General features: G+C 68.0%; 50 protein-coding genes and 7 pseudogenes (1 of these 57 only partly in view). 27 read left to right on the top strand and 30 right to left on the bottom strand.

Going from position 1 to position 57,255, the window contains the following annotated elements; translation table 11 throughout:
* The 3 genes in view from ABZ532_RS21920 to ABZ532_RS21910 are tightly spaced (each overlapping or abutting the next) and all read left to right on the top strand, a layout consistent with a single transcriptional unit that may run on beyond the window.
* A protein-coding gene (locus tag ABZ532_RS21920) for a lycopene cyclase family protein (protein WP_361286115.1) crosses the window boundary here: on the top strand, positions 1–716 show its 3' portion. 478 nt of this gene lie to the left of the window's left edge; 716 of the gene's 1,194 nt are visible here — the last part of the coding sequence; its start codon lies beyond the left edge, outside the window; it ends in the stop codon at positions 714–716.
* On the top strand, positions 713–1,444 hold the full coding sequence (locus tag ABZ532_RS21915; RefSeq protein WP_361286112.1) for a methyltransferase domain-containing protein: 732 nt from the start codon (positions 713–715) through the stop codon (positions 1,442–1,444). The genes ABZ532_RS21920 and ABZ532_RS21915 overlap by 4 nt, the downstream gene beginning before the upstream one ends.
* The gene (locus tag ABZ532_RS21910) at positions 1,441–3,012 is read left to right on the top strand and encodes an FAD-dependent oxidoreductase (RefSeq protein WP_361286110.1); all 1,572 of its coding nucleotides are present in this window, start codon (positions 1,441–1,443) and stop codon (positions 3,010–3,012) included. Before ABZ532_RS21915 ends, ABZ532_RS21910 begins: the two co-directional genes overlap by 4 nt.
* 42 nt (positions 3,013–3,054) lie before the next feature.
* On the opposite strand, the gene ABZ532_RS21905 is transcribed toward ABZ532_RS21910, so the two are convergent.
* The 4 genes from ABZ532_RS21905 to ABZ532_RS21890 are packed head-to-tail and all read right to left on the bottom strand — an operon-like array spanning position 3,055 to position 7,726.
* A complete protein-coding gene (locus ABZ532_RS21905; protein ID WP_361286107.1) occupies positions 3,055–4,062 on the bottom strand; it encodes a DUF5914 domain-containing protein in 1,008 nt (335 codons plus the stop codon).
* Positions 4,055–5,032 (bottom strand): phytoene/squalene synthase family protein, encoded by a 978-nt coding sequence (locus ABZ532_RS21900; RefSeq protein ID WP_361286105.1) that lies wholly within the window; start codon positions 5,030–5,032, stop codon positions 4,055–4,057. The genes ABZ532_RS21905 and ABZ532_RS21900 overlap by 8 nt, the downstream gene beginning before the upstream one ends.
* Complete coding sequence (gene crtI / locus ABZ532_RS21895; RefSeq protein ID WP_361286102.1) at positions 5,019–6,590, bottom strand: phytoene desaturase family protein; 1,572 nt, start codon at positions 6,588–6,590, stop codon at positions 5,019–5,021. The genes ABZ532_RS21900 and crtI overlap by 14 nt, the downstream gene beginning before the upstream one ends.
* Entirely contained in the window at positions 6,587–7,726 is a 1,140-nt protein-coding gene (locus ABZ532_RS21890; RefSeq protein ID WP_361286099.1) for a polyprenyl synthetase family protein, read from the bottom strand. Before ABZ532_RS21890 ends, crtI begins: the two co-directional genes overlap by 4 nt.
* Before the next feature lie 742 nt (positions 7,727–8,468).
* Here ABZ532_RS21890 and ABZ532_RS21885 point away from each other — a divergent pair.
* Complete coding sequence (locus ABZ532_RS21885; RefSeq protein ID WP_361286096.1) at positions 8,469–8,639, top strand: hydrophobic protein; 171 nt, start codon at positions 8,469–8,471, stop codon at positions 8,637–8,639.
* 286 nt (positions 8,640–8,925) lie between these two features.
* Here the strand turns inward: ABZ532_RS21885 and ABZ532_RS21880 are convergent, their stop codons facing one another.
* From ABZ532_RS21880 to ABZ532_RS21870, 3 genes and pseudogenes are all read right to left on the bottom strand, one after another.
* The gene (locus ABZ532_RS21880) at positions 8,926–9,459 is read right to left on the bottom strand and encodes a GNAT family N-acetyltransferase (RefSeq protein ID WP_361286093.1); all 534 of its coding nucleotides are present in this window, start codon (positions 9,457–9,459) and stop codon (positions 8,926–8,928) included.
* 647 nt (positions 9,460–10,106) lie between these two features.
* Entirely contained in the window at positions 10,107–10,550 is a 444-nt protein-coding gene (locus ABZ532_RS21875; protein ID WP_361286090.1) for a hypothetical protein, read from the bottom strand.
* Positions 10,551–10,825: 275 nt separating this feature from the next.
* Positions 10,826–10,948 (bottom strand): annotated as a pseudogene (locus ABZ532_RS21870) (IS5/IS1182 family transposase); the annotation flags it as partial.
* A 336-nt stretch (positions 10,949–11,284) separates the two neighbouring features.
* On the opposite strand from ABZ532_RS21870, the gene ABZ532_RS21865 reads away from it, so the two are divergent.
* The 4 genes and pseudogenes from ABZ532_RS21865 to ABZ532_RS21850 form a co-directional block, all read left to right on the top strand.
* On the top strand, positions 11,285–12,076 hold the full coding sequence (locus tag ABZ532_RS21865) for a GNAT family N-acetyltransferase (RefSeq protein ID WP_361286087.1): 792 nt from the start codon (positions 11,285–11,287) through the stop codon (positions 12,074–12,076).
* On the top strand, positions 12,073–12,297 hold the full coding sequence (gene infA, locus ABZ532_RS21860) for a translation initiation factor IF-1 (RefSeq protein WP_361286084.1): 225 nt from the start codon (positions 12,073–12,075) through the stop codon (positions 12,295–12,297). Before ABZ532_RS21865 ends, infA begins: the two co-directional genes overlap by 4 nt.
* A gap of 256 nt (positions 12,298–12,553) precedes the next feature.
* Positions 12,554–13,423, top strand: coding sequence for a hypothetical protein (locus ABZ532_RS21855; protein WP_361286081.1), 870 nt, complete (start codon positions 12,554–12,556; stop codon positions 13,421–13,423).
* 423 nt (positions 13,424–13,846) lie between these two features.
* Positions 13,847–14,152, top strand: a pseudogene (locus tag ABZ532_RS21850) (TetR family transcriptional regulator); the annotation flags it as partial.
* Between the two features lie 33 nt (positions 14,153–14,185).
* On the opposite strand, the gene ABZ532_RS21845 reads toward ABZ532_RS21850, so the two are convergent.
* Positions 14,186–14,863 (bottom strand): hypothetical protein, encoded by a 678-nt coding sequence (locus ABZ532_RS21845; protein WP_361286078.1) that lies wholly within the window; start codon positions 14,861–14,863, stop codon positions 14,186–14,188.
* Between the two features lie 764 nt (positions 14,864–15,627).
* Between ABZ532_RS21845 and ABZ532_RS21840 the strand changes: the two genes are divergently transcribed.
* The 4 genes from ABZ532_RS21840 (at position 15,628) to ABZ532_RS21825 (ending at position 19,806) form a co-directional block, all read left to right on the top strand.
* A complete protein-coding gene (locus tag ABZ532_RS21840) occupies positions 15,628–16,860 on the top strand; it encodes a SpoIIE family protein phosphatase (protein WP_361286075.1) in 1,233 nt (410 codons plus the stop codon).
* Positions 16,857–18,566, top strand: a complete 1,710-nt coding sequence (locus ABZ532_RS21835) for a CHASE3 domain-containing protein (RefSeq protein ID WP_361286072.1) — start codon at positions 16,857–16,859, stop codon at positions 18,564–18,566. Before ABZ532_RS21840 ends, ABZ532_RS21835 begins: the two co-directional genes overlap by 4 nt.
* Complete coding sequence (locus ABZ532_RS21830) at positions 18,563–19,000, top strand: response regulator (RefSeq protein ID WP_361286069.1); 438 nt, start codon at positions 18,563–18,565, stop codon at positions 18,998–19,000. The genes ABZ532_RS21835 and ABZ532_RS21830 overlap by 4 nt, the downstream gene beginning before the upstream one ends.
* 368 nt (positions 19,001–19,368) lie before the next feature.
* Entirely contained in the window at positions 19,369–19,806 is a 438-nt protein-coding gene (locus tag ABZ532_RS21825) for an ATP-binding protein (RefSeq protein WP_361286066.1), read from the top strand.
* Positions 19,807–19,937: 131 nt separating this feature from the next.
* Here the strand turns inward: ABZ532_RS21825 and ABZ532_RS21820 are convergent, their stop codons facing one another.
* Positions 19,938–20,252, bottom strand: coding sequence for an STAS domain-containing protein (locus ABZ532_RS21820; protein WP_361286355.1), 315 nt, complete (start codon positions 20,250–20,252; stop codon positions 19,938–19,940).
* Between the two features lie 345 nt (positions 20,253–20,597).
* Between ABZ532_RS21820 and ABZ532_RS21815 the strand changes: the two genes are divergently transcribed.
* Positions 20,598–21,776 (top strand): PP2C family protein-serine/threonine phosphatase, encoded by a 1,179-nt coding sequence (locus ABZ532_RS21815; RefSeq protein ID WP_361286062.1) that lies wholly within the window; start codon positions 20,598–20,600, stop codon positions 21,774–21,776.
* 65 nt (positions 21,777–21,841) lie between these two features.
* Here the strand turns inward: ABZ532_RS21815 and ABZ532_RS21810 are convergent, their stop codons facing one another.
* On the bottom strand, positions 21,842–22,336 hold the full coding sequence (locus ABZ532_RS21810; protein ID WP_361286059.1) for a MarR family transcriptional regulator: 495 nt from the start codon (positions 22,334–22,336) through the stop codon (positions 21,842–21,844).
* A 259-nt stretch (positions 22,337–22,595) separates the two neighbouring features.
* The gene (locus ABZ532_RS21805) at positions 22,596–23,096 is read right to left on the bottom strand and encodes a MarR family transcriptional regulator (RefSeq protein WP_361286056.1); all 501 of its coding nucleotides are present in this window, start codon (positions 23,094–23,096) and stop codon (positions 22,596–22,598) included.
* 599 nt (positions 23,097–23,695) lie between these two features.
* Here ABZ532_RS21805 and ABZ532_RS21800 point away from each other — a divergent pair.
* Positions 23,696–24,802, top strand: a complete 1,107-nt coding sequence (locus ABZ532_RS21800) for a hypothetical protein (protein ID WP_361286053.1) — start codon at positions 23,696–23,698, stop codon at positions 24,800–24,802.
* 132 nt (positions 24,803–24,934) lie between these two features.
* On the opposite strand, the gene ABZ532_RS21795 is transcribed toward ABZ532_RS21800, so the two are convergent.
* Positions 24,935–25,735: a class I SAM-dependent methyltransferase gene (locus ABZ532_RS21795; RefSeq protein ID WP_361286050.1), complete on the bottom strand. Its 801-nt coding sequence runs from the start codon at positions 25,733–25,735 to the stop codon at positions 24,935–24,937.
* Positions 25,736–25,812: 77 nt separating this feature from the next.
* Between ABZ532_RS21795 and ABZ532_RS21790 the strand changes: the two are divergent.
* Together ABZ532_RS21790 and ABZ532_RS21785 are read left to right on the top strand one after the other, a co-directional pair.
* Positions 25,813–25,941 (top strand): annotated as a pseudogene (locus tag ABZ532_RS21790) (IS5/IS1182 family transposase); the annotation flags it as partial.
* Positions 25,942–26,043: 102 nt separating this feature from the next.
* Positions 26,044–26,493 (top strand): hypothetical protein, encoded by a 450-nt coding sequence (locus ABZ532_RS21785; RefSeq protein WP_361286047.1) that lies wholly within the window; start codon positions 26,044–26,046, stop codon positions 26,491–26,493.
* A gap of 492 nt (positions 26,494–26,985) precedes the next feature.
* Here the strand turns inward: ABZ532_RS21785 and ABZ532_RS21780 are convergent, their stop codons facing one another.
* Both ABZ532_RS21780 and ABZ532_RS21775 read right to left on the bottom strand, forming a co-directional pair.
* Positions 26,986–27,249, bottom strand: coding sequence for a hypothetical protein (locus ABZ532_RS21780; protein ID WP_361286044.1), 264 nt, complete (start codon positions 27,247–27,249; stop codon positions 26,986–26,988).
* Between the two features lie 14 nt (positions 27,250–27,263).
* Positions 27,264–31,145, bottom strand: coding sequence for a hypothetical protein (locus tag ABZ532_RS21775; RefSeq protein WP_361286041.1), 3,882 nt, complete (start codon positions 31,143–31,145; stop codon positions 27,264–27,266).
* Positions 31,146–31,922: 777 nt separating this feature from the next.
* Here ABZ532_RS21775 and ABZ532_RS21770 point away from each other — a divergent pair.
* The 8 genes and pseudogenes from ABZ532_RS21770 (at position 31,923) to ABZ532_RS21735 (ending at position 41,781) form a co-directional block, all read left to right on the top strand.
* Positions 31,923–32,303: a hypothetical protein gene (locus ABZ532_RS21770; protein WP_361286039.1), complete on the top strand. Its 381-nt coding sequence runs from the start codon at positions 31,923–31,925 to the stop codon at positions 32,301–32,303.
* Between the two features lie 342 nt (positions 32,304–32,645).
* Positions 32,646–32,996: pseudogene (locus ABZ532_RS21765) on the top strand (ABC transporter); the annotation flags it as partial.
* Between the two features lie 664 nt (positions 32,997–33,660).
* Complete coding sequence (locus ABZ532_RS21760) at positions 33,661–34,923, top strand: methyltransferase (RefSeq protein ID WP_361286036.1); 1,263 nt, start codon at positions 33,661–33,663, stop codon at positions 34,921–34,923.
* 151 nt (positions 34,924–35,074) lie between these two features.
* Positions 35,075–35,683: a class I SAM-dependent methyltransferase gene (locus ABZ532_RS21755; protein WP_361286033.1), complete on the top strand. Its 609-nt coding sequence runs from the start codon at positions 35,075–35,077 to the stop codon at positions 35,681–35,683.
* Between the two features lie 262 nt (positions 35,684–35,945).
* Positions 35,946–36,062, top strand: a complete 117-nt coding sequence (locus ABZ532_RS21750; RefSeq protein WP_361286030.1) for a hypothetical protein — start codon at positions 35,946–35,948, stop codon at positions 36,060–36,062.
* 159 nt (positions 36,063–36,221) lie between these two features.
* A pseudogene (locus ABZ532_RS21745) lies at positions 36,222–36,386 on the top strand (Nonspecific lipid-transfer protein); the annotation flags it as partial.
* A 780-nt stretch (positions 36,387–37,166) separates the two neighbouring features.
* On the top strand, positions 37,167–41,504 hold the full coding sequence (locus tag ABZ532_RS21740; RefSeq protein ID WP_361286352.1) for a ricin-type beta-trefoil lectin domain protein: 4,338 nt from the start codon (positions 37,167–37,169) through the stop codon (positions 41,502–41,504).
* Between the two features lie 40 nt (positions 41,505–41,544).
* Positions 41,545–41,781: a hypothetical protein gene (locus tag ABZ532_RS21735; protein ID WP_361286027.1), complete on the top strand. Its 237-nt coding sequence runs from the start codon at positions 41,545–41,547 to the stop codon at positions 41,779–41,781.
* 840 nt (positions 41,782–42,621) lie between these two features.
* Here the strand turns inward: ABZ532_RS21735 and ABZ532_RS21730 are convergent.
* The 4 genes from ABZ532_RS21730 to ABZ532_RS21715 all read right to left on the bottom strand — a co-directional run bounded on the left by ABZ532_RS21730 (position 42,622) and on the right by ABZ532_RS21715 (position 44,730).
* Positions 42,622–43,023 carry a DUF4259 domain-containing protein gene (locus tag ABZ532_RS21730; RefSeq protein WP_361286024.1) on the bottom strand — a complete coding sequence of 134 codons (402 nt, stop codon included), beginning with the start codon at positions 43,021–43,023 and terminating at the stop codon, positions 42,622–42,624.
* 75 nt (positions 43,024–43,098) lie between these two features.
* The gene (locus ABZ532_RS21725) at positions 43,099–43,287 is read right to left on the bottom strand and encodes a hypothetical protein (protein ID WP_361286349.1); all 189 of its coding nucleotides are present in this window, start codon (positions 43,285–43,287) and stop codon (positions 43,099–43,101) included.
* Between the two features lie 621 nt (positions 43,288–43,908).
* Positions 43,909–44,466, bottom strand: a complete 558-nt coding sequence (locus tag ABZ532_RS21720) for a hypothetical protein (RefSeq protein WP_361286021.1) — start codon at positions 44,464–44,466, stop codon at positions 43,909–43,911.
* Positions 44,467–44,526: 60 nt separating this feature from the next.
* The gene (locus ABZ532_RS21715; RefSeq protein WP_361286018.1) at positions 44,527–44,730 is read right to left on the bottom strand and encodes a hypothetical protein; all 204 of its coding nucleotides are present in this window, start codon (positions 44,728–44,730) and stop codon (positions 44,527–44,529) included.
* On the opposite strand from ABZ532_RS21715, the gene ABZ532_RS21710 reads away from it, so the two are divergent.
* Positions 44,729–44,956 (top strand): hypothetical protein, encoded by a 228-nt coding sequence (locus ABZ532_RS21710; RefSeq protein ID WP_361286015.1) that lies wholly within the window; start codon positions 44,729–44,731, stop codon positions 44,954–44,956. The genes ABZ532_RS21715 and ABZ532_RS21710 overlap by 2 nt on opposite strands.
* Positions 44,949–45,221 carry a hypothetical protein gene (locus tag ABZ532_RS21705; RefSeq protein WP_361286012.1) on the top strand — a complete coding sequence of 91 codons (273 nt, stop codon included), beginning with the start codon at positions 44,949–44,951 and terminating at the stop codon, positions 45,219–45,221. The genes ABZ532_RS21710 and ABZ532_RS21705 overlap by 8 nt, the downstream gene beginning before the upstream one ends.
* Positions 45,222–45,406: 185 nt before the next feature.
* Here ABZ532_RS21705 and ABZ532_RS21700 read toward each other — a convergent pair whose 3' ends face one another.
* The 6 genes from ABZ532_RS21700 to ABZ532_RS21675 form a co-directional block, all read right to left on the bottom strand.
* Positions 45,407–45,610, bottom strand: a complete 204-nt coding sequence (locus tag ABZ532_RS21700) for a cold-shock protein (RefSeq protein ID WP_338675205.1) — start codon at positions 45,608–45,610, stop codon at positions 45,407–45,409.
* Between the two features lie 482 nt (positions 45,611–46,092).
* Positions 46,093–46,407 (bottom strand): DUF397 domain-containing protein, encoded by a 315-nt coding sequence (locus ABZ532_RS21695; protein ID WP_361286009.1) that lies wholly within the window; start codon positions 46,405–46,407, stop codon positions 46,093–46,095.
* Positions 46,408–46,464: 57 nt separating this feature from the next.
* Positions 46,465–47,034, bottom strand: a complete 570-nt coding sequence (locus tag ABZ532_RS21690; protein WP_361286006.1) for a peptide deformylase — start codon at positions 47,032–47,034, stop codon at positions 46,465–46,467.
* Positions 47,031–48,002: a helix-turn-helix domain-containing protein gene (locus tag ABZ532_RS21685; protein ID WP_361286003.1), complete on the bottom strand. Its 972-nt coding sequence runs from the start codon at positions 48,000–48,002 to the stop codon at positions 47,031–47,033. The genes ABZ532_RS21690 and ABZ532_RS21685 overlap by 4 nt, the downstream gene beginning before the upstream one ends.
* Before the next feature lie 688 nt (positions 48,003–48,690).
* On the bottom strand, positions 48,691–48,996 hold the full coding sequence (locus ABZ532_RS21680) for a hypothetical protein (RefSeq protein ID WP_361286000.1): 306 nt from the start codon (positions 48,994–48,996) through the stop codon (positions 48,691–48,693).
* 509 nt (positions 48,997–49,505) lie between these two features.
* A complete protein-coding gene (locus ABZ532_RS21675) occupies positions 49,506–49,685 on the bottom strand; it encodes a hypothetical protein (protein ID WP_361285997.1) in 180 nt (59 codons plus the stop codon).
* Positions 49,686–51,066: 1,381 nt separating this feature from the next.
* Here ABZ532_RS21675 and ABZ532_RS21670 point away from each other — a divergent pair.
* Positions 51,067–53,388 (top strand): LuxR C-terminal-related transcriptional regulator, encoded by a 2,322-nt coding sequence (locus tag ABZ532_RS21670; RefSeq protein WP_361285994.1) that lies wholly within the window; start codon positions 51,067–51,069, stop codon positions 53,386–53,388.
* A gap of 232 nt (positions 53,389–53,620) precedes the next feature.
* Here the strand turns inward: ABZ532_RS21670 and ABZ532_RS21665 are convergent, their stop codons facing one another.
* The 6 genes and pseudogenes from ABZ532_RS21665 to ABZ532_RS21640 form a co-directional block, all read right to left on the bottom strand.
* A complete protein-coding gene (locus ABZ532_RS21665; RefSeq protein WP_361286346.1) occupies positions 53,621–54,085 on the bottom strand; it encodes an ATP-binding protein in 465 nt (154 codons plus the stop codon).
* Positions 54,086–54,251: 166 nt separating this feature from the next.
* Positions 54,252–54,851 (bottom strand): helix-turn-helix transcriptional regulator, encoded by a 600-nt coding sequence (locus ABZ532_RS21660; protein ID WP_361285991.1) that lies wholly within the window; start codon positions 54,849–54,851, stop codon positions 54,252–54,254.
* Between the two features lie 484 nt (positions 54,852–55,335).
* Positions 55,336–56,063: pseudogene (locus ABZ532_RS21655) on the bottom strand (transposase family protein).
* Positions 56,060–56,728, bottom strand: a pseudogene (locus ABZ532_RS21650) (transposase family protein); the annotation flags it as partial. The pseudogenes ABZ532_RS21650 and ABZ532_RS21655, both read right to left, overlap by 4 nt.
* A gap of 32 nt (positions 56,729–56,760) precedes the next feature.
* Positions 56,761–56,937 carry a hypothetical protein gene (locus ABZ532_RS21645; protein WP_361285988.1) on the bottom strand — a complete coding sequence of 59 codons (177 nt, stop codon included), beginning with the start codon at positions 56,935–56,937 and terminating at the stop codon, positions 56,761–56,763.
* Between the two features lie 43 nt (positions 56,938–56,980).
* Positions 56,981–57,255 (bottom strand): transposase (locus ABZ532_RS21640; protein WP_361285986.1); only part of this gene is annotated, 275 nt, incomplete at its 5' end.

Below are 57,255 nucleotides of genomic sequence, written 5' to 3'. Positions count from 1 at the left end.
TTCAGCACTTCCGCGGCTGGTTCGTGCGCACCGAAGCCGACCGGTTCGACACTGCGGTCGCCGAGTTGATGGACTTCCGGGTGCCTCAGCCGCGACACGGTCTCGCTTTCGGCTATGTCCTTCCACTGACTGCGGACCGGGCGCTTATCGAGTACACGGAGTTCTCCCGGACCCCGCTGACCACCGCGGCGTACGAAGTGATGCTCGGTCACTACACCCGCGAGATCCTGGGCCTGGACGCGTTCGCCGTGGAGACGGCCGAGCAGGGCGTCATCCCCATGACCGACGCCCGCTTTCCCCGGCGGGTGGGGCCGGCCGTCTTCCGGATCGGGACTGCGGGCGGTGCGACCCGCCCTGCCACCGGCTACACCTTCGCCGCGGTACAGCGGCAGAGCCGGGCCATCGCCGCCGCGCTGCGGGATGGTCGCGGCACCGTGCCCGCACCCCATCGGCGCCGTGCCCTCGCCATGGACGCGGTGCTCCTGCGAGCCCTGGACACCGGACGGATCGACGGCCCCGCGTTCTTCACCGACTTGTTCCGCCGTACACCGACGCAGTGCCTGCTGCGCTTCCTCGACGGCGCCACCTCGATCCGGGAGGAGTGGAGCATCGGACTGCGAACCCCGGTCGGCGCGATGCTCCGCACCGCCGTCGAACTGCCCTTCCTGCCCCGCCGCCCCCACCCCGCACCACGAACCGGAGAGAGCAGCCGATGACACTGCTGCGCGACCACGACCTGGCCCGCGCCTTCGACCACGCGTCCCGCACCTACGACTGCCTCACCGCCCTCAACCCCGGCCACCGCACCGAACTGCAGCGTTCGGCGCGCCGTCTCCGGCTGCCGCTGGACGGGGCCGGTCTGCACATCCTCGATCTGGGCTGCGGCACCGGCGCTTCCACCCGGGCCCTGCTGCGGACCGCGCCTCGTGCCCGGATCACCGCAGTGGACGCCTCCAGGGGGATGCTGCGACGCGCGCTGACCAAGCCGTGGCCTGCCCGCGTGCGCTTCCTGCACCTGAGCGCCGAAGAGCTGGCAGGGGCCGGTGAAGGACCGTTCGACGCGGTCTTCGCCGCCTACCTGTTCCGCAACGTCACCGACCCGGACGGCGTTCTCCAGACGGTGCGGGCCCTGCTGCGACCGGATGGACGCCTCGCCATCCACGAGTACACCCTCGGCAGCTCACCGACGCACCGCGCGCTTTGGTCGGCCGTATGCCAGGGCGTGATCATCCCGGTCGGCACACTCACCGGTGACCGAGCCCTGTACACCCACCTGTGGCACAGCGTCCTCGCCTTCGACACCGTTCCCGCCTTCACCGAACGACTGACGCGAACCGGCTTCACCGATGCGCGCGCCCTTCCCGTAGCGGGGTGGCAGACCGGCATCGTGCACACGTTCGTCGCCCACCGCTGCGCCGCCTCGACAGCGGACGCCGCCCGATGAGCACCAGAGCCGACCGCGCCACCATCCGACCCGGCCGGGACCGCAAGTCCGAGGTCCTGATGCCCACGCCCGGCAAGGACCGGTTCGCGCGCGAAGACGCACCGTCCGTCGCTGTGGTGGGCGGTGGAATCGCCGGCCTCGCCGCAGCCACCGGGCTGGCCGAACGCGGCGCCCGGGTGACCCTCTACGACCGGGAGGCAGCCCTCGGCGGCCGTCTCGCCGGCCATCGGACCCGACTGGCGGACGGCTCCGCCGCGACCATGAGCCGAGGCTTCCACGCCTTCTTCCGCCAGTACTACAACCTGCGCGGCCTGCTGAGGCGGACCGACCCCGCCCTGACACGCCTCACCCCACTACCCGACTACCCCCTCAGGCACAGCAGCGGCTTGGTCGACAGCTTCGCCCGCGTCCCGCGCACACCACCGTTCAGCGCCCTCGGGTTCGTCGCCCTGAGCCCCACCTTCCGCTGGCGCGACCTTCCCGCCATGGACGCCCGGGCGGCACTCCCGCTCCTCGACGTGCGCGTGCCGGACGTGTACGAACGTTTCGACCAGCTCAGCGCGACCCGGTTCCTGGAGCAGGTCCGCTTCCCCGACGCCGCGCACCACCTGGCGTTCGAGGTGTTCTCGCGCAGCTTCTTCGCCGACCCGCGCGAGCTCTCCGCCGCGGAACTGCTGCTGATGTTCCACATCTACTTCCTCGGCTCGTCGGAAGGCCTGCTCTTCGACGTGCCCAACGAACCCTTTCCACAGGCGCTGTGGGAACCACTCGGTGAGTACCTCCAGCGCCTTGGTGCGGTCATCCGCACCGGCACTACCGTGCACGGCGTCCACCCTGGCGACGACGGAGGAGCCGAGGTGCGCACCGACACCGGCGCCGACCGTCACCAGGCGGTGGTGCTCGCCCTCGATCCCGGTGGACTGAGGCAGGTCGTCGCCGGCTCACCGGGCCTGGGCACCGTCCCCTGGCGCGACGGCATCGCCGCCCTGCGCAGTGCGCCGCCGTTCCTCGTTTCCCGGCTCTGGCTCGACCGGCCGGTCCGCGCTGACCGTCCCGGCTTTCTCGGCACCAGCGGGTACGGAGACCTGGACAACATCAGCGTCCTGGACCGGTACGAGGGCGAGGCCGCCCGATGGGCCGCACGCAACACCGGTTCAGTGGTGGAGCTGCACGCCTACGCTGTCGCCACCGCCGCGGAACCGGACAAGGTACAGAACGGACTCCGCGAACATCTGCGACAGGTGTACCCGGAGACCCGTGAAGCTCGCGTCATCGATGCCAGGCACGAGTGGCGCTCGGACTGCCCGCTCTTCCCGGTCGGCACACACCACCGGCGTCCCACCGTGCGAACCCCTCACCCCTGGCTCATGCTGGCCGGTGACGCGCTCCGCTGCGACCTGCCGGTGGCGCTGATGGAACGCGCCGCTACCACCGGCTTCCTCGCGGCCAACGCCCTGCTCGCCCGGTGGGGCATCCGCGGCCAAGTGCTGTGGACCGTTCCCCGGGCGGGCCGCTCCTCCGTGCTCCGGGCACTCGGCTCGCTCGCGGGACGTCGAAGGCACCGGTGACGCCCCACCGGGCGGATCGTGAGCAGGGCGCGCCCTGCCTGGTCACTCCGGGAACCGTCCGGTGCTGCGCAGCATCCAGCGCCTCTCGGCGTAGGCCAGGTCATCGCGCCACAAGCGTCCGGCCGTGCGCCGCATCAACGGGCGCAGGAGGGGGGCTGCGGCGCGGGCCAGGGCGAAGCCGCGCCGCTGCGAGGTGGCGACGAGCGCCTCGATCACAGCCGTCCGCGGGTGTTCGTCGGCCACGCCGGTCAGTGGGGTGGCATGCGTCTCCACTACGGAGGAGGCACCCTCCCCGTCGGCGATGTGCATGACGACGGTCCGCGGCTCCGGCGCGGTGAACTCTGCCCGGACAGGGACGACGAGCCGACCCGCCACCCGGAAGGAGACGTCGACGACGAAGGCGTCGTGCTCTGATTCCCGCGGCTGCTGCACCACCGTCAGATCGACGAACGAGTACGGGTGGAACCACGACCCGTGCCACGGGTCGAGCCGGTTGGCCACCACGTCCTCCGGCTCGCAACCGCCCACCGCCGTGAACACGGCATCCACCCCCCTGCCCGCCGCCGGCCGCACCGGCACCATCGGTTGCTCCGAGGGCTCCTCGCCGCCGACCGCGTCGAGCCTCACCCACAACAGCACTCCGTCGTCGTACACGGGGTACGGCTGCCAGCCGGCGAACGCGGAACCATCCAGCGCCAGTCCGTGCCAGTGGCACACCAGCCTGCCGCACACCACCCGGCTGTCCCGCAACGGAGCACCGAGGTGCGGGCAGCTACCCGGGCCCGCGTGTGGTTGGCCGGTCTCCGAGCGCCACACGACGATCTCGATGCCGCCCACCGTCCTGCCGAGAGGTCGCCCGCTGGGGCGTACGTCCCGCGAGGCGCCGACCACGTACCAGTTACCGGAGGGTCGGGCCGTCGCCCGTTTGAGTGCGTCGGCGATCAGCCCTGGCCGCGCCTGGCTCCAGGTCGGCGTCTGCTTCGCCCACTCCGGGCCACGGCGCCGCCGGAGTGGTGATGTCCATCGTGCCTTGCCGGCTCGGTCATTCATCGCCGGGTCCGTTCCGCACAAGTGCCGCGCCGCCTCTCGTGGCGCGCCAGCGCGCGCCGGCCACACGCAGGGCACCGGCCGTGGCGGTGGCTGCACGCCGGCCTTGGGAGACCACCGCACGCCGATGCAACACGGTGTAGTCGTGTCGCGCGATCGCGTCGAGGATGCCGCCGTAGAGAGTGAACGCGGTGCGAATGCAAGGGCGCACCCGCGGGTCGAGTATGGCGATGCCCGGTTCCGCCGTCCGGTACACGTCCCTGGTCATGGCCTCGGCCGCGACGAGTGCCGCCCGGATCCGCGAGTCCCGGCGCCTCGTGCGACGGCTCCACTCCAGGAGCGCCCGGTCCACGCCGTGGGCGGCGAGCAGGTCCGTGGGCAGGTAGACGCGGCCGCGGTCCAGATCCTCGCCCACGTCGCGCAGGAAGTTGGTGAGCTGGAACGCCACCCCGAGGGCCGCCGCGTGCGGCGCCGCCTCCTCGCGGGGGACGACGGTACCGAGCACGGGGAGCATCTGAAGTCCGATCACGGCGGCCGAGCCGTGCATGTACTCCCTGAGATCGGCGTAGGTCGGGTAGTCCGTGACGGTCAGGTCGGCACGCATCGAGGCGAGGAAATCGGCGAACAGCGTGGCTTCGATGCCGTGCCGCGCGGCGGTGTCGGCCAAGGCCCGGACCACCGGTGCCTCTCCGCCGCCGGTGCGCAGTCCCTGGACGACGTCCCTCTCGAGCCGCTTCAGCAGCCGGTCGCGCTCGTCGGGCGTCCTGCGGCGGTCCAGGTCGTCGACGATGTCGTCGGCCCAGCGGGCGAAACCGTACAGAGCGTGAACCGCCGAGCGGCGTTCCAGCGGCAGCAGACGGGTGGCCAGGAAGTAGGTGCGTCCGTGGCGGGCGTTGAGCTGCCGGCACCTGGTATAGGCGGCACGTAGGCCGGGATCGGTGATCCCGGCGGCGTTCAGTTCACGACGCGTCATGAGTACCTGCAGTGCTCGGAGCGGACGGGAGGCTGTCGGTGGCCGGGCGGGGCCGGCCACGCGGGCCGCGGCGACGAGTGGCGCCGGTGACGCGGGCGGCGGCGAGCTTGCCGCTGATGAGCACGGTCGGGACGCCGACACCGGGTGTGGTCCCACAGCCGGCGAGTACCACATTGTCCAGTCCGCGTACCAGGTTGCGTGGCCGGAAGGGCCCGGTCTGGGCGAACGTGTGCGAGACGGAGAAGGGGCTGCCCGCCGCGTGGCCCTGTGCCGTCCAGTCGAGCGGGGTCACCAGGAGCTCCTCCTCGATGCTGTCCGCGAACCCGTCGAGACCGCGGCGTTCCAGCTCGGCGACCAGGCTGTCACGGTAGCGCGGCCCCAAGTCCTCCCAGGCTTCGGCGGAGGGGCCGACGGTGGTGTTCGGGCAGGGGGCCAAGACGTAGTGGAGGTGGCGCCCGGGCGGGGCCAGGGAAGCATCGTGCGCCGTAGGCCGGGTGATCAGCAGGGAAGGATCGCTCATCAGCGCCCCGGCGCGGGTCAGTTCGTCGAAGGTACGCTCCCACGCGGCGCCGAAGTGCAACGTGTGATGGCCGAGTCGGGGCCAGGTGCGGTCCGTCCCGGCGTGGAGGATCACCGCAGACGGTGAGTGACGCAGCGGGACCGGGCGCCAGGGCGCCTGCCCGAGGAGTGTGTGCGCGGCGGACAGCTCGCAGGTGAGCACCACCGCGTCGCACGGAATCCGCTCACCTGAGGCGAGGCGGACGGCACGCACGCGGCCCGCCGAGCGTTCCAGCAGAGTCACTTCGGTCGAGCACCGGAGAACGGCACCGGCACCGGTCGCTGCGTCGGCCATCGCGCGGGGAAGCGCATGCATGCCGCCCTTGGGGAACCAGACACCGGCCACGGTGTCCATGTAGGCGATCACCGCGTAGGCCGCGAGGGCCCTGGCAGGCGCGACTCCGGCGTACAGAGCCTGGAACGAGAACACCCGGCGCAGGCGCGCGTCGGATAGGAAGCGCCCGATCCGGCCGTCCAGCCGCCCGAAGCCGCCGAGCAGCGCCAGACGAGCCAGGTCCGGGTGCGCCAGCTGGAGGGGCGAGTCGAAATTGGTGTCGATGAAGCGCCGCATCTGCACCCGGTAGAGCTGCTCCAGCCAATGCCGCAGTTTGCGGTAGCCCGCCGCCTCGGCCGGCCCGGCGAAGCGCCGCACCTCGGCCTCCATGGCATCACCGTCGGTGTGCACGTCGAGCCAGGACCCGTCCGCGAAGCCCGCCCGATAGGCAGGATGCAGGGCCGTCAGCTCGACGTGACGGTACAGGCTGTCGCCGACGGCCCCGAACGCCTCGTCGGCCAAGTGCGGCATGGTCAGCACGGTGGGGCCCGTGTCCACTTGGTACCCGCCGAGCCGTAGGCGACCGGCCCGGCCGCCCGGACCGGCTTCCCGTTCGAGTAGTGTCACCTGGCGGCCGGCACCCAGCAGGTGGAGGGCACACGCCAGACCGGACAGCCCGGCGCCCACCACGACGACATGATCGGTCCGTCCCGTCACCGTCCTCACACGAGCTCCCCGGCCCGCTGAGGGGCCACACCAGCCGCCCGCTCGACCAGTGCGGCGAACTCCCGCCGCACGGCGGGCTCGGCACCGGCGACCTCGAAGTGCCTCAGACTGCTGGTCACCAGCTCTGCGATCTTCTTCTCCACCTCAGCCCGGGCTCCGGTCCGCTCGAGCGCCGTCCGCATCCGCTCGACGGTGCGTTCCGAGCGGGTGTCCCCTCCGGGGGCGAGCGCGGCGGCGTCCTGGGCTCCGGTGGCGTCGGCGAGCCGGAGACCGACGGCGAGAAGATAGGTGAGCTTGCGTGAGTGAAGGTCGTCACCGGCTGGCTTGCCTGTCAGCGCCGGGTCGCCGAAGGCCCCGAGCAGGTCGTCCCGAAGCTGGAAGGCCAGCCCCGCGCACCGCCCGGCGGCACGCAGCGCGCTGAGAGTGGCTTCGTCCGCGCCGGTCAGCGATGCGCCCAGCGCCATGGGCCGCGCGACCGTGTACAAGGCGCTCTTGAGGATGGCTGTGGTCAGCGCCTCGTCGACACCGGACGAGCCGCTTGCCTGCGCGTGGAGGTCGCGGTACTGCCCTGCGACCATCTCGGTGCGCATGGCTCGCCACTCGCCGTACAGCCTCGAGCCTTGCGGCGAACCGAGAGCCGTCTCCGTCAGCAGATCGTCCGCCCAAGCCAACACCAGGTCACCGGCGAGCACCGCAGCGGAAGTTCCGAATGTTTCGGCGGATCCCGCCATCCGTGCGGCCCGGTGCCTGCGGGCCATCTCGACGTGCATCGCCGGAGCACCCCGGCGCAGCAGTGATCCGTCCATCACGTCGTCGTGCATGAGGGCGCACGCCTGGAGCAGCTCAAGGGCGGCCCCCGTGTGCAGAAGGGCCGCGGCATTGCCCGACCCACCCGCGGCCCGCCATCCGCACCACGCGAATGCCGTACGCAATCGCTTGCCACCGCGCAGTACGAACGCGGCGACGCGGTCTGCCAGCTCGCGGGCGAACAGCGGATCCGCCTCGCGGGCCTGCCGCAGTCGGACATCAAGCACCCGTTCGAGGATGGTGTCCATGGCTCTCGTGGCTCCCAGGGCGGTGAGCGCGGAATCCTCCAGGCCCGCCGGCCCGGCCACCGTCGGCCGCAGTCCAAGCATGCGCACCCCTTTCTCGCTCTCGCTCGCCAGTACGCCCGCCCTCCGCTGAGAGCCCTCGCGCGGATGCGCACATCTCTGCCCTGCGCGCGGTGGCCCGTGGGGCGTGCTCACCCCGATGGCCCGGCTGGACGCTGCTCGGCGTCGGCGTTCCCGCACGGCGCCTGCGATCTGAGAGCGGGTGAAGTGGGACGCGATGAGCCCGGTCGTCCTTGTCGTGGGGTGCTGCAGGTGCCCGGCCTCCGCGTCATGGGCGTCCCCCGGTTGGTGTCTCGTCGGCCACCCCACCGCACAACGTGCACGTACGTCTCCTGCCGAAGTAGCCTGCGGTGCGGTGTTGGCCGCGGGCATCAATCTTGACGCGTCCAGTACGCACGAGCCGTCAGCAGCGATGTACGACACGCGCGAGGCCGGCCGTTCAACCAGCCGGAGTAGCGGCTTCGCACGGTGGTCCGAGGTAGGGCACCGGAGGTAGCCGCCACCCGCGTCCGGCTGGGCGGCCGTCCCTGGGTCAGGCCGAGTCGCGTCCCGGCCCCGGAGCTGTTCACTGCCCTGCGACGCGAGTAGCGGATTCTCTGGTTGCCGCAATGGGTCGGCCGCGCCCGCGATTTCCGCTGCCTCGGTTCCACGGGTCCCGGACATTCGGGACCCTACTCCTGCCCCAGCTTTCCCTGCACAAACAAGGTGCAACCTGCGAATGGCGGCGAAGCGGCGGGGCAAACGGGCGGTCAGGAGGTTGATGACAATGGTTCCCCTGATTCTCGTACTGCTCCTCGCGGTCATCCTTTTCGGCGCCGGCTTCGCTGTCGAGGTCCTGTGGTGGGTAGCCCTCGCAGTCCTCGTGCTGTGGCTGCTCGGCTTCGTCATGCGCTCCACCACCACGGGCGGTGGGCGCGGCCGCTGGTACCGATGGTGAGCTGACCAGCGCACGTACCCCTGTGCAGGGCCCGGCCGCCGTCATGGCGGTCGGGCCCTGCCCGTATGCCTACAGCTAGGCACTGCCGGATCGGCTGGGGCGAAGACATCCAAAAGGTGAATGAGGGTAGGCGTGTGGCAGTCGGGGGCGGGACGGGCATGCGCGAAGGAACCCGCGCACCTCCTGCCGCATCCCGCCCCCGGCGTCATCTGCTGCGGGTGCAGTATGGCGGTCGCTTTGCCACCGCCATGCAGGCCTCGCTGCGTCGCCCAACGGTTCGGCCTGGTCACGCCTGGTACTGGGTGAGATCGATGCTGTAGACGCGCAGCGGATAACCGTGCACTGGGTGTGCGGTCACGCATTCCGGCACCATGTCCAGCTTGCGGATGACGTTCTCGGAAGCCTCGTCACCCACCCGGTTGATACTGATCAGGCGGTCGAGGCCGCGGTCCTGGAGCGCGAACTCCATGGTGGCCTGGGCGGCTTCGGACGCGTATCCCTGGCCCCAGAACTGTGAGCCCAGCCGCCAGGTGATGGCCACAGCGGGCAGCACCTCCGGCAGGAACTCGGGCACGGACAGACCTGTGAAGCCGGCCAGTTCACCCGAGGCCAGCAGCTCGACGGCGAAGAGTCCGAAACCCTCCTCGTCCCACTCTTCCTCCGCTCTCTCGATGGCCTCCGCCGTCTGGTCAAGGTCGCGCACCGAGCCGTCGTCGATCCAGTGCATGACCCGCGGTTCCGCGTTGATGTCCGCCATGGGCGCGAGGTCGTCGTCATGCCAGCGGCGGAGAAGGAGACGGGGGGTACGGATCTCGGTCATGGCGCCCATCCTGCCGAAGGCAACGGCCTCGGTCTTTGTTGAACCGGTTCGGCGAGGGCCCCGCAGATGCAACAGAGTGTTGCGTGCACGAGGACCTGGATCAGGTGCAGAGCGGTGCGGCAGACGGTTCGCCTCCCGCCTGTGCCCGACCGGTGCCCGCAGAATACAACGATCACAGAAGGTGGATCTTTCCATCCCAGGACGACCGGTCCGGCTGTCCCACTGTGCGTAGGTGTAGGCACTCAACCCGAGTGGAGCTTCTCCGGAACCAACGACGCGCCGTGCCTTCCGGCTCCGGGTGCTCGGCCACCGCGTGAGCCGAGTACCCCAGTCGGACGTTCTCCAGTGCTGCCAATGCTCGGCTTCCTGCTGGGTAGCCGACGTGGGTCGCCACCGAGGAAGGAGCCCCGCCTCGTGATCGTTGTCGCGTGCTTGCTGCTTCCGGCGGCTGCCTTGCTGCTCTACGGCATGGATCGCATCGAAGATCAGCTGCCAGGAAAGCCGCCGCCCCGCCATGCCCGGCGCCCGCCTCCGGCGAGCGAACGGCGCGAGCTCCGACGCACGCACCGTCGAACGAGAATGTGAAGAACCGAGCGGGCAACCGTACCCGACCCGGTCCCGTACATCCAGCACTCCCGGCGGCCGTCCTACCGGAGGAACGAAGCGACGCCACTGCCGTCCACGAGGGCGCCACCCAGCGGCTCCTGGCCGCCCAACAGGGCTGATGCGAAGGTGGCTGGCTGTCCGAGCGGCCGGAGGGCTTCGTCGGGGCCGGTGGTGGCTACTGCTCGGCAACCGGGGTAGATGCGTGTCCGCCGGTGCGGTGGGTGCCTGGTCTGGTGACGGTCGATGTCAGCGTCGGGTGAGAGGATCACGAGATGCCTCTGCCTCAGCCCGGTGATCTGACCTCGCTGGTCCTGCGTACCGACTTCGGTGACGAGGGAGCCTGGGACGCGGTTCGAGCCGCACTCGACGCGGCTGGCGAGTACCCCCATGCCACGTATGTCAACGAGCTTCGCTTTGCCGGCGTGGGCGTACAGGCCTTGATGGCTGAAGAGGCTGCTGCCGACGAAGACGATCAGATCATCCACATGTTTCTGGCGGACGCGGCCACGATGAGGGATCCGGGTCACCCGCTCTTGGCTGTGGGCCTCTCGGACGAGCCCGGGCGGACGTTCAGGTCCCCGCTCGGTGGTTTCCTGACATCTCAGCCAACCTCAGCATCGCCAACATGGACTTTGCGGAGTTCGCCGACGCCGTTGATGGATCAGGGACGTTCCGCGGCTTTGACGAGGGCTGACACCTTGTCATCGAGGTCCGTCCGGGCCAGCTGTGTACCGCGCCGGTTCAGCGTGGCATTCGCGGGTAGGCGACGGCTCATCAGGTCGATCACCGCGAGGTGGATCATGCTCGGAGCGGGTGGGCAGGGTTCGTGGTCGCGGGCGAGGCGTGGGTGGTGCATGAGCCGGCCGAAGGTCCGCTCGATGACCCGGCCCGTGCGATCACAACTGAGCCCCTCTGGCCGGGGCGCAGTGGGTGACTTCGACGTCGATGCCGGGAAGGCGCCGTGGTCGATGGCTTCCCCGCGCCGGGCGTCCCGGTCAGCGATCCCTGAGGAGCACCCTGACCCTCCATCTATTGAAATGATTTGAGCGAGGCGGTGCCCCGCCGATACTGTCGTGGTGGATCGTGAAGTCGTCGTATGGAGGTGAGACCCGTGAACGCAGTTACCCATGGGTGCTCCCTCAACCCGTCACGGTCCGGCGGCTGACGGTCGGTTCGCCAGGAGCGCCTGAGATCGAGGCACTCCTGGAAGGACACTCCGATGAACACGAAGCCTTTCGAATCTGGCCTGAGCGGGAGCGCGGTGATGATCACGCGCGTCGCGGACAGGCAATGGCATGCACTGGATGACGACCTGGTGGTCGGCCGCGGGCATGCGGAGCACCGGCCCGACGGACGCTTGTTCGTCAGCATCGACGCCTGGCACGACGCCGCCTTCGACCGGATCGCCGAAACGATGCTGTCGGAACTCCCAGCGCCGCTGTACACGGTGGTCGACGAAGCCGACGTCGAGCTGACGGCCGGCTGGCGGCGGGCCGGTTTCACGATCCGGCGCCGCGAGTGGGAGTACGTCGTGCCGACCGACCCACGGGTCACAGGGCTCGAAGCAGTCCTGCCGCCTTCGGGTGTGACGATCGTGCCCGCCGGCCAGGCGGACGAGAGTCTGCTGCGGGCGGTGGACCGCGCCGTTCGTGACGAAGTCGAGGCGACCGTTGGGTGGCACTCGATGCCCGCGGAGGTGATTTCCCGCCCCGAAGGCGACACCATCGTCGACCCGTCGAAGTACGCGGTGGCCGCGGCGCCGGACTGCTACCTGGGTCTGATCCGGGTGGTGACGGTGAACCGGCCGCGCATCGGGCTGGTCGCGCTCCGGGCCGGCGAGCAGCGCCGCGGCATCGCGCGGGCGCTGCTCGCCCACGTGTTGGGGACGCTGCACCGCTCCGGGTTCGCCGCTGCCTGGACCGAAGTCCACGAGTCCAACGAAGCAGCCTCGGCGCTGTTCGAGAGCATCGGTGCCCGGCCGATCAGCAGCAACCTGGAGCTGGTGCGATGACGAAGAACAGGAACGTCATCGAGGTCGAGGGCAGGGTCGTCGAGTGCCTGCGCAGCGCCATGTTCACCGTGGAGCTCGAGAACGGCCACCACGTGCTCGCGCACATCAGCGGGAAGATCCGCAAGAACTACATCAAGATCATGCTGGAAGACCGGGTGCTGGTCGAGCTCCCGCCGTACGACCTGACGCGCGGCCGGATCGTGTTCCGGTACCGGAACTAGCGGCGGTCGGCCCTCCGCGGTAGCTGTTCTTTGGCCCCGGTCGCGGCGTTTTCGTGACCGGGGCCCCGATGACGGCTCGCACGCCGCGGCGGCCACCGCTCCAGCCGCCGCCAGCAGATCCGGCCCGAGCCGCGGGCCCCGGGGGGAGACGTTTCGAGGCCCTGCGTCGGCCGCAGGGGTGATCGAGTTCTTCATCTGGCCCAGCGGTTGCGGCCGGGGCGCATCGACTGGTCTCGGGCGGCGCACAGTCAGGGGCGTGGATATCGAGCGGATCGCGGACGAGCTCTACCGGCTGCGGCCGTCCGAGTTCGTGGCGGCGCGGGACACGTACGTCGCCGAGGCACGCGAGGCGAAGGCCACCGCGACCGCGAAAGCGATCGCTGCCATGCGCCGGCCGACGCTCGCAGCCTGGGCAGCGAACCTACTGGCTCGCGAACGGCATGAGGAAGCCGCGCGGTTCCTGGCTCTGGGGGAGACGCTCCGAGAGGCTCATCGGACACTCGATGCGAGACAGCTGCGGGCGGCGAGCGGGCAGCGGCATAAACTCGTCACGACGCTCGCGCGCAAGGCCGCCGTGCTGGCCCGCGACGCCGGTCAGCCGGTGAGCGACACGGTGCTGCACGAGGTCGAGCAGATCCTCCAGACCGCTCTCGCCCGCCCGGATGTTGCCGCGCAGTGGGCGAAGGGACGGCTCGTCACGGTGCCCGATGCCGCGGTCGACTTCGACATCATCACCCCGGCGGCTGTGCCATCCCGACCAGCACCCGCCGAACCCGCCCCGCATCGAAAGATGCAGAAGCACGACGAACAAAGGAATCGCCATGAACTTGAGCGTGCTCGCGGACAGGTACAAGACGCAGCCGACGAAGCTCACAGACGAGAGCGGGAACTAGGCGAAGCGCAGGACGCACAGCGTAAATCGGACGAGAACGCCCAGCGGGCAGCAGAGCGGGTGCGCCGCTTGGAGCACGAGCTGCGGGAAGCCCAGCGTGCCCGGGCCGAGACCGCAGCGGTCGCGGAGGAAGCCGGCGCGGCGGTGACCACAGCCAGGCGCACCTTGCGGGACGCGCGCCAGGCCGCAGAAGCGGCCTCCCGCACCCTGGCACATCTGGAGCAACAGGAATAGCCGCACACTGTTCCCCTGAAGACGCCCGGACTCACGACCCGCGCAGTCCTGCCGTTCTTCCGTCCACGGCGGTACTGAACGGACGTGACGAGGATCAGCGGCCTGTCCTGCCGGCCGTCGCTGATGTGCTTGGCCGGGTCGGAAAAGGACAAACTCGAGATCATCGCCGCCGGGGGACGCCATCTCCATCGCCCCAGCCGGTTCTCTGGCCGTCCACATGCGCCCCGACCTGACCGCCGTGCCTCTCCAGGGTGTCGAACCCGGCCGCGTTGTCCTCGCCACCCACGCCGGCGACAGCGTCCGGCTCCTCAGCGCCTTCCGCCGTGCCGCACAGACCTGTCTGACCGCCCCCACCACCCCAAGACGGGCCGGGATGAAAGAACATCGCCACGGCTCCCGCCGCCGCGGCCGCACCGCCGCGGCCAGGACGCACTGGTCGCGGAGTGGCTGCGGATCGTCGCCGCCGACCACCAAGCGGCCTTCGACCGGGTCGCGACCGAACAGCCCGGTCGCCCCAGGGACCAGATCCTGGCCCTGGCCCGCTTCATCGCCGAGGAAGCCGCGGCCGTGATCACCTTCGTACCGCAAGGCGCGTAGGTCAGCACACGCAACGGAGGCATCGATCAAGCGGGGGACCGCCTGATGAGAATCGTCGAGGGGATCTTCTCTCAGCACCGTGCTCCCCTCAACGCAGCTCAGGTCAACGCAGCTCAGGCAACCAGCGATTGACCGCCCCGCACGCGCGCCCCTCAATACCAGGAATCAGCCGCGCGTTCGCACCTCCCGCAAAGGGGACGACAGGTGCTGCGGCATATGGGCGAGCGCGATGATCAGCGGCACCGGCATATAGACGGGCCAGTGCTGCCGCCCCACCAAGTAGGACACGTACCCGAGCTCACGGCTCGCCCGTATCTCTTCGTCGGCCTCTGCCTGGTACACGACTCGGCAGCCGCCCGCGGCACCTTTGGCCCGCTGCCACAGTGCTGGCGCGGGCTTCCGCTCCTCCTCGGTGCGCGGGGTGAAGATCCGGTCTCCGAAGGCCGACCAGTTGAAGGGAGACGAACCCTTCCAGTCCCTGTCGATGACTCGCTTCAGCTCCGCGGCCCGTTCCGCGTCGCTAGCGCCCCAGGAAGACGGCACGTTCGTGATCAAGCCGAGGGGTATGTCGCGGGCGCGGAGCGCGCGCAGATAAGTGGCCGCTCCCGGCATGTACCTGATGCTCTTGTCCTCGGCCGTGTGCACGAGTGTCTCACCGAGGTCGAAGTACACGACCACGCACCGGCCGTCCCGACCGGAGCCGGTGCCGGTGTGCGCGGCGTTCACCGTGCGGGGTAAGGGCTCGGCGCCGCCCGCGGCGGAGGCCGACCCGGTCATCGCCACCACACATCCGAGGGCCAGCACCATCCGGCCGGTGATCCTGCGAGCGGAAGTCTTCTTCATGGGACCGCCTTCCCGTTGGAGCTCCAGATCACATGTACGTCATGTTCACTTCATACCCGCGTACGCGAGACTCGTCCCTCAGACGTGACACCAGCCCGGAGCCATGCCGCAGCCGTATCGCCGATGCCTCGACGAGGTCTGCTCGTTAGGTGAGGACGCCGCACACCTTCACTGAGTCGGCGCGTTGAGGGACCCTGACCGCGCCCGGGCAGGGTTCCCTCCCTGGAGATGGCGGTTGGCTCGGGCCGGTTATCAGAGCGGCGGCCAAGAACCCCGGCATTTCGGACGCCGCCACCTGTTGCCGCCGCCACCGACGAGCCGGCGCGATGCGCCGGCGGGTAATGAGATAAGACCCACTCCGCCATCGGGTGTGAACGGCGCGGCTACGAGGCGCGCCCCCGTGAGCGTGGCATCCGCCACCTTCCCGGACTCTCGGCGTCCGAGCGTCCCGGACGCAATCCGGTGCGGCCCGCCATCGGACCGCAGGTCACAGCCGGTGCGGTGCCTGTGCGCGGCCAGGTGTGTCCCTCCGGGCGACACGGTGCCGCTTCCCGGCGCCACCGCTGCCCGCGAGGGGGAACTGGCGAGCGCGACGCGCTGTCCGACCTGATCGGGACGGTACGGTCGAGCCGCAGCTGCGTGAGTGCAACTGTTCGCACGCGGCAAGTATTCTGCTTGTGCCGCACGGTCCGCGTGTGGCTCAAGGAAGGGGGAGGTCGGCTGTGAGGAGCGGAGGGCAAGGTCAGGAGGCACCGGGGCCGAGGATGCCGGTCCCGCAGATCCCTCTGGCCCGCCTGTCACCGGCCTGCCTCGCGACGGACGGCGACTCCTTCCTCACGATCCTGCTCGTCGAGGACGACGACGGTGACGCGCTCCTCGTGGAGGAGACCCTCCACGACAGCGGCCTCTCCTTCCGGCTCACCCGTGCCCGGTCCATGGCCGAGGCGCGGAGGGAGCTCAGTGGCGAGCACGGCCTTCCCGCCCAATGCATCCTGCTCGATCTGCACCTGCCGGACGCTCAGGGACTGGACGTCGTCGGCCAGGTGCTCGCCGAGGCACCCCGCACGGCGGTGGTCGTGCTGACCGGGCTGGCCGAAGAAGGCGTGGGACTCTCCGCCGTCGCGGCGGGCGCCCAGGACTACCTGATCAAGGGTGTCTTCGAGCCAACCGCGCTGGCACGCTCGGTCAGATACGCAGTGCAGCGCCGCCAGATCGAGCAGGCGGCGATGGCCCTGGAGGCCGGCCGTATGCGCGCCCAGGAGAACGCCCGGCTCGAACGGGGTCTGCTGCCCTCGCCACTCCTGCACAGTGCCGGGGTGCGGGTCGTGTCCCGGTACGAACCGAGCAGGTCTCTTGGCCTGCTCAGCGGGGACTTCTACGACGTCGTGGAGGCCCCGGACGGCACGGTCCACGCAGTCATCGGCGACGTCTCCGGCCATGGCCCCGACGAGGCCGCGCTAGGAGTGTGCCTCCGTGTCGCCTGGCGCTCCTTCACACTCGCCGGTGTCACCGGCGCCGCCGTGTGTGAACTGATGCAGAAGGTCCTGGTGGCCGAGCGGACCGGCGTCGAGATCTTCGCCACGGTCACGACCGTGGAACTGCCCCCGGGCCTGACGAAGGCGAAGGTCGTCCGCGCCGGACACCCGCCGCTGCTGCTGAGGGAGCCGGGGGGAGTGCGACTCGTGGAGACCGCAGTCGGGCCGGCGCTCGGCTTGCTCCCCGACGGTCTCTGCCACTGGCGGGACGACCATCTGGACCTCCCGGCCGCCGGGGGCCTGGCCCTGTTCACCGACGGACTCTTCGAAGGGCGTGTCAGCTCCGACGGGGGACGGCTCGGTGAGGACGGCCTGCTCGCGCTGGCCGACCGCTACACCGGCCGGCCCGCCGAGGAGTTCGTCACCGCGGTGATCGAGGAGACGCGGGCCCTCTCGGCAGACCACGGCGGCCACAGCGACGACGTCGCCCTCCTCCACCTCGAATGGGACAAGCAGACGTGACCAGCCATGAAGGACCGCCCATCCCGGGCGCCACACCGACCAGGCGGGACCGGCGCCCCAGGCTGACCGTCCCGATGTGGCTGGGCATCGTCCTGGCCGCCATCCTCGTCGTGGTGACGGGCTTCGCCGCCGTGGGGGCGCAGCTGCTCTCCCGGACGGCCGCCGAGTCCGACGACCTCGTCGACCGCATTCAGCCGGCCCGAGTTGACGCGTACCGGATGCAGAAGGCGCTCCTCGACCAGGAGACCGGGGTGCGCGGATTCGTCCTCAGCCGGGACCCCCGTTGGCTGGAGCCCTACACCCAGGGCCACAAGGAGGAGGAGTCCGCCCTGCGGGCACTGCGGGAGGCTCTCGCCGGCGAATCGTCCCTGCTCGCCGTCGTGTCAGCGACGGAGGAGGCGGCCGACGCCTGGCGGACCGGTTACGCCGGGCCGCTCGTGGCACGGGCCCGCGAGGGCACTCTGCCTGCGTCCGCGACCACGCAACTCCAGCAGAGCAAAGCCGCCTTCGACCGGCTCCGTGAGCAGTTCGACGCGCTGAACGAGACCCTCACCGCCGAACGGTCCACCGCAAGAGCGGAAATGCACCTCACCCGCGCCGGACACAACTGGGCCCTCGCCGGGATGCTGGCTGCCTTCGTCGTGTTCGTCGTGGTGTTGGTGGTCGTGCTCCACCGGGCCGTCGGACGGCCGCTCGACGAGCTGCGCACGGCGGCCCGGCGGGTCGCCGACGGCGACTTCGAGTACCGCATCGAACCTGGCGGGCCCGCGGAGACCCGGCACCTCGCCGCGGCTGTCGAGGCGATGCGCGTCCGGGTCCTCGACGCCCTGAGGGCCTCGCAGCAGCGTGAGGAACTGCTCGCCCAGCGCACGGGCGTCCTCGACGAACAGGCGTTGGAACTGCGCCGCTCCAACGCAGATCTCGAGCAGTTCGCCTACGTGGCCTCGCACGACCTCCAGGAGCCGCTCCGGAAGGTGGCCTCTTTCTGCCAGCTTCTCGAAAAGCGGTACGGGGATCAGCTCGACGACCGGGCCAAGCAGTACATCGGCTTCGCCGTCGACGGCGCCAAGCGCATGCAGGTCCTGATCAACGATCTGCTGACCTACTCCCGCTTGGGACGGCTCAACGACGCCAGTGACACCGTCGGCATGGACTCCGCGTTGGACGCGGCGCTGGCCAATCTCGCCACGGCCATGGATGAGGCGGGCGCCGTCGTCGAGCGCCCTGACGACCTCCACTGCACCACAGGCGATCCGGTGCTACTGACGATGCTGTGGCAGAACCTGATCGGCAACGCGGTGAAGTTCCGGGCCCCCGACCGGCCGCCGCTGATCCGCGTCACCGTCGAGGCCAAGATCGACGGCGAGGTCCGGGTCTGGCACTACTGTGTCGCCGACAACGGCATCGGCATCCCGGAGGAGTTCGCGGAGAAGATCTTCGTGATCTTCCAGCGGCTCCACGGCCGGGACGCCTACACCGGTACGGGCATCGGCTTGGCCCTCTGCAAGAAGATCGTGGAGCACCGCGGCGGCCGGATCTGGATCGATGCCGAGCAGACCGAGGGGACGAGGATCCACTTCACCCTGCCGGTCGCACCCGCGGGGGAACCCCCCGCGGAGACGGCGTCCACGGGTGCGGAACCGCTGCCCGCACCTGGCCCGTCCCCGCACGGCCGAGCGTCCTTGACCACAGGAGATCACGTATGAACGCCACCAAGCCCATCGAGGTACTCCTCGTGGAGGACGACCCGGGCGACGAGCTGATGACCCGCGAGGCGTTCGAGGACAACAAGATAGGCAACACGCTTCACGTCGTGCGCGACGGTGAGGAGGCCCTGGACTTCCTCTACCGGAGGGCGGCCCACCAGGACGCCCCGCGCCCCGACCTGATCCTCCTCGACCTCAATCTGCCCAAGTACGACGGACGCCAGGTGCTCGAGCGCATCAAGGCCGATGCGGAGCTCACCCACATTCCCGTGGTGGTGCTGACGACGTCCGCGGCGGAGGAGGACATCCTGCGCAGCTACCGGCTCCACGCCAGCGCCTACGTCACCAAGCCGGTCGACCTCGAGCAGTTCATCGCCGCGATCAGGAAGATCGACGACTTCTTCGTCACGGTGGTACGGCTGCCCCGCACCTGAAGGAGCCCGGCACGTGGCCAACGGCCCCGGGCGGGGAGGCGGGGGCCCGGACCCGCGGGACCGTTGGCTTGGGCGTGAAAGGGGCGGGGCCGACCGCTCCCGGGCGAACGGGGCGCAAACGGGTGGCTGGAGACGGCCACTCCGACGATGCGCAGTCGTGCGCACCACGCGGCGAAGGAACGCGTTTCCCGGTCCGTCGACCGTCCACGAGGGCCTCGACGTCACGCGGCCTGGGGCTGACCGGCCGGCCGTGCCCCGCTGTGCTTTCCGCCCGTTTCGTTTTCTGCCCGCCGGGAGGTGCCGTCGCGCGGATTCGGGGTAGGAGAGCGCTGATCCAGAGACGGCAGGGACGAACGGACGACCAGCAGATGAGTTCGAGTGTGATCGGAACGGGCCACGGCGCTGCCGCAGCATGGGCCGGAGACGCGTGGGCCGGCGCCGTGTACGACGGCGGCCCGGGGAGCATCGCCGAGGCCCGCGGCTTCGCCACGCGCTTCCTGGTGGACAGGCACGGTTTCGACCCCGCTTCGCAGGCGGCGGGTGCCGTCCAGCTGATCGTGTCAGAGCTGGTGACCAACGCATGCAAGTACGCCCAAGGGCCGTGCGCTCTGGACCTGGAGAGGACTCCCTCAGGCATCGATGTCACCGTGTGGGACAGCAGTTCGGCGCTTCCCCTCGCGCGGGCCGCAGAGCCCGGACGCGTCGGCCAGCACGGACTGGAGATCGTCCTGGCACTGTGCGACGGGTTCACCGTCGCGCGCGAGCCGGTCGGCAAGCGCATCACGGTGCGCATCTCCTGCCACTGACCGCCCGCCGGACTGTCCGCCGCCTGCCGACCGTGCGGCACGACGGCGCCGCGCCAGGGACGGGGCGCGCTGTCGTCCAGGTCGTCCCTGATGTCCAGGACGTCCCCCGCCGCCCGCTCTTCCGCCACCGTTCAAGGCGTGGGCGCCGCCCGCTCGACGGCGGTGAGTGCCGCCTCCACGTCCTTGTGGACATCGGTCGTCAAGCTCAGCGCCGTGAGGTCGAACAGCTTGGCGACGGGCGGTGTGGGCGCCGCCAGGTGCAGGTCGCCGCCCGTCGCCCGGGTCTCGCGGGTGGCCCGTATCAGCACGTTCAGCCCAGAGGAGTCCGTGAAGTCCACGGCGGACAGGTCCGGTGCCAGGTGACAGCGGCCGTGGAGGGCCTGGTTCGCCGGGTGGTGATGAAGGATCATCGCCGTGTCGAGGTCCAGTTCGCCGCGGGTCGTCACCAACGCCGTATCGGGTGGTGGATCTCGACCTCGACGTTCCAGCTTCTGCACCATGAGTGCATGCCTCCGCTTTCGGATGGTTCGTCGGCCGGAGCGTCCGTGCGGGCGCCGCGCGGTGGATCGCAGATCCCTGCCGGCAGGAGCACCTGTGCCCCGTGTCGCCGCTCGCCCACCAGCACTTAGGCTTGAGTTGCCGCCCAGATATCATTGCTGCATGACAAATGTTGCTCTCGGTTTATAGACTCACGTGCTCGTGTCCGGCGTTCGTGGCCCCGAAATCCGTGGATGCGTGCACACTGACAGCATGCTGGGCTGGTACCCCCGGCACGACGAGAATCGGATGACGTGGACAAGTTCGCTGGTCTCGAGCAGGCCCTGCGCGGCGCCGCCCCTCACGCCCTGCTGGATGTGGTGGGCGCGGCTCTCGACGAGCGGTACGGCACCGCCGAGGTGGAGCTTCGGCTCGCCGACTACGGGTTGCGGTCACTGCAGGCCGTGGACCCCGGCACCCGCCCGTCGGAACCCGTGCCGATCCACGGCACCCCCGAGGGCCGTGCCTTCGGCTCCCAGGAGCCGTACGCCACCGAGGACGGCGGTGGCCGAATCGCCGTGCACCTGCCCGTCACCGTGCGTGGTGACCGACTCGGCGTACTGACGGTGCGGATGGCCGTAAGCGCCTTCACCGAGGCCGACCTCCCGGACCTCCGGCTGGCCTGCGAGGCGCTCGGTCACGAGATCCTCGTCGCGGAGCGGGACACGGAGCTCTACGTCCTGGCCCGCCGCGCGGAACGACTGACCCTAGCGGCCGAAATGCAGTGGCAGCTACTCCCCGGCCGAGCCTGCGCTCGGGACGAGTTCGCCATCGGCGCCCAGCTGGAACCCGCCTACGCGATCTTCGGCGACAACTACGACTGGTCCGTGTCGTCCGACCACCTCACCATGGCCGTCACCAACGGTATGGGCGACGGCATCGAAGCAGCCCTCCTCAGCAATCTCGCGGTCAACGCCCTGCGCAACGCCCGCCGGGCGGGTCTCGGACTTGCCGATCAGGCCGCCCTCGCCGATCAGGCCGTCTACGCCCACTACCGGGGCCGGGCGTACGTGTCCGTGCTCCTGCTGCGCTTCGGCTTGGCCACGGGCGAGGTAGAGGTCATCGACGCCGGGTCACCGCGGCTGTGGCGCCTCCGCGACCGAGAGGTGAAGCCGATCCCGTTCGACGCTCAGCTGCCGCTCGGCATGTTCGAGGAGACGGTGTACGTACCGGAACGGTTCACCGTGCTCCCCGGTGACCGTCTGGTCTTCGGCAGCGACGGCGTCTACGACGCGGTGTCCCCCGCGAGTGAGTCCTACGGGCAGCGGATCCTCGCCCGCACGCTGCTCGCCACGAGCCTGCTCCCGCCCACCCAGGTCCCCGGGGCAGTGCTGCGCGAGCTCGCCGGCCACTGCGGGGACAAACCCCTCGAAGACGACGCGCTTGTGGTCTGCCTTGACTGGTTCGGACGGGAAAGTGGTGCCGGCGGGTAGGACGCACGCCACGGTGTGACCGGGTGGGATGCGACGGTCTCCGCGGCTGGCAGCGCCGTCGGCGGCTATGCGGGTCTCGAGGAACCGCCGCCCGGACCGGGGCCGCGTGCGCCGTCCGCCTCCATGGCCTCAAGGAATCCGTGGAGTCCCTCGAGCAGCGCCACACGGGACGCCGGCTCCATCGCCTCGATCGCCGCCAGCAGGACCGCCTCACGCTGGGAGCGCAATTCCGCCAGGTACGCCCTGCCGTGACCGGTCAGGCGGATCGTCAGCTCCCTGCGGCTCACCGGGCTGGGGGTGCGTTCCACGAGTCCCATGGTTTCCAGCCGGTCACACAGCCTGCTGACCGACGACGGCGCTGAGTCCAGCACGTCGCCGAGCGTGCGCAGATTGACCCCGTCGGCGCGCTCCAGGCTGTACAGCACCCGCAGCTGTGAGGCGGAGACGGCCGCGGTGTCCCTGCCCCGTTCCCACAGGATTTCGAGCATCTCGATCACATCGCAGGCCGCCCGTGCCGCATCGGTCGTCCGCCGCGAGCGTGGAGCCGGACTCGTGCTCATGCCGTGACACTCCAAATCAGACGTGTTCCGCCGATACCGCGGACTCGGTGCCGCGCACCCTGCCTCTCGCGCGCCGGCGGCGGACGGATAGCGGTGGCCGGGGTTCTTGCGGCCGGCGTCGTCGCTCGAGCAGGAGGCGGGTACGGGCAACCATATCCGTCCCTCTTCTACCCGACCGGCCGCCGAACCCTGTGCCGGTGGGGGAACCATCCGGTGTGGCAGGCGTGAAGAACGCCCGCCCTCGGACCGCTCGGGCGGGTCAGGCGGAACGTGCGCTGTCGTCCCGACGCAGCCCCGGCGCGGAGCCCGTCTCGCCGAGCGCGTCCCGGAAGCTGGACAGGCCCAGGAGCAGGGACCTGACCGTGGCCGGGGTCATCGCTGTGATCACTTCGAGCAGCGACGCGTCACGGCGGCTGCGCAGCTCCTCCAGATACGTCCGGCCGCGGCCGGTCAGATGAAGCTCCAGCTCGCGTCTGCTGACCTGGCTGGGCAGCCGCCGGACGAAGCCCAGGGCCTCGAGCCGGTCGCAGAGCCGGCTAACGGAGGGCGGGGCCGAGCCCAGCAGCTCGCCCAGGGTCCGGAGATTGATCCCCTCGTCTCGGTCGAGGGTGTAGAGGACGCGGAGCTGCGACGCGGAGACCGGCGCGTACGGCACCTCACGGCCCCGAGCCCACACGACCTCGAGAAGTGCGACGAAGTCATGGCTCACCACCGGGTCGTCGCAACAGCGAGGCCCGGAATCAGAGTGGTTTGCGTCCATACCTTCCGACACCCCGAATCGGTCACCCTCGTTTCGCGGGCCAGGGCAGCGCCGCAGATCAGAGACAGGAGCCGTCCCCGCCACCGCAACCATATCTTTTTACCGGCAACGGACACCCGGGTCCACGGCATACCCGCACGGCGACAGCCACGCGGGATCTATGGCCGGGCGGGGGTGCGGGCATCTGTCCGGGGCCGCCGGCGTATGACCCGCGGGGTGTGCATCCTGTCCCGGTGAGACGCCCGCCCCACGCCACGGCCGGTGAGTCCCACGCATGCTCTCGCTCCCACCGCTTGCTTCTCCCCTCCGACGGCGAACACCACAGGGGATCCAGCCCGCCCCGCGGGCGTACCCGGCGGCAGGCCTGTACCGACCAGACCTCCGGCAGGCTCCGGCAGGTCGGGGGACCAGTCCAACTCACCGCGGGCGCCGAACTCGTCGAGGACCAGGCGGTGGAGCTTGGCGCAGTCAGAGGCAGCCGCGCCCCTTGTTCGCGCTGCAGCTGATGCTGCAGGGTCGTTCCCGCGACTGATGAGAAAACGTGTTGGCCGGCTGTCGGCAAGCTGCGAAGATGCCTCTGTTTCCCAGGCGGAGGATATTTGTTCGTTTTCGTGTGTGCTGGATGCGGCGGCGAGTTGACCGCTCCGCTGTCCCAGGTCTCACTGCCAGTCCACGCCCGTCAGAAGTACGGGAACGGGACCCGGCTTCCGGTGCTCATGCAGCCTGGGACGTTTGCCGTGGACCCGGACCCCTGGGGAGGGCCGTGGCGGATGTGGGACGAGATCGATCCGGGCGAGGCGGAGGCACGCGGCATCTATGCGCAGGCCTACGCCCTGTCCGACAGCACGCCCGGGGCGAGTGTCATCGCGCCCGGTGATATCCGTGGAACCCGGCTGATTCCTGAGAAACGCGGCGGTGCCTGCTGTGGCCTCGACGGAGCTGACGGTCCCAACATGGCCTGCGAAGCATGCGACCTGCCGGTGGCGACCAGAATCGACGACTGCTCGCTCTGGCAGGCAGTGCGGCTCAGCCCGGACGCCGTGCACCGCATCCCCGCTGACGGCGTCCACACCGCACCCCTCTCCTGGGCGGAGCTGGCAGAGAATGGGGAGAAAACGCCCCCCTTCGAGCCGATCGCCACGTGGGGAGGACGGTTGGGGCCGAACCACTACTGGTCGTGGAGTCCACAATGGGAAGCGGCAGCCGGCCATGCTATCGCCCACCTGCTGGTTGCCTCCCAAGGGAAGCCGGTAAAGGTCCCGGGCGGTCTGAGCGCGGATGTGTTCCAACGAACCCTCGACGGCCTGCTGCCCGCAGGCCCTTCGACGCGGCGCGCCGTCCTGGCTGGACCGGGACGGCCCTCCCTCGACGTAGGCGTCGACATCCTCCTCGTACCGGTCCACCCCCAGACAGGTCACACCTGGAGCGCCGCCGACCCGGCTGCATCCACATACCCGGTGCCCCTGCCGCTGGGGGTGTGGCTGTGGCTGACCTCTCCCCAGTCATACCTGCCGTTTCCCGCGTCGGGCCGCATACCCCAGGACGTTCTCCGCGACGACCCGCTTCCACTGCTCCCCAACTCCCTCTTCCGGGCCGACCGGGGAACCTTCCAGCACACCTTGGCCCGGCTACCAGCCGTTCGCAGCCCGTGGCTGGGCACGATCCTCAAGAACCTCGTGCAGGGCACCGGGGCCGACCTCTTCTAGCGCTCTGACCGCACATGTTCGCCGGGTTGGTCGTGCCCAGCGCCGGCGGGGCGCCCGCCCCAGCGGATGTCCCTCTCGCTACGGATCCGGTTCGCCCCTGGAATCCACCTGTGGCGTGAGGGCTTCCTGCGCTCAGACTGTGCTGCGGAAGACGTACGCCGTCATCGGGGCGGTTACAGGCCCTGGGCCCAGACGGGCCGTCATCTCCTCGATGACGGTGGCGCGGGCGGTTGGCTCGTCGCCGCGTTCCTCGACGGCCGCGCGTACTGGCGTCCCGGTGAGGAACCCTGTGGCGACGTCGGCGGCTGACGCGGCCCGGCCGTCCAGCGTCAGCTCTTCTTCCTCTTCCATCGCGAACCCGGCGGCTGCCAGGTCATCGGCCACGACGGCGGGGTCGGCGTAGCCGTGCGGGACCGTCGGGAGGAACTGCGGCGGGTCGATCGGGAAAGCCCGCTCCAGGCCGGCCTGCACCGCGGCTGTGAAGGCGTGCGTGCTGAGCGGGCCCCAGGTATTGAACAGGAACCGGCCGCCCGGAGCCAGCACCCGGCGGGCCTCGGTGAAGGCCGCGACCCGGTCGGGGAAGAACATTACGCCGAACTGGCAGACCACCAAGTCGAAGGCTCCGTCCGGAAACGGCAGCCGCTGCGCGTCGGCCTGCCGCCATACAGCGCCCGGGGCCTGCCTCGACCCGAAGGCCACCATGGCTTCGTTCAGGTCGGTGGCCGTCACCTCGGACGTTGGCGCTGTCGCGAGCAGGACCGAAGTCAGCACTCCAGTCCCCGCGGCCAGTTCGAGGGTCGTTCGGGGGTGGAGTGCCGCCGCTCGGGCGGCCAGGTCCTCGGCGAAAGGTCGGAAGAGCACCGGCACGAGGTACTCGTCATAGGCCGTCGGCATGGACTCGGACCATGCTCGGTCTGGGTCGGTTCCCGTCATCCTCATCACGGTAGAGCCGCCCCGGGAATGACCCCACACGCCACGCCGCCCGGTTGCGGGAACGCTGCGCGCCGGCCCGCCGGTCAGCGGACGGCACCAGGGACCGGCTGCTGGCCCACGTCCAGCGTCACTCCGACGCGGTCGGCGCTGCCGACTGGACGATCGTGTGCGCGGACTTTGTCACGGTGAGAGCCCACCAGCACGCGACCGTGGTGCTGTGCCTTGCCGGCATGGGCAGAGTCCAAAAGCTGTTGTGGCCGGAGACGAACAGAGCGGCATAGGACCCCTTCCCGACATGCGCGACAGAGGTGGCTCGACTGCTGGGTGTCGAAGACGTCGCCGTGAAGCCGAACGGCCGGCAGGCCCGCCACATCGCTCGTGCTGTGTGCAAGCCCTCGCTCGAATGCGCAAGTCTGCCTGATGAGCTTTTCGCCCCGTTGATGGCTGCAGCCGAGGAACGCGACGAGCATCGCGTCGCCGTGATGGAGGCCGCCGGGATCATGGCACGCACGCCGCGGACATCCCGCGAATGCAAACAGGCGGCCACAGACTTCCAGTTGTCCTGGCGCGTGGCGGAGAGCCGCGAAGAGCGGGCGCGGCAGCTGGCCGGCTCCGCACTAGCGGTACGGGCCGCACTCGCCCAAGACGACGCGCTGCGGAAGGCGAAGGCCTCGGATAGAGAAGTGAAGCATGGCGAGAAGAAGCTGGGCTGGCGGCTGCGAGGGTGGCTGGCCGACGCGATCCGCGACGCGTCCTGACGCGCATGTGGTTCGTGACCGTATTCGGCCCAGTGCCCCGAGCCCGCAAGACACAGGGATGGATGGACCTCGCCATCCCGGGTCATGGCCTACCGGGTCACCTACGGAATCACGGACCACGCCGTCGTACTCGGACCGGAGCCTGTCGACCATGGACCGCGCCTCTTCCCGGTACCGGCAGCTCATGAAAGAGCTGTGCCATGGTAGGCGGCCGAATCGTCGATCGGGGCCGCAGCACCGCGGGTGCTGCAGCCCCGATCTTGCCGACTGGACCAGTGTGAAATGCACGACAGGTCGACCAACACCACTGAACCGGGCGTCACGGTCGTGAGTGCCGCGTCAGCCAGGCTTTGCCCGTCAAGGAGCGGCGGCCGGTGTGGTGCATCGTAAGGCGTCGGATCTACCTCGTAGTGGGCCTACTCGGTTGATTCGATAATGCCGCGAGGCGCCGAGCCGGGCGTCGCGACGGGGCGAACGTTGGCTGACGCGGTACTAGCCGCCGGCGGCCTCCCTGAAGGAGCGGGCGATGGCCCGGTCATTGTCCAGGGCACTCATCCGTACGGGGCTGCGCTCGTCGTCCAGGACAACGGCGCGGAGCACTGTTCCGACGGCCGCTTCCTGGTCGCCGTCCGGCCAGCGGGGGTCCTTGGCGTTGTCGATCAGCCCCGCGGTGCCGTCCGGAAGCACCACATCCAGCCCCCAGGGTCGTACCGCGACGACCTGGACGTCGTATTCGCGATGGAGTATCGAGGGCATGTCGTTCGGCCTCCTCACGGCTTGGGTATCCAGTTGCGCTCGACGGTCAGGGAGTTGAACTCGGCCAGCCTCTTGTAGTCGATCTCCCACTCGATTCTGGGGGTTCCATTCGGGCCCTTCCAGTCGTAGCGCTTGGCAGCCGTGGCGAACTGCACCAGGAACTTCATGTCCATGTCGTACCTCAGCATGCCGGAGGCGTACGTGCCACGTCCCCAGTACTCGGCGGCGACGCTCTGCTCGCCGAAGTACACCTTGCCGTTGCTTCCATCGTCCGCCGCCCGGGCCGGGTTCGGGCCGTGTGCCTTCTCATAGGCCACGTCCACGGTCTTCGGGGTCCGGTAGATGGGGAACGTGCAGTCCGTGTCCGACTTCGGCTTGTCGCCGGAGGACGCGGCTGACCGCTGGACGGCCGAGGCCTTCGACTGCCGGCCCGGCTTGGTGCCGCCGGAGTTCCGGTCACAGCTGACGCCGAGTCGGTCCAGCTGCTTCTGGGCGTCCTCGATCCTCTCGGTGACGGCGTCGACGTTCTTCCGGGCCTTGTCGACCTTCTCCAGGAACCCCTTGATGCCCCAGATGGCCTTGCTGATCTTCGGCAGCTTGGTCCCGATCTTCGCCAGCTTGGCCGGGCCCGCGTTCTGGACGATGGCCCAGATGCAGATCCCGATATCGGGGTCGTCGATGCACTCCTTGATGTCCTCCGCGAACAGCTCCACCAGGATTTCGGCGCCGTTGTCCTTCAGGTAGTCCAGGAGGTCCTGGCCGGAGAGCTCCCGGGCCAGCGCCAGTTCCTCACCGCTCAGCCCGGCTTGCTCCAGGGCGTACTCGGTGGCCATCCGCATGACCAGTGCGTCCAGGGCCTCCGCGCCGCTGCCGGGATCTCCGCCGCCGCCGGGCTGCTGATCGGTGTACTTCGGGTTCTTCTTGGCGGCCTCGGCCAGTTTCTTGCGCTGCCTCTCGCGCTCGGCCTCCTCGGCGCGTTCGGCGGCCTGGTCGGCCTCCTTCGCTGAGGCATCGGCGTTCTTTGCCGCGTCCTCAGCTGCGACCGCATACCCTTCCGAGCGGTCGGCGCTCTGACGCGCGGTGGCGGCGTCACTCTCCGCCGTCGCGGCAGCGCTGCGAGCACTGTTCGCGTCCCGTTCGGCGGCCGTGGCCTCGCTGTCGGCAGCGGCTGATTCGCTTTCGGCTGTGCTTGCGGCGGAGTCGGCCGCGAAGGCGTCCTCGCCTGCCTGCTTGCTCCACTCGGCGGCTCTGGCGTCGGCCTTCTTGGCGGCTTCGGCCGCTTTGGCCGCCTCGGCGGCGGAAGCCTTGGCCCGCTTGACCGCTTCGGTCGCGCGTGCCGCATCCGCAGCTGCCTCGGCTGCGGCCTGTGTGGCCGCCTTCGCGCTTGCGGTGGCCTTGTCGGCCAGCGCCTTGGCGTCAGCAGCGGCCTTCGTCGCCTCCTTGGCCTTGGCTTCGGCAGCGGCGGCCTGCTGTTCGGCGAGTGTCTTGGAGGCCTGACCGACCAGTACGGCGAACGCGGCGGAAACATCGACTTCGCGATAGGGGCTGCCGAGGGCGATAGCCTTGTCCGCAGATATCGTCACCTGCTTGGCCGCATCCCGGGCAGCGACGGCGAACTGGGCAGTGGCCATGGCGTGGCCCGCCGCGACTGCGGCCCACTCGCGCGTCTTTCGCGCTTCATCCCTGGCTGCGGAAGCCTGAGTGCGGGCTGTGACAGCGGCAGCGGCGGCCTTCTTGGCCTCGGCCTCGGCATTCCTCACGTTCTGCGCTGCAGCGGCGGAGGCGTCGATCGCCTCGGCTGCGGCGGCGTGCGCACGGGAGGCGGCAGCGCTGCTGGCCATGGCCGCAGACCAGGCTCCGTCTGCGGCGGCACGTGACCTGGTTGCTGCTGCCTTCGCGCGCGTCGCCGCAGCACGGGCCGCGACGGCGGCGCTGCCGGCCTCGTTGGCCGCGGTACGTGCAGCCGTTGCCGCGATAGTGGCCTCATTGGCCGCGGTCCGGGCTTCGGTCGCGGCTTGCCGGGTTTCGGCAGCGGCGTCAGATCCGTCGGCGGCGGCAGCGGCGGCCTCAAAGGCCGCAGCACGCGCGGCTGTGGCTTGCTCCTCACGCTCCGCGCGGACCGCCTCATCGCGTGCCTGAGCGGCACGCGCCTCCGCGTCCTTCGCGGCCGCGTGCTTCGTCGCGGCAGTGGATTCGGCGGATGTGGCGGTCGACATCGCCGTCGAGGCCTTCACCCGCTCCTCTTGGGCGCGCGCCTCTGCGGCCTGAGCATTCCCGCGTTCCCGCGCAGCGTCCTTTCGCGCCGCGGCAGCTTTGTCCCGCTCCGTCTCGGCGACTCCACGCAACTCCTTGGCCTTGCCGGCCTGAGTGCGGGCGGTGGCTTCCTCCTTCTCTGCGGTCGTCTGTGCGTTCTTCGCCTTGGTGGCGTTGTCCGCGGCTTCCTTGGCCTGCTTGTCCGCCGCGTCAGCCGCCGCCTTGGCCTGGGCCGCTGCTTCCTGCGCGGCAGCCTTGCGGAACTCGGTCTGCAATGCGTGCGACTGCGTCTTGGCGAGCGCCAGCAGTGTCTGGCTGTCGCTGGCGGTCGCCTTCGCGGCGTTCGACGCCGTGAGAGCGGTCTTCGACGCTGCCTGGGCGGCCGCGTACGAAGCCCTGGCCACCTGCACCGACTGCTGGGCGTACATCAGGCCACGGCCACGCGGCGTCTTGGCCGCGTCCGCGATGGCCCACGCGGTGCTCTGGGCTGCGACGGCCTTCTCGGACGCGGCCTTGGCCGCCGCGACGGCTTTGTCCGCGATCGGAACCTGAGCCGCCGCTGCCTTGCGCGCCGCGTCCAGGTCCTTCGTGGCCTGCGTGAACACGGCAGGCTTCGGCTTCAGGATGCTGTCCTTCTGAGCCGCCCAGTACTTCTGGAAGTAGAGGATCTGGTCGGCCTGCCAGGCCTGCCGGATCGCCTCGACCATCGCCTCGGTGGCGACCCGGACTTCCTTGGAAGCGGCGGTCTCGGCAGCGACGATGTCCTTGCGCTGCGTGGTCTGCGAGGCATACTCCGCCGCCCACTCGGCGTGCGCGTCGACGACGGCTCCGGTGAGCGCGCGGTAGTGGTCGATCGGGTTGTCGCTGTCGCAGCCGGCCCAGGCCGCCTTCAGCGCCTCGACCTCGGTGCGATGCTCCATCGAGCCCGGCTCCGGGGCCTTTGTCGCGAAGCCGCCGAAGCGCAGGAAGCTGGCGATGTCGTTGGCCGAACCAGGAGCACTGTTCTGACCGTTGTTCATGCCCACCAGGGCGTCTGCGGCGACGGGCTTGTACGCGGTGGCCCACGTGTCACCGGTCGTGTCGAGGGCGGCGAGGATCTCCTTCGCCTTGTCCAGGGCGACTTTGCCGGGCCGGGGCGTCGGATCGTCGCTGACCTTGAACGAGAACTCGCGTTCGGCCCGGGCGAAGGCGACGATGTCCGCTCCGAACTCCGGGGCGTGGTAGTCCCGCCCGCCGGAGGAGTTCGTCGAGGCATAGGGCTTGTTGGTCGTGTTCAGCTTCTCCTGGCGGGCCTTCCAGGCATCGCTGCGAGCGCCCTGGGCCGCCTCGTCGCGCTTCTGCGCCTCGCCCAGCGGACCGTAGCCCCAGTACCAGTCCTTCCAGGCCGCTGCCACATCGGTGTCCGTGCCGGACAGTGCGGTGTTGGCGATCCCCTTCATCTCGGGGCCGCCGTAGCGGACGGCTTGCGCCACCTGGCAGCGGTCCTTGCGAGCCTGCGCTCCCAGGCTGATTCGCAGGGTCCTCTGATACGGATCGGTGGGGTTGTCCCCTGGTTCATCGGCCTGCGCCGGGACCGCGTACACCAGCCCCATCAGCAAGGTCGAGGCGGTGGTCAGCGCGGTTGCCGCGGCCCCCCGTGTCAAAGCCGCACGCCTCGCGCGCGGATCCTTCCGTGGAAATGTTCTCAACGCTCGTCAGTCCGATTCTTCTGGGAACGGGTCGCGCCCCGGGAAGAAAACAGGTGGTGATGACAGGACGACGCGTCGTGCCAAGCCATCTGATGGTCAGTCAGACGACTGAGATGTGGAATCGCCTCTCGGCGCACCAGTCGTGTGCGCCGCCCCCGCCTCCCCCTGAGGCGTAACGATCTTCGCACGTCAATCACGCCCGCGGGAGGCCCGAGGAGTGCGGAAATGTCATGGAAGGTGCCATTTTGGCCATGCTTGATATGTGAAGAATTCCTTCTGAGCGAGTGCCTAAGCGCCTTCAAAGCTTCAAGATGTGGCCCTATTGAGAGGCATCCGGCATCGGACCGCCCTCGGCTGACGACCCGAATGCTCGGCGAAACGGCCTCCGAGTTCGGCGGTGCCACGCCCGTCGGCTGGCAGTCCAGTGCTTGACCACCAGCGTTGGTTCGTTCTCGGGGGGTTGAGGCCCGGCCGCGGGCGCCTCCGGTTCTGTCGCCGGGAACTGTTCAGGCGCGAATGGCGGAAGCTTTGGCTTCTCGGTCGCCATCTCCGGCCTCACTCAGGGCCAGTTCCTGGTCGAGGCTGGGTTGTCGTTCCTGGATACGGTGTACGGGGTCAAGACTGACCGCCCTCGCTGACGATGAAGGCTACCGGGGCCTCGTGAGGCTTCTCTGCCACGACGACGGGCGCCCGCCGGAGTGCTCCCTGTCGAACGAGTCCTGGGAACACCACGTGCACAAACTCGTGATGGCCAGCGCCAACCGCAACGCCGGACTGTTCGCCGAACTGGACGTCGCGTCCGAAGATGGCTCCGGGCGGGCGGACGTGATGGCGACCTCGCCTGACGGCACGCGGCGGATCGCATGGGAGGCGCAGCTCTCCCGATCCATCAAGGCACGCACCGACCGGTACGCGGCCGAGGGAATCCCCGTGTGCTGGGTCTCCCCACAGAAGCGGCCGCCCGGATGGATCGGGTCTGTGCCGGCCATCCGCGTGCGGTCGCCCGAGGAGTCCGATGGCTCCTGGATCGTGGATGACGGACTGGGGCGCTTCAAGGCCGGCCGCGGCTCCTTCCAGGAGGAGTGGAGAGGCTCCTTGTGGATCTCCTGGTGATCCGCCACAACGGCGCACTCGACATCGACGACCACGAAGGTCGTGGAACCGAACGTTGCCGCGCCCCGTCCGCCCAGCCCGCCCGTGCGAGCCTCGGCGATTCGGCCAACCCCGCGGCTCAGCACACCCGTTGCGCCGGACGGGTCCATGCATCTTCCACACGCCGCCACCCGCTCTATCTCGGGAAATCCGGAGCGACTGAGACACGCCAGTTCGATATCTCGGCCAGCTCGTTGAGCCTCACGGACCAGCCGTGACCGACAGATCGGGGGAGCAGCTTGAGCACGGGCAGTACATCCGCGCAGCAGGCCGAGGACGTAGCGGAGTCCTCCAAAGGACGCTGTGGGCGCGCCGCAGGAGGAGTTCCTCTACCGGGATACCTCCCGGCTCCAGGCCGGTGCGCAGATGACGAGCATCACGATGGCGCGGTGCCTGCCCGTGCTGGTGCTGCGGTCGTTGAGGATGGCCTGTCGGGTGGACCGGGCCGCGACGGCCGGACTGCTCGCCTGCCAGGTCGGTACCGGCGTTCTCGCGGCCCTGGGTCTGCTGGCGGTCACCGGGACGTTGACCGCGCTGATCTCCTCCGGAGACATCTCCGACCGGCTTTGGGAAGCGGCTCCGCGGTTGACCGTCATCGCGACGGCGGCTGGACTTCGCGCGCTGCTGGGCATCACCGTGACGTGGCTGACCGGGAGCGCGCCGGTCTACGTCGGGTACGGCCGGGTTCCGGCCCGCCCGGCGAAGAGCGAGCCGGTGCACTATCACCTCGAACTCGGATACGCGTTCAGGACGCTGAACGCGGCGTCGGACAGATTCAGGAGTCCGAGGTCACGCGGCGCCGGCTGGCATCCGCTCGCCGAAGCCGCACGCCTCGTCGGGCACCGGATCCAGCGAGCCGCTATCGTACCGGGACCGTCGGCCCGGCGAGGCCCGGTGACGGTTACCGTCACCGGGCCCCGAGGCGACCGAACGCGTGGACCGTTCCGGCCTACCGGTGCCTGCCCGGCAGCGAGGCCGTGAGCCTGTCGGGGTCGGCGGTGAACACACTCTCCCTGCCCGCGCTGGCGATGCTGGGGCTGCGCGCGTCTCCCACCGAGGTCGCCGTGCTCGCGTTCCGCGGGCAGCTCCGAACGCATTCGCACTTTGGGCCGGGGCCCAGTCCGATCGGTGTGTTAACTGCACCAAGGCCGCTCGTCGTCCTGGCCCACTCCCCGCTGCACGCCCTGCAACGTATGCCCGACCCACCACCCTGGCCGGACGAGACGGCAATCACGGCCCAGCCACCCACCAAGGCCCTACCGGCTCCCGCGCCTGCTCGGGATGTGCGCCGGGACGGCGCGATGGACAGAGGTACCTCGTGACACAGCCGACCACCGACTCCAAGGGCGTTTGCAGGGCGGCCCCGCCCGCGCGCGGCGCTCCGTATGCGCAGACCACGGCAGCCCGCGCGGCGATGGTCGCCCGTCTGGAGGAGGCCGGACATTTGCACCCTGGCCCGGTTCGGGAGGCGCTGCTCGCCCTGCCGCGCGAGGTCCTGCTCCCGCACGCGTACGTCCGGGTCAGCGGCCCGGGAGTGGACCCGATCGAGTGGCGTCTGCTGGACGGTTCCCACCCCGACGACCGTAAGGAGTGGCTCGACCTGATCCACAGCGACGATTCGGTCCTCCTCCAGCGCGACGGGGAGCCCCTCGACTGTCTCACCCGTGGCCCGGTGACCGGCGGCCACATGACCTCCATGGCCAGCTACACCCCCGCTACCGTCGAAGCCCTTCAGACACTGGAACTCGAAGCCGGCCACAGTTACCTGGAGCTCGGCCCCGGCCCCGGTGTCTCCTTCGCGCTCGCCGCCACCGTCACCGGCCCTGGGCTCGCCACCGCCGTGGAGCGGGACAGCCACATGGCCGGCTTCGCCCAACGGATCATGGACCGCCTCGGCATCGGCGCGATGGTAGTCGAAGGCGACGCGCTCGAAGGCCACGAAGCCAGGGCACCGTATCTGCGGATCCACTCCGGCATCGGCGTACCCTGCGTCCCCCGAGCGTGGGTGGAGCAGCTCGCGCTTGGTGGGCGACTGCTGACGACGCTCGTGACCCGCACACCGAGCTGGCCCGGACAACTCCTCGTCAACCGCAGCCCGGCCGGCCGGGTCGAGGCGATGTTGCGGGGCAGACCGCGCGGATACCGGCCCCTGCTCGGATACCGGTGGCTCAGCGCCCTGGACCACCGCGCCCGCATCAAGGCCGTCACCGGCACGGCACGGACCACCCGGCTGACTCCCCCGCCAGACGACGCCTACGGATTCTGGCTCGCTGCCGCCTACCTCGCCCCCGGCCTGGTCCGCGATTTTCAGGCCGAGACGATGACCATCGTGGCGCCCGGCGACGACTCATGGGCCGTGGCGGACCCGAACGACGGAACCGTGCGGATTCACGGGCCGCGAGACGTCTGGGCCGAACTCGAAGCACTGCACGCCCGCTGGGAGCAAGCAGGCCGACCGGACACGTATCAGGTCGATCTCTCCGATGCCGCCGGAATCCAGCACGTCACCTCCGGCCCCGGCCCAGGGGCCCTGAGTTGGGCACTGCCCACGCTCGCCACCGTCCCCCGGCAGGCGCCATGACCGCGCATGTCGGTACTGGATGCCGCCTCCGGCATCCAGTACGGCACCGCTGGCAGCGTCCGGAACTGGTTGAAGGCGGCCACCGCACCCTCGCCCGACTCCAAGCCCGGGACACCCGTCCGACCGAACCGAACCAGTTGAGGAGCAGCACGTGGGGTACACCGGCCGCGCCGAATGGCGGAAGCACTACGCTGAAGGTAAAGGTTTCCGGCAGCTGGGGGATGCCGAGCGCGCCCTGCTCGCCGCACACACTCCCGTGCCGGAAGAGGGAGGCCGGGTGCTGGAGGTGGGGTGCGGGACAGGTGAGCTGACCGCCTACCTCGCGTCCCTCGGATACCAGGTGGACGCTGTCGACTTCGCCGAGAGTGCGCTAGCCCGCGCCCAGCAGGAGCACGCGGACACAGAGGGTGTGCGGTGGCTATGTCTGGACATCGAGCGCGACGATCCGCGGGAACTGCATGGCGACGGCTACGACCTGGTGGTCATGCGCCTGGTGTACCCGTTCCTGCGTGACCGCAGCCGGATGCTGCACAGCCTCGCTGAGCGACTGAGTCCCGCCGGAGCCCTCGTCGTCATCACCCCCACCGCCGAACACACCCCAGCCGAACGGCGGGACATCGCCCTGGACGAGGACGAGATCAAGACCCTCGTAGCCGGCTGGCAGCGGGCCGAACGGTTCGACGCGGACGAACTCGCGGTGCTGGTCCTGCGCGGCCCCTGCCACAGCAACACCACCGAAGGCGAGAAGCGCCGGTTGTGATCCTCCTGGAGGAACGGAGTGTTCGGCGGCCAGCACGCGCCTGCCGCTGGCGCAGTGGGTGCGGGCCGAAGTTCCCCAGACCTGAGACGGTCGTGGGCCGCGCTATGCCAGAAGGGTGAGGAATCCCGATGCCGGGTGGGTTGACGGCCGAGGAACGGACTCGGCGTGAGCAAGTCCGGCTGGCAGCCGCCAGGCCGTTGGCGCTGTGTTGGGCGGATTGGTCGGCACTGCGGACAGACGCCTCGAAGAATTTTCCCTCGGGATGGGGCGGCGTGCCGGGATAGCCCAAGCACTCCTGGGAGATCCAGCCGTACTCGTCCTCGACGAGCCCGCCAATGGCCTCGATCTGCACTCGATACGCTGGCTCCGAGACACCTGAAGCAGCTCGCAGGTGAGGGCAAGGCTGTGCCCTTCTCGAGTCACTTGCTCGCGGAGATGCAGCAACTCGCCGACCGTGTGGTGCTCCTCGCCCGAGGACGCGTTGTCTCGGAGACGACCATCGCGAGTCTCGCCTGTTTGGCGGCAAAGGTCCTCCAGTGGACTGATCTCCAAGGGGCATCCACTGGGCGCGACGGGTCTCGCCCAGGACGCCGAACTCATCTGGCAGCTGCGCGGCGAGGCGGACACCCGGCAGGTCCCCGGCGCGCGGACCGCGCTCGCGCACAACATCGGACTGGGCGGCGCGGCGGTGGTGACGCTGCTGGGGCGGCCCTCACGGCGGTGGCCGACGGCGGGGGCCCGGTCGGGGCCGCACGCAGTGTTTGCGAAGTGCCACCCTGTGGGTTCGATGTCTATCAGCCAATCTTTGGCTGATAGACATCGATGTGTCACCGGTTCTTCACGCCTGTCACACAGCTAATTCCCCGCTCGGGCACAGCATTTGCGCCTGCCGTGAGGGGGGCGGTGTCCAACTGGACGCGCATCTCGGATCGCGGACGCCAAAAAGCCTCTTGGGTGCCGGTGTTGGGCTGGCGCTATGGTGATCGCCACGCGCACAAAGTGGATCGTTTCTGCGGCCACGATGACGTGTGCGCGTCATTCGGCGGCCGGGGGGAACTGCGTCGCCACGGGGGAGGGATGGTTCGTCATGCCGCTATGCCGGCTGGTCGTGAACGGCGCATTGGTCGCTGCCGCCTGCTTCCCCTGCCTCCGCACGGGCACACCCGGCTGACCCGCGCGCCTCACCACCGCCTTGCGGGGCGGTGATCCCTGCCTGCCCTCGTTCAGACGAAGGATGCCCCTTTTGCGTTCCAGATCAGGCTTGTTCGCATCCAGATCCAGATCTAGATCCAGATCACGAACAACGTCCACCACTTTCACCTCTCTCGTCACGTCCGTCGCCGCCCTGGCTCTCCTGGGCGGGGTGGCGGTGCAGCCCGGCGCGACCGACCCGTTCGCCGGGCAGCGCACCGAGCTTGCCGGGGACGACTACGACTGGTACACGGACACGGCCGCCGAGCAGTTGCGGCAGGACCAGTGCCTGATGGCCGAGGTGCTGCGCCTGGGCGGGCCGTCCATGGCCACCACCGCGCAGGACGGTCTCAACCAGCCGCAGGACAGGCTGCACGAGCTGGCGAACCGGCAGCACTGGGAGGACACTCCGCTCGCCCAGGCCTACAAGAAGGACCGGGACGCGGCGTCCAAGGAGCTGGACGCCCTCAACGCGGTGCGGGATACCTGGAAGAAGCCGCTCGACGGTCTGGAGACTCCCCGAGGCTTCAGCGAGACCGGTTTCCACTGGCCGCCGGGTACGACCGACGGCAAGGAGGACTTCTACACCCAGACCGGTCTGACCAAGTGGGTCGCCGACCGGTTCTGGAAGAACGACAGCGACTTCTACGAGGACCCCACCCCCAGGGCGGACGCGACGACGGCCAAGGCCGTCAAGGACCTCGGTGCGCCGCTGTACGGCAAGGACCCCAGTACGCAGCTGCCCGAGTGGGAGCGTCAGCGCGCCGAGCACGGGGCGTACGAGCACCTGTCCGACTGGTCGCTGGAGCCCATGGGCGCGGACAACGCCCGCCTCTTCCTCGCTTCCGGTGGCTTCCCCCGGACGGCGCCCGAGCCGGGCACGGCCGAGCACCGCATCGCGGTGGAGGACGTGAAGACCCGCTTCGCGTCGTGTTCGTGGCGTGATCCGATCGATCCCAACAAGGTCCAGGGCGACGTCGCCACCACGGGCGCGGCGGAGTGGCAGCAGGAGATTGCCGGCCAAGCAGTGCAGCGTAACCAGATCCTGGCGGCGAACAAGAGCGCGACCACGTCACTCGCCTCCGGTGCGAAGGCACTGGGGGACCTGCTGGGCCACTCCTGGGTTACCGATCACCTCGTGCGCTGGCAGGATTACTGGTCCGCGGGCGGCCTCGGCTGGATCGGCGACAGCTACGTCACCATCGAGGTGCCGGGCGCGGCGGGCAACTGCCTGGACGTCCAGGGCGGTGGCAAGACGAACGGTACGCCAGTGCAGGTCTACACCTGCAACAACGGCGCTGCCCAGCAGTGGACGCTCGAAGGTGGTGAGGACGACCTCCACATTCGCAACGTGGGGTCGTTCAAGTGCCTGGACGTGGCGGGCAACAAGTCCACGAACGGCACGAAGATCCAGATCACCGACTGCTACAGCACCCCCGGGCAGTCGTGGAAGGGCAACGCCCAGGCCTCGTCGCCGCTGAAGAGTGTGTCGACGGGGAAGTGCCTGGATCTGAGCGCGTTCACGAAGAGCACGGACGCGCGGCTGTACGACTGCAAGGACTCCAGCGCGCAGAAGTTCCTGATCAAGCCGTCGGGTCACAAGGGCACGGACAGCCTCTCCTACCCGGACAAGGCGCAGTTCGACAAGGCGAAGAAGGGTGTCACCGACACCCAGGCGGCGGCGAAGAAGCAGGTCGCCGCGCTCAAGGTGCAGTTGGAGAGCGCCAAGAAGGCGGCTGCCACGTCGGACGCGGCCGAGCAGGCGGCGTACGGGATCGCGGATGCGGCGGGTGCGCCGCGGGGGCGTGGTCTGCTGGTGGGTCAGCAGAAGGCGCAGGTCACCAAGGGTTCGGTGGCGGCGTTGACGGCGATGGTGAAGGCGGCGGAGACCGCCGAGGCCGCCACCCGTGCTGCCGCGGGTGACAGTGACACCATCGCGCAGCGTGCGTTGGCGCAGGCCGCGCAGGTCAACGCGGAGTTCCGCAAGGAGGCCGCGCGCATCGCCGAGTTGCAGGCGAAGGCCGCGGCCGATGCGGCGAAGGTGCACCGCGACAACGCGAAGAAGGACAAGGAGACCGCGGAGGCCAAGCTCGCCGCCACGCTGAAGGCGGAGGGGGAGGCGAAGGCCGCTGCCGCGGACGCGAAGGCGAAGCGGCTGGCGGCGGAGGCCGAGGAGAAGACGGCCAAGGCGGAGAAGGAGACCGCCGCTGCCAAGCAGGCCGAAGCCAACCAGCACAAGCAGACTGCGCAGGCCGAGGCGGCGAACGCCCAGGAGGCCAAGGAGAAGGCGGAAGCGGCCGAGCGCACCGCTGTTGAACGGAAGAACGGCGCGGTCGGGGCCCGGGACAACGCGAAGGCCAAGCGGGACGACGCGTGGGATGCCGAGCAGAAGGCGGAGGTGGACCGCGCGAAGGCCGACGCCCTGGGCGCCTACGCCGACTCCCTTGAGGCCGGCGACGAGGCGACCGCTGCTCGCGCCGCCGCCAACGAAGCGGACGGGCATGCGGACGACGCCGAAGCGGCGGCGGGCCGAGCCCGCTCCGCCGCGAACGCCGCGACCGAGGCCGCGGCCGCGGCGGACGCCGCAGCGACCCGCGCTGAGGCAGCCGCGAAGCGCTCGCGTGCGAACGCGGACGCCGCTCAGGCCGCGAAGCTGAAGGCCGACGCCGCGGTGAAGACCGCGACCAGCGCCGTGGCGGATGCGATCAAGGCGTCCGAGCACGCCATGGCCGAGGCCAAGACGGCCGTGAAGCTCGCGCAGGAGGCAGAGAAGCTCGCGAAGACCGCCAAGACCCAGGCGGACGCGGCGAGCAAGGAGGCCGCCAAGGCGCGGGTGGCTGCGGCGAAGGCGGCGGGCTTCGCCCACGTCACCGCGCAGGCCGCCGTGGACGCCGGAAACGCCGCCGTTCAGGTCGCCAAGCCGGCCAACGACGCCATCCAGCTCGGCTCGCCCTACGTGACGACCGACTCGGCCGCGAGCCTGGTCGTGCTGACCGGACAGGCGTCCAAGACGATCGCCGACCAGCAGAAGGCCGTCGCCGACGCCCACGCCAAGAACGCCCAGGCCGAAGCCGCAGCCGCCGAGACGATCGCCGACCAGGCCACCGGCGACGCCAAACTCGCCTACCAGTACGCCGCCAACGCCGCCGGCCACGCGGCCAACGCGCGTATCTACTCCAAGGAGGCCCTCGGCTACGCGGCCGAGGCCGCCGAGGCCGCGTCGAAGGCCGCACAGTCGCTGGCCCGCACCGTCGAGTACGACCGCCAAGCCACCGAGGACGCCGCAGCAGCCGACAAGGCCGCGGGCCGCGCCGAGGGCTACGCCAAGGAGGCCCGCGCCTCCGCCGACCAGGCCGCCCTCGACGCCGCCGCCGCACGCGAGGCCGCAGCCGCGGCCGAGCAGGCCGCCAAGGACGCCCGCGCCGCCGCCACCCGCGCCGACGCCGCCGCCACCGAAGCCGAACAGGCCGCCAAGGACGCCGAAAGGTACGCCAGGGAAGCCCAGGAAGCCGCCGACCGCGCCGAAAAGGCCGCGAAGGGCGAGGACATCAACGCCGGCACCGTCGTCGACAAGGACGGCTCCATCGGCAACATGTTCTACAAGATCGACCGCTACGAGAAGATCGGTGAGCCCAAGGCCGTAGAGAAGACGGACGCCTGCGACGCGTGGTACACCCCGCTCGTCTACACCGGTGGCTGCACGATGACGGTCGAGTTCCGCCTGAAGGCCTACCTCAGCCTCTACACGTGCGACGCCGACATCGACCCGATGGAATACATGTGTCCGGCCGGCGCGACCACCTACGTCGGCCCGCACGTCACCGAGGTGACGCAGAAGGTCACGCACACGATCACGATCGCCGAGTTCCAAAAGGGCATCGACCCGATCGACGTGATCTTCGGTAGCTGGATCAAGTGCTTCCAGAAACTCGTCCCCGGCGGTGCCAGTGGAGACGGCGGCCAGTGCGGCTGGGTGGTCTTCGACATCGCGACCCTGTTCGCCGGCAAGATCCTCAGGCCCATCGCCGACGCCATCAAGGCAGCCGACGCCTCCCTTAGACTTGGCATTGGATTCGCCGAAGCCTACAGAGGTCTGCGCGCCGCCGGGCTGTCGGAGGCGGCTATCGCCGGTATCACCAATAAAGCCTTCCAGAACGCTCCACTCTGCCTGAAGAAGCCTCCTGCTGGCGCTTCCGCTATGCGGGTCAGCGGATTTTCCAAGCCGAGCACGGCGGCTGGTGGCGGCAATCTGGTGCTCGCCGCCGCATCGAAGCCAAGACCGCCGGAGGTCGGATGCGGAACGCTGTGGATCGCGGAGGACAAATGGGCGCACCACTATATGTCCACGAACAACCAGGGCCTCATGCACGCTGACGACTTCGGCATCAAGGGAAACTTCAACAAGGTTAATGGACAGGCGTTCCTCGTTGCCGTACAGCAGCTGGTGAAGAACCCGAGCACACAGAAGATTACCGGCACCTTCAGGGGGAAGGCGGCCGTTCACTACGTAGACGACACAGGCCTGCACGCGTCATTCGCCGCAGACGGCCCGAACGTTGGGGAGTATCTCGGCGGGTGGCGATCCACAGGGGATCAGCTAGCCTACCTGCTGCGAGACGGGAAGCTCTAGAAATAGAGTACCGCGATGAAGGCTGCGAAAAGAGTTCTCCGTGAAAATTGAACTGACAGACGACCAGGCGCTGGTTCTTTCCGACTGGATGCATCGCGTAATGCATACAGCGGAGTTCTCGGCGATTATCGATGATCGGGCAGTGTGGTCTGCTCTATGGAAGATCAACGGAACCCTGGAAACTCAATTGTCGTCGATCTTCTCCTCCTCGTACTCTGATCAATTGGATGCCGCTCGTCAGCGGTTGATCGACGAGATTGGGGATTTCGGGGAGTAGCGATGCGGCTCGGTTCATCTGCCAGCCTTCCATAGGCAACACCAGCCCATAATTGAGCTGTGCGGCGTCAGGCAGCCAGGTGGCAGCGACCGCGACCCTATTACGCAGCCGCGGCCCGCGCTCTGAAGCAACATGAGCGCGGGCCGCACTGTATTCACGCAGGCTGGTCGGACATGGCGTGCAGGTGGGGCGATCTCGCATCCACGCTTTCGCGGCAGCGATGGCGTCACGCTCGTTGTCGGCCAGGCTGGTGAAGAGGTGGGCATCCTTTGTGGTTTTCGTCCAGCCGATGCTCTATGGGGCCGCCGGAAGCACCGCCACCACCGCCGATGCCACCGAACCCACCGCCCATCCCGCCCGCAGCGGGCCCAGCCGCACGCCGGCGAGGCCTGCGCCGATGGTTCGGCCGACGGCCATGAGCATCGGCTCCGGCCTGCCACATATGCGCGGGAAATATTCGCTGCACGGCTCTGTCGCAGCCGGGCGGTACGGGCGCATCCTGTGGGCATCCCGCCACGGGGGCCTCTGCCGGGCGGGGTAGCCGTCCCTCCCGGCCTCCCCACGGGAGGGCCGACGCCTGCGCGGCAGTGCCCACCCGGCACGGCCGTCATAGGGTGAAGTGACAGAACGCTCAGGGGGGCCTGGAGGTGCAGGATGCCCCGGCCGGTATGGAGCGGTGCCATCAGTTTTGGGCTGGTCACTTCTCTGAACTGGCCCATGCTGTGGTCCGGCGGTCGGCGGCCGTAAAGGCGCCCGCTTGGGCGGGCAGCCGGGTGGCTTTGTTCACGAGAACTGGTTCGGCTCAGGTCGCGCGTGAGCCGCGCACTGTGAGGAGTCGTGCTAGCCGAGGGTATGAAGGATCAGTTGCACCCCTTGGCGCCATTCAGTCGCGTCGCTGTTGTCTACCCAGCCCTTGGCCAGCTCAGATCCGTCTCCAAGAACGCGGTGAAGTGCTTCGCGAGCCAGAGCATGCAAGGAGGCCGGTAGCTGGGGCAGCGGCTCGGCAGGCATGTCCTCAGGGGAAACCACTACCTTGCTGTCCGGGATCTGAGCAGCGACCAGCGCAGCGGCGGCAACGGCCTCGGCTTCGTCCCCAGCGTCCAGGCGCGGGCCGGATTCTGCGACTCGCCGTAGTGCTCCCTCGAGGGCGCTGATGATCTGTTGGGGAGCGAGCCCGCTGAGCCCGTCAGTGAAGTCACCAGCGAGATCACTGTCAAATGGTCCGGTACCCCACGTGCCCATGCTCGTCTCCTTGTAGTCGCTGGTTGTGCTGGGCCAGCATTTCAGCAGGGGCTGACAGCGCTTCACGCTTGAACATCACCCCTGCCGGGGCGGCGGGGGTGTCGGCAGCCTCAACAGGACGGGCCCTGCGGATGCCGTTGAGTCGATTTGGGCGATCTTGGTTTCGGCGCCGTCGAGGCTGACACGCAGTCCCTCGATTTCGCCGAGCCAGCCTTCCCGCTCTGCTTCGGCGATCCGGGCCAGGAGGTTGTCGCGGATCTCCACCAAGCGGCCGCGCTGGGCGGGGTCGGGGCGTAGGAGGGAGCAGCGTACGCAGGCTTCTCTGAACTACATTCGCTTGGTTGAAGGTCTGATCGGCACGTACTGTCAAGTGACGACTTCCACGGAAGCGGGTCGGGGGAACGGCATCATTTCCCATCCCAAGGGCCAGTCCGGATCTCGTTGCTCTGCGGCCTCGACCTCAAGACGCCGGGGAACACGCCATGTCCACCATCGAGCACCTTCTTCGGGGCGGTCAGGCCATGGAGTCGTCGCGCGGCGATAGCGAACATCGATGCAATCGAGTTCCGGTTGCCTGGTCGCGCGAACACGTGAGGGCAGCAACGGCCAGACTCCCGCGAGTGCGTTCCGGCACGAGAGATCGTTGTCGAGCTCCGGCGCGCACCACGAGTAGCCCTCCTCCACCTCGTCCACCAAAGCGCTCCACTGTGCGAGGAGGGAGTTGAGGGAGTGGGCTTGTGCTCCACCTCCGGTGCTGGTGACACGGGCGAGGGCTGCCCTGACGGCGTCGTGCTCTTCAGCGCTCAGAGCGATTTCGTCCGTGTGGCTGTCTGCCGGATCCATGCGGCGACTCCTGCTGAACTTGATGGGACGGCGCGGGTGAACTCACCTTTTGTCGGAGCTGATTGTCGCGCTCAGAGTGCGCAAGGTGTCGTCGTATTGGTGGCGGTCGAAATGGAACGGACCGAACGCCGTGTAGTCGCGTGTTGTGCGGTGGGGCTGCTCGAAAGCATCCCAGGTCACGAGGTCGGCTGTCGCGGTGATGCGGACCATGAGCGGCCAGCATCCCCACTCGCCGCATTCACAACCCAGAACCGGTGTCTTCGGCCCCATCGCGTTGGTGGATTGTCCGAGGAAGTGCTCCAGCATCGGGCCGAAGTGGAAGAACTCCGGGATCAGACCGCCGTAGGCGTCGCCTGCGGGCTGCATCCCGGCCGCGATCTCGAACCCCTCGATCAGCTCGGTGAGTGGTGCTCCGTCGATGCGGGGGACGATCACGAGCGGGCCGCCGTCGCCACGGTGCCGGCAGCCGAACCGGATGTCATGCTGGTCATCCAGTGATTGTGCCAGCGAAGCCGTTCCCTCCACCTGGGTAAATTGAGCTGGGACTATGTGTGGCATGCCGAGGTCGATCGCCGTACCGCCGGAAGTTTGTCGGTCCATGTGAGCGAGCTTGTCTTCGGCAAGCGCAAGGTCTCCATCGGCACCTGCGCTCGTGCCTTTTCAACCCCTTGTGTTCATGAACACGCTTGCGTTCGTTGCTCGCTCCTCCGGCCGGACCCGGCCCAGCGCGGCCGGTTGGAGGAGATCCGCGACAACCTCGTCGCCCGCATCGCCGAGGCCGAGCGCGAAGGCTGGCTCGGAGAAGTCGAAGGGCTCCGGGTCAGCCTGGCTGGCGCCGCACCGGAGCGTGCCCTCGCAGGACATGCAGAAGTTCGTAGGCACTGCCCGTCTTGAGCACGGCGCGGACGTCGCGCTGTTCGTCACCACCTGCCGCACGTTCACGAAGGCCGCACTGGGCCTTGCGCTGCGCCAGGACATCGTGGCCCTGCACCGCGACCTGCTGGGCTTCTGGGTCAAAGGCGCTCATCTGGAAACCCTGATCCCACTGAACGGAAGCGGCGGCGGCAGCAAGCGGCGCCCCTTTGCCTGATCGGCCCATCAAGGACATCACCCTCGTGGAAGGCCTACCGGTCACCACAGTCGACCGCACCGTCTGCGACCTTCTCAAAAGCCGAGCCGACGCCGGCCGCCTGATCGCGGACGCCGACCGCAAAGGCCTCACCGAAAACCGGACCCTGGCCGCGCGCGTTCAACCCTTCGCTCGCTTCTACGGCCTGCGCCGTACCGCGAGCGGCGACGAACTCCTCGAGTCCCTTACCGAGCAAGCCAGCTTCACCTGTGCGACCACCAGCTGAACCCGTCGGTGGACTCGCCGGCCGTCGCCTCGCCCTCGGGACACAACGCGGCCGCGCGCACCTGGCGCCTGGAGGCGAGGAAGTGGCTCTGAAGGGCACAGCACAGCTTCCCCCGGGTCGGCAGGGGCTCGGCGCAGGTGCCCTCGTCCAGTCGGGCGAGGGCACCAGATTGCCTTGAGACTCACTCAGGCGGGGGTGATGTTCTCGGCCTGGGGGCCCTTCTGGCCCTGGGTGACGTCGAAGTTCACCTTCTGGCCTTCCTGCAGCTCACGGAAGCCGCCGCCAGAAATGTTGGAGTAGTGGGCGAAGACATCCGGTCCGCCCCCGTCCTGCTCGATGAAGCCGAAGCCCTTTTCCGAGTTGAACCACTTCACCGTTCCGCTGGCCATGCACGTCCTCCAAAGAACTCGGGGTACCGGCCTCGCACCATGCGGCGGCCGGAGGTGATCGCCGGGCCCTCAGCAACGCTGGACAGCAAAACCGCCCGCGCATGTGCTCCACGGGCGGAGAAGACTTCGGAACCGCGACATCTTAAGCCGACGCTACACCGGCCGCGGACTCGTAGCACCGGGACGTGCCGCGTGCTACCAGCCGCTCCCGTCCTGGGCGGGTGTCACGACAGGGGGGCGCTCGTACTGGGTCACTCGTTCGTGGGTGATCCAGGAAGGGAAGTCAGGATGGTTGCTCCAGGCCATCGTGAGCACCCGCTGGATGGGGTACAGCCGATCGTGAAGGGGATGGGGAGCGACGCCCGTCCGCATCTGCGCGGTGTAGAGCAGTAGGTGGAGGCAGACGGGGCGCGGCGCCAGGAGGTATGAGAAGAACCCGGCTCCCGTTGGGCGCATGGGAGCCGGGCTGCGGCACTGGATCGTCAGCAGGTGAGGGCGTCGTCCTGGATGGCGTCGATGAGTGTGACGAAGGCAGGTACCGCAAGGACGATCGCGGGGCCGCTCGGGTTCTTCGAGTCTCGAACGGCGATGCCTCCGTGGGAGGGCGCGTCGGCGATCTCGACGCACTCGCCTTCCCCGCCCGAGTAGGAGGACTTCCTCCATGCAGCTCCTTCGAGTGAAGCAGTGTGCAGGTCGCCTCGGGCTTCGAACACTGGTTCATCATCCTTGATGACTTCCCTCGACTGGTCGGCGGGAAAGGCTGCGGCGGTGACATACCCGAAAGCGGTCTGGAACACCGAATGTCCTTCTGGCACGTGAATCGGCGGGTCGATGGCTCGCCGGGATGTAGGTTGCTACTGCTCGTAGGTCCAGGCGTGGCCGGTCTGGCGGTACTGTTCGACGGGGATGGGATCGGTTCCGGGCCGCATCCGTGCGGTGTAGAGCAGGCCGTCGAGGTGGTCGATCTCGTGATGGACCAGCCGGGCGAGGCCACGTTCGTAGGTGGCGGTCGCCACCAGTCCGTCCAGCGTGGTGGTCTCTACGGTGATGCGCAGCGGCCGGGGTACCAAGCCGCGGACGTCGAAGAAGGACAGGCAGCCCTCGAACTGCTCATCTGCCTCATCCGCGCGGTCGGTGATGCGAGGGTTGAGCAGGACGATCGCCGGGTCGGCGGAGTCGGCGGGCCGGACGACGGCAGCGGCTCGGGCGATGCCGATCTGAGGCGCGGCGATGCCCATGCCCTTGGCGAAGGGGTGGACCTGCCCGATGCGCTCCATCGTGGAGAACAGCCTCTCGATGACCTGTTCGGCGGCTTCGCGCTCGGCTGGCAGGTCGAAGGAGCGGGCGGGCTCGGCGAGGACGGGGGCGCCGTACTGCACGACTCCGAGATCACGCATCTGCTCGCTGGGCCGCACCTCGATCACCTGAACTCCCTTTGGCTCGCATTGCGTTCGGGATGGGTCCGAAAACGCCATTCCAGACGGTACCGGGCGTGGAGGGCGGGAGTGGACGTGCTCCAGGAGAAGACGCGTACCCCGTCCTCGTCACGCCGGACCGGGGCGGTCCGCAGTGGTGCCGCCTCGGCGGTCATGGAGGTCTCGGTGCCCCACACCGTGGGATCGAGTTCGGCCGGGAAGGCGAGCTCGACCTCCAGGTGCTCAGTGGGCAGGCGGACGGCGCGTTGGAACCAACGACCCCACTTTTCGTCGCCCACCGAGTAGGCGTATTCGATCCACACCGACTCGCCCGGATACAGCGGGTAGCGGCCCTCGTCGTTCTCGAAGAGCAGCCAGACTTCCTTGAAGGCGTCGCGGTCATGCTTGGCCTGCCAGCGCATTCCCTCCCCGCGGCACATGGCCGTCAAGGCAAGTTCGTCCCAGGTCAGCGGGTGCTCGCGGTAGTGGGCGTTGGAGCGTTCGGGCTCGCCGGGGTAGCGGTCGACGCTGATGCGAATCAGATACCGGGTGATCGGCTCGCTGCCGGTGTTCCGCAGCAGTCGGCGCATCGTCAGCCGGTACTGGCGTCCGTCGTAGTCCAAGCGTGCGGCGTCGTGCTCAACGACGATCGCCGAGCCCGTCGCGTACGGCTGCTCGGTCCGCCGGGCCCCTGGCGGGAGGGCCGAAGGCGCCGCGCGGGCCTTTAACGCCTCGAAGACGAGCCACCGCTTCCACAGGGCCTTGCCCGCGTTCAGAGTGTCCTCCGCGCGGCGGGCGAAGTCCTCAGTCGGCTTGTGCCGCCCGGATTCCACATGGCTCACATAGGACGGGTCGAAACCCATCCTGCGGGCCAGTTCCCGCTTGGACAGCCCCCGCACCTCACGCCAGTAGGCGACCTCCGCCGCGAACGCCTCGGCGGCCTCCTCAACCGTCGAAACGTCGTCCCGCGCGTCCATCAAAGCCCCCGCCCTGGCTACCGGATGAGATGAATGAACCGTGAGTGACTTCGACTCACCATTCTGTCACGCTCCCCGTTGCCGGTTCCCTTCCTTCACCAGCCCGCGTCGAGTTCCGGGCTTCCGTGAAAGGAGGGCTACAGCGATGCGTGTGCTGTACCTGCTCAACGTCTCCAACTCCAGTCGGCTGAACGCCGACTCCGGCTTCACCTTCGCCGGCCTGCTCGCCCCGGCCCTGGCCGACGCTGGGGCCGAGGTGACCGTGGTCTCCCCGGTACCGGCCGGCGATGCCCGAGTGCACTTCGCGCCCACCGCCTCACCGTCCACCAAGTACCGCGCCCGCTTCGACCCCGGCATGGACGCCCTGGTCGCCCTGATGCGCGAGCGGCGGCCCGAGGTAGTGGTGGCCAATCAAGTCGAAGCCGCCCCGGCGGTCCGGGCGGCACTGCTGGAGGCCGGGGTGGACTCGCTGATTGCCGGGTACTGCCACTACCTGCCGTTCTCGTTCACTGACACCGGCACGCTGGAGCTGGACCCATCGATGAACGACGGCGGCCTCGGCCGCAGCGTGCTTCTGGCCTTCGCCGCAGGTCTCGCGGCCTGCGACCGCGTGCTGGCCCACTCCTCCACCGCCGCCTCGTGGGCCACCGCAGCTGCTGCCCGTACCGGCGTGGAGCTCAAGGAGAAGCTACACGTCGTGCCTGCCCCCAGGGACGGGCTTTTGGTGCGTGACCCGGCTGGCAACAACCCGCCTGAGGGCCGGGCCACCGGAATCTACAACCACCCCCTGTATGCGCACTACGGCACCGCCCGCTTCACCCAGCTCGCCCGCCGCCTCGTCACCGAGGCTCCGGTACGACTCACAGTGATGGACCTGTTCGGCACCCGCAGTCACGAGCGCATCCGCCTCGATCCCAGCCCCGAGCGGCATCTGGAGGAACTGGCGGCCGTGGACGGCGTCGCCGTCGCCTCTGACCACGGCGATCGCGTGCACTACCGCAACCTCCTGGCCGGTGCCCACTTCGGCATCGCACCCTTCCGCCCTGGCTGCCCCTGGTCGATGTCGGTGATCGACTGCCAGGCGATGGGCCTGCCCGTGATCGGCCCGCGCACGGGCTGGCTCGCCGAGCACATCGACGCCGAGCTGTTGTTCGACACCGATGACCAGGCCATGCAGACGCCGAGCGCCTCGCCACGGACGCCGAGTCGACGTCTTATGGGCCATGCTCCGCGACAAGAGGCACTTCACCCTCACCCCACCGGCCCCCCAATCGGCTTGACACCATCATTGAGACTCACTCCACCAGAGCATGCGGGACGTCGAGTACGGCACGATATGGAACCACGAGGCCCCCGAGTCGAAGAGCTGCGGACGTCAGACATCCCGCTCAACCACTCGAGGGCCTCACCCGTCACGCCACCCCGCCATCACCCGATCAGTGGCCACACTGAACAAGCTCACTGTCTCCCGGCCCCTCGTCTCGCCGTCGTGGCGGGCGGCCGTCAGATGCGCGGTCGCTCGAAGCGCCGCGGTTTCTCGGGGGCGAAGGGAACCCCCGTGGACAGCCCGCGGGCGCCGACGACCAGCGCCTCGCCCAAGAATCCGACGCCGATGGAGAGGTTGATCGGCCGCGCCTCCGCCTGCATCCCCATGTGTACCGCGAGGAAGCCGAAGGCGGCCATCACCAGCAGGGAAGGCAGGGGCCTGACTCGACTCCGGCCTGTTTAGACGAAGGCACCCGCCCCGAGGTCGCCGCTTTGCCGCTGACGCCACACGGACGGTACTGGACGTCCTGAGCGCGATCCACGAAAAGTTCCCTGCCGTTGTGGGCTAGGGGATTTCCCTAGGGATTATGAGGCGAAGTCGCGCCATACTTTCGTCACTTCTAACAACGGGAGTGCCCATGAAGAGAACCAGATCCCGTATCGGACTTACTGCCATGGTGGTAGCCATAGCAACAATAGGAAGCATTAGTCCGTCATCGGCATCCATTGACACAGACTGCGGCTCGCCGCTCACTAATCGGTGTGTTGTGGTCACGCCAGATTATCCACCGCTGGTAGCTGCGGGGTTGCGACTGCCGCAGCCTTATGACTTCTATGACGAAGGTCATGCGCTTTACGGAGACTGGTATGACAACTGTGACGGGATGGGATCAGTGCTCTACTCTCGTCAGGTCGTAGGAACAGTAATGTCTCGGTTTGAGACGGGGGTGACCAAAGCGGTTAGCGTAAATTCTACGCTGAGTGGGTGGTTTGCCTCGGTGTCGACTACCTATAGTCAGGCGATGGAAAAAAAGGAGATTCACGAAGAAGCCAAGGCAACGTATGATAGGTCCGATTGGACGGTGGCGCCGGGAGAGAAAATGCGGGTGAAATTCCGGCCAAAGATGCGAGTGTTCCCGACCGTGTGGCGCAGGAAGGACGGGAAGAGCTTCACGAGCAACTCCGCTACCTTCGAAACTACTTATATGTATTCTCCGGTTCGCAGTAATTCCCTCCCCAACTCCGCTGTAGGGATTTGGTCGAAAGAAATTGATTCCTGCACGAGGCCTCCTAGTTCGCTGTCTGGTACGCAACAACTGCGCAGGGGGCAGGAACTCAGATCGCCAAATGGGGATTACAAGGCATCGTTCCAAGATGATGGAAACTTCGTCGTCCAAGACTGGACCAACCCGTCAAGTCCGAGAGCGATCTGGGCGACGGGCACTGAAGGAACTCGGACAAACGCGTCCAGGATTCGTCTGAGTCAAGCTAGTGATGGGGTCGCGGGAAAGCTGATAATTACGAACGACGATCACCGAGTCGTTTGGCAGACAGTCAATGGCGGAGGTCTTACGCTCCGCATGCAAGACGACGGAAATCTTGTCCTTTACGGAAAGACGAAGACCGGCGCGAGCATGGCGGTTTGGGCCAGCAAGTGGTGAAAGAAGCCTGACGCGACGCATGCAGGAGGCCCCGCCGCTATTGGCGGGGTCTCCTGGCTCGCAGCAGAAGGTGGCATGTTCTGCGTGCGCCGCGTGCCGGTGGCCGGGGGTGGGGCGTGGAGGGTGACAATCACGGCATGCGCTCATTGACGAACTCACCTGTCGGCCTCACCAGTCCACTGACTGACTTCGTCGGCCGTCGAGCGGAGCTGAGGCGGGTCAAGGACATGCTGGGCGAGGCGCGCCTCGTGACGATCACCGGAGTTGCCGGTGTAGGAAAGAGCCGCCTTGCCCTGCAGGCTGCTCGTGATCTGCGTCGGCTCTTTCCCGATGGCGCGAGTCTCGCTGATCTGTCCGGCGTGGAGGAGGGGCAGTCGCTCAGGTCTGTTGTGGGCCCGGTTCTGGGGTTCTCGGCGCACAGTGTGGACGAGGACGTCTTCCTGGAAGTCCTGGCAGCTTTTCTGGGCGAGAGCCGTATCTTGTTGATTTTGGACAACTGTGAACATTTGGTCGAAGCGTGTGGTCGGCTCGTCACCGGACTTCTGAGTAAACTCGCCGGGCTCCACGTGATCGTGACGAGTCGTCACCCGCTGGAGGTGTTCGGGGAACGCACCCTTGCCCTTGAACCCCTGCCTGTCGTGAAACCCGCAGCCGGGACGGATGGGGAACATTTGTGCGACGCGCTGCGGCTCTTCGAGAACAGAGCGCGGTTTGTCGCGCCTGATTTCAGGCTGACAGCCGGGAACTACGAGGAGGCACTTGAGGTATGTGCCCGCGTTGACGGCATTCCTCTGGGGATCGAACTCGCGGCCGCCCGGTTGCGCACTCTGTCGCTGAAGGAAATCGGTGGACTCCTTAAAGAGAGATTTGAGATTCTTGATGTAGGGAACAAGGCGGCCTTGCCGCGTCATCAGACTTTGCAAGCGGCAGTCGATTGGAGCTATCAGCTGTGCTCCCCGGGTGACCGGCAGCTGTGGAACAGGCTGTCAGTTTTCACGGACAGTTTCGATCTGGAAGCGGCCCGCCGTGTCTGTCTGCCGGAGGCCTCTGCTGCCTCTGCAGCAACTGAAGTGTCGTCCTTGGTGACGCAGTCTGTGGTCGTGCGTATGAAGGGTGAGGGCGCTGCCCGGTACAGGATGCTGGAGACCATTCGGCATTACGGCGCGCAGAAGCTGTCCGAGGACCTGCGGAACTCGGTGCGTGCACGGCACCGCGACTACTATTTGGAGCTGGCGGAGAGGTCGCACGGAGACTGGTTCTCGTCGCGGCAACGGTTGTGGTTTCAGAAGTTGTGCCTGGAGCAGGGAAATCTTAGAGCGGCCCTGGATTATTGTTGCAGCGAGCCTGCTGAGGCCGAGTGCGGCTTCAGGATGGTCCTGGCGTTGCGTGACTTGTGGCAGCCGGCAGGTCTCGTTCACGAGGCATACACGTGGATTACGGCTTTCCTTTCCCGGGCCGAAGGCGGGACGCCTGCACGGGCCCGAGTCGCTGCGGTCGGATCCATCCTGGCAATGATGCGGCGAGAGCGGTCCGCAGCGCAGGAAATGTACGATGAGGCGCAGGCATTGGCCCGAGCCACGGGGGATGCAAACGCTAGTGCGCACACTTTGTACGCCAGGGGAATGTTTCATCTCTTTGAGGGCGATCTGTCCCTTGCGAGAGGGTCCCTTGAAGAGGGGCTCGCTTTCAGGGAAGTCCTTGATGATCTGGCAGGTGTCAGTACATTTCTTCTGAGGCTGGTCACGGTCAGTCTTATCGAGGACAGTCTTGCTGAGGCGGATGCTCGGGCGGTCGAGGCGATTGAGCTGAGTGCGGAGCGGGGGGAACTGTGGCAGCGGTCGGCTGCCGAATGTCTGAGAGGGATGGTGCTCTGGCGCCAGGGCCTTCATGAAAGCGCTGCGGCCTCCGTGCGCCGTAGTGCGCACGCCAAGAGACTCTTTCAGGACCGGATGGGGCTTGCGCTGTGCAGTGAGGTCCTCGCGTGGATCTCGGTTGGAAAAGGGGAACTGGTACGGGCGGCCACGCTCTTTGGGGCCTTGCACCGGGTGTGGAAGGCCGACATCGACGTACCTCTTGTGAACTACTTCTCGGGCTTTCACGAGCAGGCTATACAGGACTGCCGCCAAAGACTGAGTCAGGAAGAGTACGAGGCCGCCACAAGTAGGGGCCTGGCCATGCCGGTCGACGAACTTGTCACCTTCGCTCTAGAGGGCGAGGGCGAGGGCGAGGGCGAGGACGAGCCGACAGCGGCAGATGCCGAGCGGCAGAGGTACCACCCGCTCACCCCCAGAGAGCAGGAGGTGGCGCGTCTCGTCGCCGAGGGAAAGAGCAACAGGGAGATCGCCGCCGCCTTGGTGGTCTCATCACGCACCGCGGAAAATCACGTCCAGAAGATCCTGACCAAGCTGGGTTTCTCTAGGCGTGGTCAAGTGGCGGCTTGGTTCTACCGCGAGACGTGAGGTGCTGCACGACTTGTGCGACGCCCCCAGCCCGCCCGATCATGCGTCGTCCTCCCGGGATGACGACGGACCGTTGCTCCGGTAGATGCGCCTGATGCGCCGCTCTTCTTGGACCGTGTAGTTGAACGCAATCATGTTGAGGAAGAGCCCCTCAATCATGCGTACCGGGAACGCGCAAAAACAGCGCCCATGTTTTCTCTTCACGAGGACCGCATCCTCCTAGACTGCGGAGTCATGCTGACAGAGCGCTTTCATGTGGCATGGGAAAAGTAGTGTCTGGAAACTCGGATGGCGTGCCCGTGGGGCCAAGGCGAAACCAGACAGTCTTGGATTCCGTTCCGTATGCGACCCACCATTCTTCAGCGAGTGCATTAACCAGGTAAAGGCCCCGGCCGTGGGTCGAACTCAGATCAGCCTCTCCATGTGTGATCTGGCGCGGATCGCCGTCTGAAACCCCGACTAGCAGAGATGTTCCTTCTTTGCCGGTAATTGCCACGCACTTTATGTTCACTGCTGTCCGTGCGTGTAGCACAACATTTGTCACGAGTTCGCTCACGAGCAGTGCGGCATCTTCCAGGACATCGAGTGCTGGGGCCGACTCCGATGTCGTAAGCGCGGAGGTGAATTGGCGGATGAATGTCCGGGCTTCGGAAGGTGCAGTCTCTCCGCGCTCAAGCCATCCGGATGATTGTGACATCGTAGGCATGATTCCTCCTGGTGGTACGAGGTGCAGTACAGCCAGGTGCTGCATACGTATCCCAGTTAATCCTCGGTATCCGTACGGGCGCATGAGTATCTCTGCCCATTTGGTGAGCTGGCTGACCTGAACGCGTGAGTATCCTGCTGTGTATCAATGGAAACTGTCAGCCCTGCATGATTTTTCTCAGTTCTTGACGACTGGCTATTGAAAAACGCTGAAAGAGTATAGATAGGTGGTACTCCACGGTCTTGGGGCTTATGAAGAGCCTGTCGGCGATCTCTTTGTTCGTCAGGCCCCGGCACACTAGGCTTGCTATCTCGCCCTGCCGCTTCGATAGTGAGCGACAGACCCACCCCTGCCTATTGCTGCGATCGGCCCGATATTCCCCGGCATCTTCAGGGAGAACCATTGAGGGGACCTGAACCGAAAGCCGGTCAGTAGAGTCATAGTCGATCTCCATGACGACCTCATCGCGAAGAAGTGTCGACGTCCGGCCCAAAAACCGCAGATATAGCTTGTGTTCAGAATTCTCAAGCGACCCTTCCCAGACTTCAATATATGCCCCTGGCAAGTTCTCGCGCTCTGGACGTTCCTCGGATGAAAGAGGACGGCCTCTTTCGCTCTCGATCTCGGTTTCCGCGTCCATTCTCCATATGAGAAGTGAAATCTTTGCCCTGCGGTCCCCGCTGCTTGCAGCGATTCGGGAGAGCGTCGCGGCCAGGGAATCGAGGCCATCGCTACCCGAACCTCGGAGTCTCACCATCTGTCACCCTTTGCAACTGGCGCTGAAGAACTGGAGATGTGGGAACCATCATCTAATGAGCCTCAAGCCTGCAAGAGTAGAAGTACTCTGCCGGTACTCAAAGGAACCGGGGGATGCCTCACACCGCAGCTTAATGCCCCTTGAAATCTGATAAGAATAAACGCATGCTCAGCGCCGAAGGCGACCGCAGTGCTCTGTACGGGATTTTCACGGAGAACAGCTTTCCTCAAGTTCTAGAACTTGACCCTGGGGAGTTCCCCTAAGACAACTCCCTCGCAAGTCACATTCCCAAGGGAAATCCCCTAAGGGGTGACTGGAACCGGCCCACCCGGGCACGCAGGGCGACGGCTTGACTGGACCCGGGGCAGCGAAGTTTCAGCGACAGATCCCAGGATCGGGTCATCCTTGAATCTCTCGCACAGACTGAACGCGCACTTCATCGGAAAGGACGATTGTCATTGCGGAACGAACCCATGAGCTTCTTTCATCTTGAATAGTCGCAGGTCAGCAGTGTGTGGACGGCTTGGACGTCGGTGTCGATTCGGCGGGTGGAGCATCTGGCTCGCCGTAGTAGCCGCCAGGGCTTCAGCTGCGCGAAGGCCCGTTCTCCTGGAGCTCTCAGCCGAGCATGTTCGCGGTTGAACTGCTGCAAGTGCTCGGGTTGTTCGCGGTGATTCTTGTGCAGGGTTCGGCCAGTGGCGCCGGCTCCCCGGTAGGCGCGGTCCGCGAGGACGAGGATCTGTCTGGTGAGGCAGGCCTGGACGATGCCGTGGGCGCGGGCCGCGGTCAGGTCGTGGGTGCGGCCCGGTGTCACGCGGGAGAACCAGAGCGGTGTGCCGTCGGTCGGGCGATGACCTGCACGTTCATGCCGTGCTTGCGGTGCTTCATCGAGTGGTACGGCTCGTCCGCGCGGATGCGGTCGATGGGGATCAGAGTGCCGTCAACGATGACGTGGTCGCTCTCACCAAGGCCGGTGAGAGCTTCATGAAGGCCGGGCGCCCAGGAAGCCAGAACGTCCAAGGCCTCGTCGACGTGTCACCAGGCGGTGGCCTGGGATATCCCGAAACCGGCTCCGAGCTGCGAGAACATCTCGTTCTGGCGCAGATGGACCAGCGTGAGCAGCGCCTGCTTGAAGCAGCCGAGCTTGCGCCACCGGACGTTGCGGGCCCGGCGGTGCTCGTACAGCAGCCAGGAAACACTGAGCTTCTTCAGCGTTGCAGCTCGAGTGTGAGGACCGCCTTGGCGATTGACGTCATGCGGTTGGGGCTGCAGCGGGATCTGCGGAAGATCCGCCAGGACTTCAGGCGGGCGACGCCGCGTTCGACGGGTGCTCGTGCCGTGGCCAGGGGACGGTTGCGGGTCTTTTCGGTGGGAGTGAGTTCCTGGAGGGGCTTGCGCTTGATGCCGGTGGTCAGCCAGGGGCCGGCGCCCTGGTAGGCGAGATCGGCCACGATCGGAACGCCCTGGCGCTCACAGATGCGGATGATCCGGTGGGTGCGTGCGGCGGTCAGGTCGTGAGTGCGGCCCGGCAGGGCGGGCGAGAGCCATAACAGCCGGCCGCCGGGATCGGTGACGACCTGCACGTTCACGCCGTGGCGCCGGTGTTTGTGGGAGTAGTCGGCCCGGCCGTCGCCGACCCGGTCGCACTCGGCGAGGGTGCCGTCGAGTAGGACGAAGTCGGGTTCGTGCTCGCGTAGCGTCTTCAGCAGGCCCGGCGCACGCGCGGCAAGCAGGTCGACGACCGCGCTGGTGTAGGCGTGGGCGGTGGACTCGCTGATCCCGAACCCGGCGGTGATCTTCGCCAGAGTGGTGTGTTCGCGCAGGTACACCAGTGCCACCATCGCGCGCTGGGACGGGCGGAGCTTGCAGCGCCGGTTGAAGTTTCCCCGTGATCCTGGACACGATCTTGTTATGCCGCGAGGGCGTGTTGTTGATGCCGTCGGGTCTCGGACGGGGTGAGGTAGCCGAAGACCTTGTGCTTGCGCAGGCGGCGCCGGTTATGGAAGGTCTCGATGAAGGTGAACACGTCGGCGCGCGCGGTGGCCCGGTCGGGCCAGGTGCGGGTGCCGATCTCCTCTTTGAGCACGGCCCAGAAACTCTCCGCGGCGGCGTTGACGCTCCTGTAGTTGTCAACTGGCCGTGTGGGGCGCTCGTGGGGCGGGTCGGAGCAGGTGGTAGACCTCGCGGATGACGTAGCGTTTGAGGCAGCGGATGATCTCGCGTTTCGTCTTTCCTTCGGTGGTGCGGCGGGCGACGTAGTCGATCGTGGGCTGATGGAATTGCATTCGGACGATGACGGTGCGGTAGATCGCGGCGTTCAGCTGTCGGTGGCTGCCGTGGTTGATGCGATGCCTGCCGCTGGTCATGCCGGAGCCGGTGGGCACGGGAGCGTTGCCCGCGAGCT

This window comes from Streptomyces sp. NPDC019396 (assembly GCF_040632375.1).
GTDB lineage: Bacteria > Actinomycetota > Actinomycetes > Streptomycetales > Streptomycetaceae > Streptomyces.
This window is presented reverse-complemented; position numbering and strand designations above follow the sequence as displayed.

Coding starts and splice junctions, on each gene's coding strand:
- ABZ532_RS21730 (WP_361286024.1), bottom strand. CDS start 43,023: ATGGGCACGTGGGGTACCGGACCATTTGACAGTGATCTCGCTGGTGAC.
- ABZ532_RS21700 (WP_338675205.1), bottom strand. CDS start 45,610: ATGGCCAGCGGAACGGTGAAGTGGTTCAACTCGGAAAAGGGCTTCGGC.
- ABZ532_RS21670 (WP_361285994.1), top strand. CDS start 51,067: ATGCGCTCATTGACGAACTCACCTGTCGGCCTCACCAGTCCACTGACT.
- ABZ532_RS21715 (WP_361286018.1), bottom strand. CDS start 44,730: ATGTCCTGCGAGGGCACGCTCCGGTGCGGCGCCAGCCAGGCTGACCCG.
- ABZ532_RS21865 (WP_361286087.1), top strand. CDS start 11,285: ATGAACACGAAGCCTTTCGAATCTGGCCTGAGCGGGAGCGCGGTGATG.
- ABZ532_RS21750 (WP_361286030.1), top strand. CDS start 35,946: ATGGGGCGGCGTGCCGGGATAGCCCAAGCACTCCTGGGAGATCCAGCC.
- ABZ532_RS21810 (WP_361286059.1), bottom strand. CDS start 22,336: ATGAGCACGAGTCCGGCTCCACGCTCGCGGCGGACGACCGATGCGGCA.
- ABZ532_RS21740 (WP_361286352.1), top strand. CDS start 37,167: ATGGCCGAGGTGCTGCGCCTGGGCGGGCCGTCCATGGCCACCACCGCG.
- ABZ532_RS21885 (WP_361286096.1), top strand. CDS start 8,469: ATGGTTCCCCTGATTCTCGTACTGCTCCTCGCGGTCATCCTTTTCGGC.
- ABZ532_RS21665 (WP_361286346.1), bottom strand. CDS start 54,085: ATGTCACAATCATCCGGATGGCTTGAGCGCGGAGAGACTGCACCTTCC.
- ABZ532_RS21830 (WP_361286069.1), top strand. CDS start 18,563: ATGAACGCCACCAAGCCCATCGAGGTACTCCTCGTGGAGGACGACCCG.
- ABZ532_RS21880 (WP_361286093.1), bottom strand. CDS start 9,459: ATGACCGAGATCCGTACCCCCCGTCTCCTTCTCCGCCGCTGGCATGAC.
- ABZ532_RS21720 (WP_361286021.1), bottom strand. CDS start 44,466: ATGGACCGACAAACTTCCGGCGGTACGGCGATCGACCTCGGCATGCCA.
- ABZ532_RS21795 (WP_361286050.1), bottom strand. CDS start 25,735: ATGACGGGAACCGACCCAGACCGAGCATGGTCCGAGTCCATGCCGACG.
- infA (WP_361286084.1), top strand. CDS start 12,073: ATGACGAAGAACAGGAACGTCATCGAGGTCGAGGGCAGGGTCGTCGAG.
- ABZ532_RS21900 (WP_361286105.1), bottom strand. CDS start 5,032: ATGACGCGTCGTGAACTGAACGCCGCCGGGATCACCGATCCCGGCCTA.
- ABZ532_RS21780 (WP_361286044.1), bottom strand. CDS start 27,249: ATGCCCTCGATACTCCATCGCGAATACGACGTCCAGGTCGTCGCGGTA.
- ABZ532_RS21805 (WP_361286056.1), bottom strand. CDS start 23,096: ATGGACGCAAACCACTCTGATTCCGGGCCTCGCTGTTGCGACGACCCG.
- ABZ532_RS21675 (WP_361285997.1), bottom strand. CDS start 49,685: ATGGCCGCCTTCGGCTTCCTCGCGGTACACATGGGGATGCAGGCGGAG.
- ABZ532_RS21845 (WP_361286078.1), bottom strand. CDS start 14,863: ATGAAGAAGACTTCCGCTCGCAGGATCACCGGCCGGATGGTGCTGGCC.
- ABZ532_RS21660 (WP_361285991.1), bottom strand. CDS start 54,851: ATGGTGAGACTCCGAGGTTCGGGTAGCGATGGCCTCGATTCCCTGGCC.
- ABZ532_RS21825 (WP_361286066.1), top strand. CDS start 19,369: ATGAGTTCGAGTGTGATCGGAACGGGCCACGGCGCTGCCGCAGCATGG.
- ABZ532_RS21710 (WP_361286015.1), top strand. CDS start 44,729: ATGCAGAAGTTCGTAGGCACTGCCCGTCTTGAGCACGGCGCGGACGTC.
- ABZ532_RS21840 (WP_361286075.1), top strand. CDS start 15,628: ATGCCGGTCCCGCAGATCCCTCTGGCCCGCCTGTCACCGGCCTGCCTC.
- ABZ532_RS21905 (WP_361286107.1), bottom strand. CDS start 4,062: ATGAATGACCGAGCCGGCAAGGCACGATGGACATCACCACTCCGGCGG.
- ABZ532_RS21685 (WP_361286003.1), bottom strand. CDS start 48,002: ATGGACGCGCGGGACGACGTTTCGACGGTTGAGGAGGCCGCCGAGGCG.
- ABZ532_RS21890 (WP_361286099.1), bottom strand. CDS start 7,726: ATGCTTGGACTGCGGCCGACGGTGGCCGGGCCGGCGGGCCTGGAGGAT.
- ABZ532_RS21910 (WP_361286110.1), top strand. CDS start 1,441: ATGAGCACCAGAGCCGACCGCGCCACCATCCGACCCGGCCGGGACCGC.
- ABZ532_RS21915 (WP_361286112.1), top strand. CDS start 713: ATGACACTGCTGCGCGACCACGACCTGGCCCGCGCCTTCGACCACGCG.